This is a genomic window from Alteromonas sp. LOR, assembly GCF_000753865.1.
In the GTDB taxonomy this organism is placed as follows: domain Bacteria; phylum Pseudomonadota; class Gammaproteobacteria; order Enterobacterales; family Alteromonadaceae; genus Alteromonas.
The window spans coordinates 367,916-425,586 of sequence record NZ_JQFW01000015.1; the positions used below are offsets into that span (position 1 = coordinate 367,916).

Here is a 57,671-nt window from a genome sequence, read left to right on the forward strand (position 1 = left end):
TATTGAAAGAAGCCCGCACAATGTGCGGGTTTTTTTTTGCCTGTAACAAACACTCTTTACACTGACTCATAATACTTTCACTTCAAACTACGGCTTCTTAATTTCATTCACTGCGGTATGTCAGTGATACATCACCGTTTTCACTATTTTTAGAGAAGAACTTTTGATCTCAACCAATGCATGTGGGGTATTTAAGGTTCATCCCATCATATAGCTCCGTTGTAAAACCAATACAGAAAAGTCTGATAATGCAGCGGATTTTTGCTACAACTAGTATATAACGAAATATTAATGCTTTTTGCGTCGGCGTTAGAAGCGATGCTCCATGTCTTCCTTAGAAGTAGACAGGCAAACGTTAATAAAAGAATAAAAACGAGGAATATATGCAGGCAATGTCAACGCTCAAACTAAACGAAGGTTCTGTTGAGCAAAAACGTATGGAAGTGAAAACGTATTTTCTCGACTCATTCGATACCTATGAATCACTTTTTTCATGCTTAAGCAGTGATGAGGCTTTTTATCAGCGTGCTGAACGACTTCGTCACCCGCTGATTTTCTACTTTGGCCACACAGCAACATTTTTTATCAACAAACTCATTCTTTCCAAAGCGATTAATGAACGGATAAACCCTCGTTTTGAATCATTATTTGCCATCGGTGTTGATGAAATGAGCTGGGACGACCTCAATGACAATAACTACGATTGGCCAACCGTTGATGAAGTAAGAGCATACCGAGACCAAGTGCGTACGCTGATGTGCGACCTCATTGATACTATCAACTTCACTATGCCGATAGATTGGGAAAGCCCCATGTGGCCAATTGTGATGGGTATTGAGCATGAAAGGATCCACCTTGAAACGTCTTCAGTGCTTATTCGCCAGCTGCCGCTTTCGTTTGTTAAGTCCCAAGATTCTTGGCCTCGCTGTAGCGATTCTGTGACCAGCCTAGACAAGGTACCAGTGAACGATTTTGTTAACGTGTCGTCTGGCGATATTTCTCAAAATAAATCTTGGGATAATCAATACTATGGTTGGGATAATGAATATGGCACGCTTAACGCGCATGTGAACGATTTTAAAGCGTCCAAGTTTTTGGTGAGCAACGGCGAGTTTTTATCGTTTGTTGAAGACGGCGGCTACGATAAAGCAAAATACTGGGAAGAGGAAGGCAATAGCTGGCGGCTTTATACCAAAGCAAAGCATCCCTTATTTTGGTCTAAAACCGAGTCTGGTTTTGTGTATCGAAGCATGACTGAGGAACTTGCGCTGCCATTAGATTGGCCTGTTGACGTGAACTATCACGAAGCGAAAGCGTTCTGTAATTATAAAAGCGAAAGAAGTGGCAAAGTCATCCGTCTTCCTACCGAGAATGAATGGTTGCGAATGCGTGATGAGGCCGGGCTTAACCAAGCGGTATATCGAGATGGTTTCAATATTGCCCTTCAAAAGCATGCATCAAGCGAGCCGGTAAATACCAACCAAACCGGTGAATTCTATGACGTAGTGGGTAATGTATGGCAATGGACGGAAACGCCCATTTATCCTTTTGATGGCTTTAAAGTGCATCCGTTATACGATGACTTTACCACGCCAACCTTTGACAATAAGCACAACCTAATTAAAGGCGGCAGTTGGATATCAACGGGTAACGAGGCAATGAAAGACAGCCGTTATGCGTTTAGACGCCACTTCTTCCAGCATGCTGGATTTCGATATGTACAAGGTGAGAGTGTAATTCAAGTGAATGATTTAGATTATGAAAGCGATACTCAGGTATCCCAGTACAGCGAATTTCATTATGGCGACGAATATCATGGTGTTGCAAACTTTGCTAAAGCAAGTGCAGAGTTTTGTATTCAGCAAATGGCCGGTAGAGCATCAGCGAGAGCGCTTGATTTAGGCTGCGCAGTAGGGCGTTCTACGTTCGAGCTAGCGACCCATTTCGACCACGTTGACGGCGTTGATTTTTCAGCACGTTTTATAAAAACCGCATTTTCCATGCAAGAGCGCGGTGAAGTGCGCTACAACTTGATTGAAGAAGGTGAGTTAACATCGTTTAAATCTCGTAAGCTCAGTGCCATGGGCCTTGAAAACACCGTAGATAAGGTCTCATTTTCACAAGGCGATGCCTGTAATCTTAAACCTCAGTTAACAGGGTACGACCTCATCTTTATGGGTAACCTTATTGATAGAGTGTACAGCCCTCGAAAAGTACTTGCGGATATGAGCGAACGCTTAAACCCCGGTGGTCTTCTTATTATTGCAAGCCCATTCACTTGGTTAGAAGAATACACAGAGCGAAATGAGTGGCTTGGTGGCTATAAAGATGAAAATGGCGAGACACTGAGCTCTACTGACGCACTTGAGCAAGCGTTAAGCCCCAACTTAGTTCGCGTTGGACAGCCGAAGGACATTCCATTTGTAATTCGAGAAACTAAGCGCAAACATCAGCATACGCTGTCTGAATTTAACGTTTTTGAAAAAAAGTAAAGAACGGCAATGCCTTGCAGTATGGATAATAGCGGCACGGAAATTAGTAATTTGAACAGTAGCGGTAAGGATAGTAGTAGGAATCGCCCCAATAGTGCACAGACAGGCGCTCAGGCAAGCACACTAGCAGGCACAATGACAGAGGCAGGCGCAGTGCCTGCCGAGTTTCTAGCCTATCAAGATGTATGGGAAAGGGTAAATCCACAGGAGTATGACGCATCTTCTCGGCTCAAGTTTTCCGCTGTATCCAGCAGATACCCAGAAGCTCCTGCTAATACCATCGCGATGTGGATTGCCGACATGGACACCAAGCCATTACCAGAGATTTCAGCTTATATAGCCGAACACGTTCAACGTGCATATGGTTATCAAGACAGCGATATTGGTAAGGCGGTACATGGATGGTTTGAGGCGCAAAGATCCTTTGTGGATTCAAACACAGTAGACCCATGCTCAGTCGTTGGTGTGGCAAGCGTGATAAGCGCGGTAGACGTCGCCCTTAAAACATTCTGTATTTCTGGGGATGAGGTCATGGTGTTAGCGCCGACCTACGGCCCCCTCGTTGACTGTATCAATAACAACAGTTTGAAAGTGCACGCCGTTCACACAAACCGTGATGAGAATGGCGACGACACCATTGATTTTAGTTCGCTATCAAAAAACGCCACTGCTTTTGTCCTTTGCCATCCCAATAATCCAACAGGGCAGGTGCTACCAGCATCTTGTCAAAGCGAACTTATACGGTTTTGCAACGAGAATGGCATACTTATTATCACTGATGAGATACACAGTGAATTTGGCTTTTTAAGTAACGATAAACCACTACCTATCACGCTTTTTGGCTCCCATTGCGATGCTGTGGCACAAAAAGGCATCATTCATATTAGCGGCGTGTCGAAAGCCTTTAATTTGGCCGCCATTCCAGGCGCTTCCTTTGCCATTATTGAAGACGCTGAATTAAGAGCGAAATTTAGTACTGCTATTGCCTCAAGGCATCTTGAGGCGAGCTACCTATCGCAAGTTGCGCTTAAAGCTGCCTATAGTCTTGGTCACAATTGGTTAGATAATATTCGTAAGGCACTTGGGCTCAATCGCAAGCTAGTTCACTTCTACTTTAAACAGCAGAACGTAAGTTGTGAATATACGATGGGTAAAGCGGGTTACTTCTTATGGCTTAACTTGTGGAAAACAGCGACCTGCGCTGATAAAAAGGTTAGCTCATCAGCGTTGTCAAGAAAGGGTATTTTCAATCCTGCTTCAACCTTTGATAGTTGTGTTAGCCGCGGCGTGATAGGCAGTGATGGCAATCAATTTAATGCACCTGGGTGGATTCGACTGAACCTCGCTTGCGATCCAATACAAATAGTGAACGCGCTAAACAGGTTATTTTTCCGTTAAGCACCACCAGACTTATAGCCTAGTGATATAAGTTTGCAACAAATACTACTTTTAACATAGGTTCACGAAATGCCATCTCATGGTACTATTGCACTAAAGATGGATATACAAGGTGAGTGTAAGAACTCCCAATAAAATAAAGCTATGCGCAAAGCCACAAATAAAAAGCCGTGCTAGAGCAGGTGAAAACGCAAGGGCAGTCGCAAAGACAGTGAGATAAACAAGTGATCAAAATTATCCTAGTAGACGACCATGAATTGGTGAGAACCGGGATCCGCCGTATTTTGGAAGATGTTGCAGATTTTAAAATTCTCGCAGAAGCAAAAAGTGGTGAAGATGCGGTTCAGTTGTGCAGAAAGAATGCGCCAGATGTCATTCTCATGGATGTGAATATGCCGGGGATAGGCGGGTTGGAAGCAACCAAGAAAATAGTTCGTATGTCTGAAAATACACGGGTTATTTGCTTGTCTATGCATACTGAAAGCCCAATTCCTATGCAGGTGATGGAAGCTGGCGCGTTTGGTTTTTTAACCAAAGACGCAGAGCCAGAAGAAGTCATACGTGCTATTCACAAGGTAATGGCAGGGCAAAAATACGTCGATAGCGATGTGGCTAACAGTATTGCCGTGGCTAGATTGTCGCCCCGTTCGGATAATCCGTTTAACGAACTTTCGTCACGGGAATTGAGCATAGCAATGCGGTTAACCAAGGGGAAAAGGGTTCCTGAAATCGCCAGCGAACTGAGTATCAATCCCAAAACCGTCAATACCTATCGCTACAGAATGTTTGAAAAGCTTGGTGTTGCCACCGATGTTGAACTTACTCACCTTGCCTTACGTCATAAGCTCATCGACTCTAATTTGTTATAGGTGTAAACATTTCACACTATGTCTGCATTTGATTCAGCAGCGTTTCTCAAAAATCTAACGTCGCAACCTGGGGTGTACCGAATGTACAGTCAGCAGGACGACGTTATTTATGTTGGAAAGGCAAAAAATTTAAAAAAACGTGTCTCCAGTTATTTTCGAACTAATGTAGATAATGCCAAAACGCGCTCATTAGTTAGTCAGATTGCGCATATGGACGTTACCGTTGTTAACAGCGAAACCGAAGCGTTCCTGTTAGAAAATAATTTTATTAAAAAGTATAAGCCACGCTACAACGTAGTGATGCGCGATGATAAATCTTACCCGTTTATATTTCTCTCTGATCACGAACATCCACGTTTATCATTTCATCGCGGCCCGCAAAAGAAGAAGGGTGAATACTTTGGCCCTTACCCCAGTGCTTGGTCGGTAAGGGAAAGCTTAAGGTCAATGCAGCGGATTTTCCCGGTCCGACAGTGTGAAGACAGTTACTACCGATCTCGCAGCCGCCCGTGTTTGCAATATCAAATGCAGCGGTGCAGCGCCCCCTGTGTTGAAGGCTACGTGTCGGATGAAGAATATAAAGAACAGGTGAATTTTGCTCGTTTGTTTTTGAAGGGCAAAAATCAACAGGTAATTGGCAGCTTAGTTGAGAACATGGAGAAGGCGAGTGAGTCACTTAACTTCGAGGCAGCGGCTCGCTACAGAGATCAAATTAATGCATTGCGAAAAGTGCAGGAGCGTCAGTGGGTAGCCGGTACTCAGGACGAAATGGATGTGTTTGGCTTCGCATTTAAAGGCAACATGGCCTGTATACAGGTGATGTTTATTCGTGAAGGTCAGCTGTTGGGCAGCAAAGCATTTTTCCCAAAAGTACCCACCATTGCCGATGAAAATGAAGTATTCGAATCATTTTTCCTTCAGTTTTACCTTGCTGGCAACAAAACCATACCAAAACAGATTGTGTTGGCGAATACGTTAAGTGATGAATCAGCAATTTCTAAGGTGCTCAGTAGTGAAGCTGGGCATAAAGTCACCTTCTTTAAAGGTGCTCGCGAAGAAAAGCGACAATATTTGGAGCTGGCGCAAACCAACGCAGAGTCTGCTCTTGATGCGCAATACAGCCAACAAAAATCAGTATTTGCGCGATACCTCGATTTAGAAACGGCGATGGAAGTAGACAGCCCCATTCAGCGTATGGAATGTTTCGATATCAGCCATACTTCTGGTGAGCAAACCGTAGCGTCCTGTGTGGTGTTTAACAGAGAAGGGCCGTTAAAGAGCGATTACCGCCGTTATAACATTGAAGGGATAACGCCAGGCGATGATTACGCGGCGATGGCGCAAGCATTAAAACGCCGATACAAGTCAGTGAAAGAAGTCCAAAAAATACCGGACCTGTTGCTAATTGATGGCGGTAAGGGCCAACTAGCGCAAGCCGAGTCATTTTTTGAGGATTGGCCACACGATAAAAAGCCCATGCTATTGGGTGTTGCAAAGGGCACCACGAGAAAACCAGGATTAGAAACCCTTATATTGGCAGGCAGTCACGACGTACTGCCAATGGATAGCCATTCTCCCGCCCTTCATTTAGTGCAGCATATACGTGATGAGTCTCACAGATTTGCGATAACAGGGCATAGAAATAGACGCCAGAAAGTGAAAACCACCTCGAGCTTAGAATCTATACCGGGTATTGGTGCAAAACGCCGCCAAACGCTGTTGAAGTTCATGGGCGGTTTACACGGGCTCAAGAAAGCCAGTAAGAACGAAATTGCCAATGTGCCTGGTATCAGTCAAGAATTAGCTGACACTATTTACGACCACCTGCACCAATAACATAGTGACTGGCAAGCATTAATGATTAAATTAAGGTAAGGTGTGTGGAATTATAGGCCGTAAAGGCTAGCGCTAAAAAATGCCCCCCGTTGGCAAAACCTGAGATATATCTTTTATGTGGAATGTTCCAAATTGTATTACTTTATTCAGAGTAATTTTAATTCCTGTTTTCGTTGTTGTTTACTTTCTTGATTGGCGTTGGGCCCACGAGGCCGGTGCATTCGTATTTTGGCTTGCCGCCATCACGGATTGGTTTGACGGTTACCTCGCAAGAAAGCTCGAGCAGTCGACGCCATTTGGCGCCTTTCTCGACCCCGTGGCGGATAAACTTATCGTTGCCACTGCATTACTCATGATCACACACAGTTATGCCACCTTATGGATTACGCTGCCAGCAGTGGCTTTATTGGTTAGAGAAATCTATGTATCAGCGCTGCGAGAGTGGATGGGCTCTAGCGGCGTTCGCGACGCAGTAAAAGTGTCATTTATCGGTAAAGCGAAAACCACAGCGCAAATGTTGGCGTTAATCGGTTTACTTTCAGGGCTTGAAACTTTCATGGGCTTCCCGATCTATTGGGTAACTTTAGGTTATATTCTTCTTTATATCGCAGCGGTGCTGTCAATTTGGTCAATGGTTGTTTATACAAAAGCGGCTTGGCCACACTTGAAAGGTGTTGCGTCAAATTAAAATTGATCGCGCTTTAACCAAGTTGAATAAAAAAATAGCAAACGATCGTCAAAACATGCATTTATCTCAATTTAAACGTTTTTTCGTATTGACAGTTTTGAATGGGTAGGTAAAATGCACCCCACATTTCGAGAGGACATAAACCTAACGAGATGTACGATTTAAGAGTGCGGGAATAGCTCAGTTGGTAGAGCACGACCTTGCCAAGGTCGGGGTCGCGAGTTCGAATCTCGTTTCCCGCTCCAAAATCGCTGGCATTATGCAGTCGCTATTTTGAAGTATAAATTAGCACTGCAGTCAGATTACTACGGCGGAATGGCAGAATGGCTATGCAGCGGATTGCAAATCCGTGGATCTCGGTTCGACTCCGGGTTCCGCCTCCATACTCTGTAACGCCACATCAGGTTCTACGCCTGACACCTCGCTGAAAAGCAACCCAATGCCCGGGTGGTGAAATTGGTAGACACAAGGGATTTAAAATCCCTCGCTGGTAACAGCGTGCCGGTTCAAGTCCGGCCCCGGGCACCAATATCCTTATCTTTAAAGGCTTTTAGCCTAGTTAGCTAATAAACCAGCCAAAAAGCCAGCCATAAAGTTTTTACTATCATTCAGGTTATTCCCGAAGATCTGCCGTTATCAGTCATATTGATTTTAAGTGAATAAAGTGTAACTTAGGATAACTAGGTATTCTTTACTGTGGTATCTCAATACCTCTTGGATATCTGTTAAATTATGAAGCAGTTAAAAGGGTTCAAACGTGGTAGTTAAGTCAGGATTCAAAAGGAAGCATGAATTCCCTAATGAGTCGTTTATCCAAGAAAGAATTGAAAAATACTTTCAATCTAGGGGTTTTGACCTTTTGGACCCAGGTTTCGCTGACTTGAAGTGTATTCATAGTAATCGCAGAGAAGTTTGGTTGATTGAGGCCAAAGGAAAGACTTCACAGATGGGATTGGATTTTAGAACCTGTTTGGGGCAAATCATACAGAGAATGGAAAATCCAGAGTGGATATATGCAATTGCACTTCCCAATCTTCCTCAGTATATAAAGCAGTGTGAACAAGTTGCTGTTTGGGTACGCCACCTGATAAAGTTAAATTGGATTTTTGTTTCAGAGGATGGGTCAATAAGAGTCGTTGGCTTCGAAGATAGCTTTACAGAATTAGATGTTTAATAAGTTTATCAAAGTCGCTCTCTACGTTTGCGGGTTGCTCAATTGCTAACGTACAGGGTGTCTGATATTTAAAAGGAATTATAAATGAAAGCTTTTTTAGTCATTTTTCTTACCCTATCAATTATTGCTTGTGCGGGTTCACCATTTAAATTTGAAAACGCAAGAATGGTAGAAGTGGGTATGTCTCAAGATGATTTAACTAACCTTTTGGGAAAACCTTACATGGTTACTACTCGTGGCCAAGATCAAATTTGGGTATGGAGCCACGCTAACGGTATGACAGGCGCAGCAAAATCAGTATCTTTTGTCATTAGAGACGGAAAGGTCATATCAGTGCCTACCATTCCAGATTCTTTTGAGTAACGAGCAGTTTCTCGCACTTTCGCGGGGGCATTAATAATTTGAGTCCCCACGAACTGCTGGTACTGTAGTATTATTGTGTTCGCTGTTTTGCTATCAGCTAGAGAGCACTTTTTTAGCTAAAAGTTAGCACCTGCAGCGGCCTGTCTGGCAATTTCTTCCTGTCGTTGATATCCCTCTCTAATTGAGCGAGCTGTGATCGAATCACCAGATTCAACAAGTCCCGCTGTAACATTACTCAGAAGGTTTAATGTCTTATCGATAGCAGCTTGCATTTTAACGAGCCCGGGAGTGTGACGTTTCATTGCTTGTGCTCTATAGGCCGCTTGCTGCTTAGCCGTAAGACCAACCGCATAAGGGTTAGTATTCAGAATAGCGTTCAATAAAATACCATCGCCGCTCTCAATTGCGGTTTGAATATCGCCGATTTGCTGCTCTTGTGATTTTGATCTAAATAAGGTTCTTATTTCCTCGTTTTGTTGAGAAGAAAACCCTAGCTGGCTCTCAAAATCTTTTTGAATGTTCGCCGTTAATTTCTTAAGACTCGCCGTAGCGCTTTTCTCTCTTGCGTCGTAAGTACTCATCAGCTTATCGTAAGACGACGCAACTTGTTTTAAGTGCATGCCCTGAGTGATGTCAGAAGATTGGTGATTCCGCATAGTAACGATTTTTTTTATGTCGCTGACGACTGATGCTTGTAAATCCAAAGCCGCTAAAAGTTGGCTATTGTCGGCATTTTCAGGCCCCGCTAAATCAATAATGCTCTGTCTCCAGCCATCGCTTGCAAGGTGAACAGTAATATCCAGTTTTGGCAGAGGTTTGCGCGTATCTGCATGGTTTTTGTTAGTTTGGTAGTTCATTTGTATTTCCTCATTGAGTTATATGAAACGGAAGGGAGGGCCAGCCTCAAACTTGCGTTTTCGGATGGCGAATACTGCAGCGCCAGCAACGCTGTTTATTAGGTCGTCGTGTTGGCCGGGTGGATGGTCAATTCGTGGCTTTACGGTATTCTTGCGTTCTAGGTTGCATAGCTCAGTCGTAAGCTGTTTTATATCGGGAAGCTCAATACGGTGGGAGTTGACTAAAGGTAAGAACTCTGCGTATATCTGTGATTTATCAAGCTCGCATGGGATGTAGTCAATGCTGTTCTTTCTGAACTGCTCACGAACCCAGTCACCGCCCCAACGATCTCCAATAATAGTATGTACTCTGTATGTATCGAATAGTTCGCTGAATTCCTTGGTAACTCGCTCCGGACTAAATGGTGGCTTGACCGCTCTTACTGCATCAACAATGATTGATCCATCTTTATTATCTCTATGGGCGATGGCGCATGTCATAGAGTCGCGGCCACTTCCACCAGCAGCATCGACAAAACCTATGTACAGATTACAATGCGCTGGCGGTAGTTCAATCCGGTCCGGAATAGTTACAGCTTCTACTGCTTCGCGAGATACGAAGGTTTCCACGTCTGTTCTAAACTGAGCGCCATATTCAGCCTTTGCGCTATCTTCATCCTCAAAGTAAGCCTGATCGATAACAGACTTATCAAGAAGAGGGTTCATTAGTTGGGTTGGTGCTTGAGCGACTAAAACTCGTGTACTTTTGTCTTTGCCGTAGTAGTTGCGGTATGCGTCCCATAGCACACCTTTACGTGCGTATGGTGAGGACAAAGCAATTAGCTTACCGTTTAGAGTTGCTAGGCTTGGACGAAGCGCGTTGATGATTTCTTTATCAGGATTAGCGCTCTCTTCCGAGGTCATCCAAAAGGCTATTTCGTCTGCGATAACACAAGAGCACGTGTAGCCGCGAGTTCTACGGTGGCTAGCCGTGGTTATCTCTATGACGGCACGGTTAGTAAGCTCGATTGATTCTGAATTCTCTCTCATAACCATTGATTTGAGCATTGGGCAGTCTTTAATCAGCCCGGTAATGTATCGAAAGACTGAGCGGGCCTGCTTGCGGTCTGCGGCTATCACCATTATGGTCGCTACTTCACCCGGGCTTAGCTGGTCGGCGTACTCACTAAAGAATGCTTCATAAACCGCGATAAGTGCTGCTACCTGACTCTTACCGCCACGGCGTCCAATAATCATAAATAATTCGTTAAACGGAGCGGTAGGGGCGGTTTTCCTGTTAGTTAACTCGGTGTAGGAATCAGTATCTTTTTCATCGAGAGGCAGGGCGTAGAACGCTTTTAACAAGGCTCGCCAGTTGTCCCAACAATTAGCCGCGAACAAATCGCCAAAAAGACGTGGATCGCCCATAGTTTCGACTATATTCATTGGCTCGCCTTAATGTATTGGTTAAGTGATACCTCGCGGCGGTTACGCTCAAGTCCTAGTTTAGAGAACAGTCCGCTTAAGCTATTGCAAGCCTGAGTCCATTTACCAGAATCGAAGTCTTGTCCTTGGGCTAACTTAAGCTCTTCTTGTTGTAGGTGGTACTCAAGAAAGATCGCGCGGTCGATTAACGCTCGTTGCTGATAGGAAAGATTAGAGTAACCGCCTAGATCGTCGCAAAGTGCGGTATGTCTGTTTCGTAAGTCCTGCGCGATACTGGTGCGCTGGTCCAGACTTTGTAGCCAGTCATTCGAATAGCGGATAGAGGGCTCGATTTGTTTTGTCATAATTACCGTATATCTAGGGTCTATCTATGGACTAAATATAAGATAACTATTTTGCTTATGGTAGGTAGAATGGTCTATATCCGTATAGGCTTTAAAATAAAAGTTTTGCGGTGCCCCTTTTGGGCTCAATTTTCTTGTTTGGAGCTAAATTTTAGGGGGTAGGCTACGAATATAAGCAAAGATCCTCCCCCGCAAAATCCAATCAGAATATACGACCTAGTGATGCATAGTTACGTATCGCCCTATTATATACCGTAGAGAAATTAAGAACCGAAAATCTCTACGGATGATAAGGGGTGGATAAGTCACTATACGTCACTATTTCAGTGATGCACCCCGGTAAATGTGTTTGCCGCCAGTTCCACGGCTGGATTTGTAGCCCCTTTCCTTTAACGCCATGCTCATTGCCTTTTTAGTCCACGTTTTAGAAACTCCATTGGCTATCTGCCATGCGGTAAATCGTCCGTAAACATTGTCAACGGAAACCGACTCAAATGCTTGTTTAATTAAGTGCTCTTCAATGAAATTACCCAAGGTGTCCTCGTCTTGCATATATTCTTCGCTGGCAGCACTGACACTCTTTGGAACAGACAGGCCGATCCGTTGCCACTCCAAAGCACCATTAATCATCCAACGAAGAATTGCGGGCCATTCGTTTCGAAGTTTTGCCGATAAGTCAGGATCGCGTTCATGAGCGCTTATAGTGACAGAAAAAGGAATTAGGCAAACTCTGCGCCTGATAGCTTCATCTATTCCGTTAAATGAGGGCCGATGATTACCGGCAATGAATAGAGTAAATTGAGGCCTGTATTCAAAGAAGTCTTGGCGCATAAACCTAGCGGTTATCTTGTCCCCACCAGTTAAATCTTTTACTACACTTTCGTTCCAAACTCTTCCGGCCGGTAACTCACTCCCAGCAACTAAACGAGCTCCCTTAAGTCCTGCAAGATCTGTAGGGTGTTGCTGTGTTGCCGTATTGAGGAAAGTAGTGGCGGGAGCGTGTTTTGCGTAATTCCCCATGATGCCGGAAATAGTATTGAGGAAAACAGATTTTCCATTGCTACCAGTTCCGAATAGGAATAAAAGTTTATGCTCCGTCGTTTGGCCAGTGAGTGCGTAACCGCAGGCTCTTTGCAAAAAGGCTATTAATTCAAGATCGCCATCAAATATCTTGTTGAGAAAGTCGAACCATATAGGGGCGTCGTCTCTTGAAGTAGGCGTTACGGCACAATGTTTTGTTATCCAGTGCTCACGTTTAGCTTGAATTAGTCGTCCAGTATTTAGGTCTACCGTCCCAAGAGGGGTGCCAAATAACATTAAGTCGTTGTCAAACTGATCCGATTCAGTTGCTAAATCTTCATTAGAACGAGCGATAGATATCACCGAATTGATAGTATCGTTCTGTTTAAGCGCTTTTGCCTGCCTTTTAGCTAATTTTATTATGGCCTCAGATTCCGTTGGAACTGATATTTGAGACGCTTTAAATTTTCCCCATTCGATTACATCCGTTGATTTTTGACGTAAAAAGGCCCTAGTTTCCGTCATATGGCGCAATTTGCTGTCAACCTCCCACCGTTGCCCGTTCCAGAATACCCATTTCCCCCAATCCGGTACGAAACGAGCGTTATCTTTGAAACCAGCTTTAGACAACTCTAGAGCCAGCTCGTCATGTGATAGCCCGGGCTCAGAAGTAAGCGAGTACGATCCCATCTGCCATTCTGTCCCAGTTCTTCTAAATGCTGCAGCCGTGTCGATGCATCGGGGTGGTTTCCAACCCCCATTGACTGCAATGTAGTAGACCGACCTTATAGTTATCTCGCGGCCGTCTTTTTCGGCCTTGAAAGAAGCCCATTGTTGTTCTTGCGTATCCGGATTGTATGACGGAGGGCTGCCGTCCGGCCAATATTCCCCGCGAGACCATGCATCAAACAATGCGAATCCAGCCTCAGGGTTATCATGATAATGATTCCTGAGGGCCATTCCGACTTTTAGCCATGCATCACGGGTCGTCGGGTCGACGTAGTGTAGCGCCGCGATAAGCATATCCACGTCTCGCGTTTCCGCCGTCGGCATCGGCGTCTCGACCCGTTCGACCGTGACGACTTCAATGGCCGGACAGTGAGGTAACTCCGGGAGTATATGGGGCATAGTGAGTGCATAAGGGCCGCAATTACCCGCGGGGGCGTAGAGGTTCCCGGAGCAGATAAAGCCCTGCCCGGCAGTACGAGTATCGAACCCGACGATCCAGTCAGACCGTTGCTTTATCGGCTGGTGGGTTCTAAACGCGTAATGTGCGCCGCCGGACGGAGTTTTCTGGATAAGCGCCGCGTCCCAATTTAATCGCACTCCGAGAAACGCCTCGACGTCGGCCCGGATGACTCCCTTTTGTGTATCCAAGTCGATGATCACAAGGCCCTGCGGCACCATTATGCCGACGGTACCGCTCGACCAATCGAGAGCCGGGTCGTTCGGGATTACCGTTTGCCAGCTGGCTCCCTTGGGTATCGCGGGGCCTTTCAGGTATTTCTGTTTAGCGTCGTCGTATCTAATCCAACAAGGGAAAACTTGAAGGCCGCTTTTTATCAAACGCTGTTTTAATTGAGGAATAGAGCTCATTAGTGCCCCCTTTTCCCACGGGGGATTACCGTAATAAAGTTCGCTTTTAGCAGGTCCTTAACAACGATACTCCAATGGGTCACTTTAGCTAGGCGTTCTTCATTAATAGTCTTGAGATCCTCCATTGTTTCGTAGTCGCACATGAGTTCCATGAACGATGCTAAAGCGTAGGCGTGATGCTCCAGAATTCCAATCGCCTGAGCTGTGTCGAAGTAAGTGTATAAGGAAAGTAGATCTTCAAAGTTTCTCTGCTGCTCCATGATTAAACCTCCGTGTTCTGCTGTTTTTCCCAGCGCTCTAAGTCATTCAATAGCCATCTTGTCGAGGTACCGTGGAGTTTTACAGGAGAGGGGAGCTTGCCTTGTTTTAAGCGAAGCCAAACGGTGGATATTGCTATGTCGTAGCGATGGGCTACAGATTTTACTGATAGATATGTTTGCATTGTGTTGTGCCTATTTAAGTTAATTAAGACACAACCCATTTTTCACATTTTTGGAATAGTTTCAGCAATATGAAGGTGTAAAAATTAGTAGAGTTTTACACCCAATTTTCCCACGTTGTTTTGATTACATTTCTATATCGAGCGAGCTTTTCCTTATTTGATAGTTCCTCTTTGTAGCAAAACAATTCACCCTCAATACATTCTAGTGCAGCATCATCATCAATCATGCACAAACCATCATTAGCCGCTCGCATGATTTCACTGATGGGGTAGTTATACCAAACAACCTTTGCTTTACGCTTTTTATATTTTTCTATGGCATCTGAGGATATTTTTTCGCACGCCTCATACATATTCGGTGAAGTCGTTTGAGGGTCTAATAATTCAAATTTTTGATCTCTAAAAATAGTTTTCTCATCAACACCATGGATTGCAACTATTAAATGTAAATAATCATTAAAATCGCGAAGTAAATTTTTCGCATCTACGTTCAAAATCTTTGCTACCACGTCTACAGCTTTTGATTTCTTAACTCCTGCAGCCATTTGGTATATGATTTTTGGGACCGCGTTATCCAAGTGTTTCGAAATTCTAGTTGGGGTTGGTTTTTGATTAATTCGGTCGTCTATAAGGCTTTCAAATATGTACCTAGCGGCGGCCGATGGTACGATATCATTTTCTCCGAGAATCAGACTCTTTAAGTGAAAGGCGTCTCCTGTCTTTAAAAATAAATCGAATTGCACTATTAAGTCATCTTCATATTCATCGCAATACATCACTTAGCCTCTCTAATTTCGACCACATTAGTAAAGCGTTTCCGGCAGTATTGAGCCCATTCCTCCATAAGCGACCGCCGTTCTTCTAATAGTGCGTTTCGAGCATAGGCGGCTCGGGTACTGTCATTATTAACGTGGGCTAGAGCTAACTCTGTTAAATCGTCGTCGTAAGGCTGGTGGGCGAATTTAACATACTGACGCGCCCAGTCCTTGAAAGTACTTCTGAAACCATGAGTAGTTACGTCATAACCAATACGCTTTGGCACTTTTGATACAGTAGCGTCTGTTAAGGCCGTTCCTTTAGCACTTGGAAATATCAATTCGGATTCTCTCGGCAAGGCATGTAAAAGATCGATTGCTGCGGTACTTAGCGGAATGTTGTGATCTTTAGGATTTTCACCTTTCATTCGTTTAGCGGGTATATGCCAAATCTTTTCGTCGAAATTGATTTCAGACCATAATGCCCCGCGCATTTCTGCTGACCGGGTGGCGGTTAGTATTCCGAATTGCAATACCTTGGCTCCTAGCCATTCTTTCTGTTTTAATTTCGCCCAAAATTCAGGCATGAGTTCAACGTCTAATGCTTTGTGATGTTGGGTTTTGCTGACTTTTTGAGGGGCGGGGAGTAGAGTTTTTAAGCCTCCGTCCCAACGGGCGGGGTTTAATTCCGTATAGATCCCTCTGGCGATAGCCATATCGAAAACATGGCCGATGTAAATACGAAGTCTATTTGCCGTTTCAGTCTTGATTGCCCAAATAGGATCTAAAACTGATTTAATTCCGTTGAGGTCAATGTCAGCAATACGCATATCTCCTATGTGAGGATACGCATAGTTGTCTAACATATTTGTGAGCTTTCGAACTTGCTGTTCTGTTTTGAATTCCTGAGAACGCTTTTCGACATATTCGAGAGCTAACTTTTTAAATGTATAGGTTTTCAGGCGTTCCTTTTTAGCTTCAGAACGTCTTTGTTGGCGTTCTTCAACAGGATCGTAACCATCACGCTTTATTCTGCGCTTTAGCTCACCAGCTTCTTCTCTAGCTTGTGAAAGAGTGACTTCAGGATAGCTCCCGAGTCCAATCCATTTACGTTGACCATTAATGACGGTTCGAAGTATCCAACTAGCCGCATCTGGTGGCGTTACCTGAATACTTAACCCTGCAATTCTGCCTACCGGAAAGATGCCTTTTTGGCCGCCATTCACTATCGAACGGACTTCCTTATCTTTCAGTTCTGCTGCTTTCTTTGGCATTTTTACCTACCAACATACCTTCCATAAAATATTATATAGCAGTATAGGGTAGTAGATGCATTTAGACAAGTGGATTGGGTGTGAAGCCTTATTAAATAGGCTTTACGTGGATTGTTATAGATGGTGTTAGACATTTAAACGGTGCTGGCCCCGGGCACCATTTTATGTTTGCACACCTTTTGCATGTTTCCCATAAAATCAAACCTCAATATAATACTTCTCTTTAGCACTAAGCATCATCTTCATTCAATTATGCTGAAAGCAGATATATTCAAAAATCATTTCCTTCAAAACTCTGTTGCTCATAACTCTGTTTTCCAAAGCTATTAATTCAAACTCTTTAATTCAAAGCCTTTAGTTCAAAGTTCTTTAAATCAGAAGACACAGTGCATTGCAGCAAATGAAAGCATTGGCGTTGCATGTTTGCTTCGCGTAATCTTTCGCCCCTATATCCATTCTTAAAATTGGTGAACACATCATGTCACAACCCCTGAAGCAACAAATTGGCAATATTTCTATCGTGGTCGATGATTACGATGATGCCCTCGAGTTTTATATTGAAAAACTACAGTTCGTTTTAATCAACGACATAGCCTTAGGTGAAGGGAAGCGGTGGGTAGAGGTATCGCCCCCAAATTCAAATGGTACGCATCTGCTATTTTCCAAGGCAAATACCGAAGAGCAAAAGCGTGCCATTGGCAATCAGTCAGGAGGCCGAGTCTTTCTATTTCTTCATACCAATGACTTTTGGCGAGACTATGAGCACATGAAAGCCAGTGGGGTTGTGTTTGACGAAGAGCCAAGAGTCGAAGAGTATGGCACCGTTGTCGTTTTCCAAGATTTATACGGAAACAAATGGGATTTACTGCAAAGTAGTGCAGCTAGCGAATAAAATGGCTATCGACTAAAATTCTATACAGTCTTAGTAAACCAGAGATGCGGTGAGTATATGACGTTGGACGCGCAATTTAATGAGTGCGGATTTATCATCTTAAGGGATTTTTTCAATAATGAAGAAATTACTCAGATAGAAACCCACGTCGACCGCATTTATGAAACCTGGACTAAAAATAACGAGCAAGCCATATACGATTACAGGCTGGTTAACATGCACTCGTTAACAAGCCCCCAATACTTTAATGACGCTCCACATCAAAGGCAGAAGTTTTTTAGCGCAATTGCGCCGTTTAAGCTCACCTCGGTGCTTGCCAATATCTTTGGCGAAGGGGTGTATTTCCACAATACTCAATTATTTTTTAACCCTTCAAACACTCAGCGCCTTCCATACTGGCATAGAGATATGCAGTTTAGTGATATAGAAGACAATGCTCAGCGCGATGAGCAGCATTCTATACTAAACCTTCATGTGCGCATTCCGCTAGTAGACGAAAAAGGCCTTGAGCTTGTTCCAGGGTCTCACAAGCGGTGGGACACAGAGCAAGAGCGCAATGTAAGGTTTGAGTTGGGTGGCCATAAAAACAGTGAAGAACTTCCTGATTCGTTGATGATGAACCTTGCCCGAGGCGACGTCTTGATATTTGACGGACAAATGCTGCACAGGGGCGTGTATAAGCACAACCCGATAAGAAAAGCCTTCGATGTGTGTGTGGGAAAGTACCATTCTATCTCTTCGTGCTTTTTAGACCCTCAGGTACTGCCTACCGAAGAGGAGATGGCGCACATCAATAACAATGGCTGGTATACACTGGCGAGAGAAGTGTCCGCAAAAATATTTTAAAGATAGGTGATGACACTAACTGGTTATTGTTTCGAAGGAGTTGGTAGCGTGCTTAAGCTATAACGGTAATAGTAATTGACCAAGAGCGTCGAGCCCTCGGTCAATTATTATTACTAAACACGTGGGCTATTCAGCAGCTGCGTCTTTGAGTGGTTTCATTTTATCTTCGATATCTGAGGCTTCTTGTTCTGTAAGCGACGTCTCAAGAGGAGCTGGCTTGCCGTATAAGTACCCTTGTAAATAGTCCGCTCTGGCGTCTTTTAACCACTGTGCTTCATCTTCAGTTTCCACGCCCTCTGCAATCACTTCAATACCACTGCGGTTAGCTATTTGAATAAGACTCTTAACGATATTTTGTTTGTAACTGTCGTTATGGACATTCCTTACTAGCTCCATGTCTATCTTCACAAAATCAGGGCGTAAGCTTTGAAGTAAGTTAAGACCGGACCACCCAGAGCCAATATCATCGAGGGCGATTTGGAAACCGGCATTGCGATAGAATGCTAAAATACCTTTCAGGTGGTTTATGTCTGAGGCCCGATGGGTTTCCGTTACTTCAAACACAATGTCAGATGGCGATAGTCCAATTTCATTAATTGCCGCAGCCGTCGCCCGCAGGCAGTACGAGGGGTCGTAAATGCTAGATGGATTAAAGTTGATAAATAGTTTAGTTCTTAATTTGCCTCTTGCTGCGCACTCTACTGCAGAACGTCGTGCAACCAAATCGAGCGAGAATAAAAGGTCAGACTTTTCTGCAAGTTTAAATGCCAAGGCTGGCGGTACGATTGAGCCATTGTCATCGCGAACCCTAAACAATCCTTCATTTGCAAAAACCTGTCCATCTATTGCACTGACAATGGGTTGAAACCATGATTCGTAACGCTGTTTCTCAATACTTTCCACCAGCCATTTTGCTTGATAGCGATTAACCAGTACTTCAAGCGTCACCATACGGCCCATATCGTCAATAGAAGGCTGTTGATCGTGTGACGCAGTGGTAACCTTAGTATTTTCTTTTTCTTTTGATTCTAGTGCGCCATTGAGGGACATGATGAATCTTTGAATATTTGGACGTTCTACTACGCAAGAAATACAGTGATCAGACTGCTGAGTGGCATGAATTTCCATTGAGCCGCATAGCCCTGCAACTTTTGAAAATGTTTCTAGAGTGGGGAGGAAGATCCAAAAGTGAGTGGTCTCAAAAAAATAGTCGTCAATAGATTCGCAGTCGGCGCAGTACATAAGTTATTCCTAAAACATGGCGTATGAGTATGGTTACACTAGTGACTGTATTTTGGTTTCCTATGTAATGAAATTCTTATAACAGGCGCTTATAGATGGTTATATTTAATCGGTAAGCAACGTTGTACTAACAGGTGAATACCGGCAAGTGTGGTACTATTCGCAATCGTATTGATCATCCATTGGTAAGGGTAACCGTTGAACTCAGTTATGGCGCTGCGCGCACAAGAGCTGTTAAAAGCAGAGCGCCCATTTCATGCTCGAGGAAGCAAAGTAAAACGCTGTGATGCGTGCCTTCTGCCTATTCCTCAATGTATTTGTGCCTACAAACCTGAATTGGGCACGGATGTTGCCGTGTTGATTCTCATGTACAAGGGGGAGTACTTTAAGCCAACGAATACGGGTCGGTTAATTGCCGATGTGGTGAAGGAAAATTACGCGTTTTTGTGGCATCGCACTGAGCCAGCAGCAGATATGCTGGCAATGATTAATAACCCCGCCTATCAGCCTGTTGTGGTGTTTCCCCACGAATATGCCAACGAAATCCACCGCATTGACAAACCGCCTGTGTCAGGTGAGAAAAAGCTTCTTTTTATTTTTCTTGATGGAACCTGGCGCGAAGCTAAAAAAATGTTCAGTAAAAGTGATTACCTTTCAAACTTGCCCGTTTTAGGGGTGAACCTTGAAGGCTCATCTGATTATTTGCTGCGTGAGTCATCGCATATGTTTCAACACTGCACCGCAGAGGTTGGGGTGCATATATTGGCTATGGCTGAAGAAAAGGAAGGGGCAGAAAAGCTTGCTCAGTATTTCAGTATTTTTCGGCGAGAATATGTAAAAGGAAAACCTCACTTGCGTGACAAACTAGACTTTGCCAGTGCGCAGGTGAAGTAATACGTTTACAAGCCTAAGCATTATTTGCGACACTCTGGTTGCTACAATTTTTTCAACTAGCCATTCGGAGATTTTTAATGTCATCAGTAACATTTCAAGGTAATGAAGTAAAAACGGTAGGCGAATTACCCAGTGTAGGCGCAAGTGCACCTGCATTTACGCTAGTTAAAGCAGATTTAAGTGAAGTTGCTTTGTCTGACTTGTCTGGAAAGCAAGTTGTATTAAACATTTTTCCATCAATTGACACTGGAACCTGTGCCACATCGGTACGCAAGTTTAATGAACATGCTGCAACGCTAGACAATACAGTTGTCATTTGTGTGTCAGCAGACTTACCGTTTGCTGCAGGCCGCTTTTGTGGTGCCGAGGGGATTGAGAATGTTATTACCGGTTCTACATTCCGCTCTTCATTTGGCGACGACTACGGTGTTGCGTTTGAATCAGCACCATTAACAGGTTTAATGTCCCGTTGTGTTGTTGTTATCGATACCAAAGGTAACGTGGTTTACACCGAGCAAGTAGCTGAAACTACTGAAGAACCAAATTATGATGCCGCAGTTGCTGCGTTAAGCTAAACTCTCTTAATTGATTGTGCAGTTTATATAATCGATTGGAAACCGCTGGCATAAATAAGCGTGTCAGCGGTACTCAATGTATTTATAAATACTGCGATTTGTATTTTTAGGAGACACCTATGACATCAACGTTACTTCAAGTTGGAGAACTTGCCAGTAAAATGCAGGAGAAACCTGTAACCCTTCTGCGAGCGTTGATGGACGACCCGCTTACTCAAACACCCGACAAGCGGGGTGCCATGGTATTGCCAGCCTCAGTCGATTTAGACCTAGACGGTGAGGGCAGCGATCATGCCACTGGTTTTCCCCACAGTATGCCGTCTGCCGAAGATCTCGCAGTATATTTAGGAAAGCAGGGCATAACAGCAAACACCACCGTTGTGGCCTACGATACGAGAGGCATTTATAGTGCGCCTCGTGCTTGGTGGATGCTAAAAGCGCTAGGTCACAATGATGTGTATCTACTTGATGGTGGACAGCCTGCTTGGAAAGACGCAGGTCTTCCTGTATCGGAGCAACAGCACTTTGGCAAACTGACTTACCACCCGTCACCTCGCAATGGATGGTTTGTTAATTCTAGCGCGGTGCTTCAATCACTCAATACAGATGCACAACTGGTAGATGCGAGAAGTACTCCACGTTTTAGAGGGGAAGTATCTGAACCTCGTGCTGGTGTGCGCTCAGGTCATATGCCTGGCGCATTAAACTTGCCTTTCGGTAGTCTTATTGATAACGGTCGCTATCTCTCTATAGACTCTCTCAAGCAAGCTTTTGAGCGTGCAGGTATTAATTTGTCTTTGCCGATTATTTGTACCTGTGGGTCGGGAATTACAGCATGTGTTGTTGGTTTTGCCGCCCTTTTATGTGGCGCGAAAGAAGTCTCCATTTATGACGGTTCTTGGTCAGAGTGGGGTGCCGATCCTCAATATCCCGTTATTGTTGATTAATGCTTAGGTACAATTTAACAATAAAGATCTAACGCTAAAGAACCAACGAATCAGACATAGTCATTCCAATGGATTGAAAACCATGACTCAATTAAAAACACTGCCAAAAATCGTGGTACTGACTGGTGCAGGCATTTCTGCGGAGTCGGGGTTACAAACCTTTCGTGATAATAACGGCCTGTGGGAAAATCACAGCGTTGAGGACGTGGCAACACCACAAGCCTTCGAAAATAACCCTGAGTTAGTATACCGCTTTTACAATGCGCGCAGAGCACAATTGCAAGACAACCAAGTGTCTGCCAATAAGGCTCACCATGCACTTGCTACATTAGAGCAGCATTGGAAAGCGCAATTGGTGTTAGTAACACAAAACGTCGATAATTTGCATGAACACGGGGGCAGCGAACGTGTGCTGCATATGCACGGCGAACTTCTCTCTGCTCGATGTAGTTTCTCAAACCAAACATTTGAATGGTCTGAATCATTTGATGGTAATACGGCGTGTCCTTGCTGTAGTAATAAAACCTTAAGACCAGACATAGTCTGGTTTGGTGAAATGCCCATGTATATGGACGAAATAATGTCACATCTTTCTACCGCAGACATTTTTATCGCCATTGGTACCTCTGGTAATGTGTATCCAGCAGCGGGCTTCGTGCAGCTCGCAAAAAGCGCGGGAGCCCACACGATTGAGGCGAATTTAGAACCAGGCAGCTCAAATGCATTATTTGATGAGTCGCTTACGGGGTTGGCCTCAGATGTTGTACCGAAATGGGTCGACGACACTATTGCTCAATATACCAAATAGAAGACAAATTAATGCAGTACCTCAACGAATTCCTTACCATCGCTTTAGTACATTTAGTTGCTGTGGCAAGCCCCGGCCCAGACTTTGCCATTGTGGTGAGAAATAGTGTCGCTTATGGACGTCGTATTGCGATATTCACCAGCGTAGGCATCGGTGCTGCTATTTTATTGCATGTAGCCTATTCGCTAGTAGGGCTTAGTGTGGTTATTGCCACTACGCCTTGGCTATTTACCACGTTTAGCTATTTGGCAGCGGCCTATTTACTTTACCTTGCGTTTGGGGCGCTAAGAAGCAGTCCATCTACGGATGCTTTGCCAGATGAGCAAAAAGTTGCAACCGCTATGATATCGCCGAAAAAAGCACTTTGGATGGGTTTTCTGACTAACGGACTCAATCCTAAAGCTACCTTATTCTTTCTGTCGTTGTTCACTGCCATCATCAGTATCGACACGCCTTTCAGCGTACGGTTGGGGTATGGTATTTACCTTGCGATAGCCACCGGGCTGTGGTTTTGCTTTTTATCCTATATGCTCAGCACCTCAAAAGTGGCAGAGTTCATTGGCAAGAAAGGCTATTGGTTAGACCGCGCAATGGGCGTTTTATTGGTGGGGTTAGCAGTGAAGCTGGTCGCGGGTTAACGCGACCTGCTTTGGTAAGATTAAGCAGATAGAGCGTGCTTACTCTTCAGAATCTGGAGAAAGGGTTGCCAGCATGTCAGCAATTTCTTCTTTTAACTCTTTGTCCTCAATTTTATTAGCACTCACTTTCGCTGATTCAAGGCTTTTTATGGCTGCGTACTTTTGGCCGCATTCTACCTGTAATTGAGCCATTGAAAACGCAATGGAAGAGAGGTGGTCTTTGGAATTTATCTTTTCTGCTTTTTTAAGTGCCTTGGCATAAATAACGAGCGCATCAACCAGTTCTTCTGTGAAATCGGCCAGGGTTTCCCACTGTTCGGGATGATCTTTTGGAGTATCTTCGTGTTCAATACACAGCGCATTCAGCTCTTTGTATAATGCGTCGAAGGTTTCTCTGTCGTCTTTATTGGCAGCTTCCATAAGCTGCTCGCTAAGTTGATATACAGCTTTATATATTTTGGTATTGATCATAAAAACACATGTCCATCTCTGGTATTAAACGCGATAGCGCTATCGGCAAAGCAAGCAGCAATAAAGTACTGGTGCCATGCAAGTAATAGTCTTCAATAAGTAAGCTTCAAACAGTAATCACAAGGTAATCATCAAGCGTTCACGCTATGGCAAAAACCTCGCGACAAACATCTTTCGAAGTGCCTCTTAGGGCGTGTTGATCTTTGTTGTACAAGTTTTGGGCTAAATGGAAGCATTTTAATCGCGAAACAGTCCTGTAGGCCTAGTGGGCTAAGTCAAAGGGCCCAAATAAAAAAGCGGCGACAAAGAGTAAAATGCTTCCATAACGCCCCCTTCGGGCAGCGCCTGTGAGCTATTTATCCTGCGTAAAACGGTTTCGATTTAGCCCGCTAGACCTTCAACCATTCGGCTTGTCTAAATAGCTCACAGACCGCTGCAAAAATGTACAGCAAAGATCAACACGCCCTAGTATTCAGGCATAATACCTTAATTATATGAAACGTGTTTCGCGTTCACCCAAGTATTTCTTCAATGTGCTTACTCTTTTGACTGACGTTAATGTCGAACGCAACGCAATACAAACAACAGACAATAGGCACAGATGACTGAGCATGGGCAGTGTAAAAAAAGATAGGCGAAACAAAGACAGAAAAATAAAGATAGAAAAGCAAACCTTGAATTTTGCCATGTTAATAACTATTAACGCACAAAGGCAACTGTTGTTGAGTTACAGACAAGCATTCAACTGCGTGAATTGTTATACTCGCGCGGTTATTACGTTTTAAAATAGGAACGAAGTGAAAGACGTTAATTCTGACCGCCTAAACACAACATTGGCAAAGCAATATCAATTCGATCTGAAATCGCTCTTGAAAAAAGCTTCTGTATTAACAAAAGCTAACTTTTCGCCTCTGCTTCAAAGCAGCGTTGTCCTGTTTCTCGCCTTTGTAGTGATGGGAGTGATTGCTCAACGGTTTATCACTATCAACGATGACGGTAGTTATATTTTTGAGCATCAATCAATTTTTGAAATTGTGGCTATATGTATTGTTTCTCCGTTAATAACCGGCCTTTACATGGCTGGCGTTAAACATGCTAGAGGAGAAAGCACCACAGTCTTTTCGGTTTTTGCCTATTTCCCTTTACTGTTTTTAGTTGCGTTAACACAGCTGGTTAACAGCATCTTAGTGCAATTAGGCTTAGTGCTACTCATCATTCCTGGCATCTACTTTTATCTCGCCTCGTCGTTTGCTCTTATGCTGGTGGCAGATAGAAAATTAACGCCTATCAGCGCAATTATCCTCTCTTGTCGCGTTTTTAATGCATATTGGAGTCAAATGCTGAGCGTATACGGCGTTTTCTTTCTATTATTTGCTACTGTGCCGCTTACCTTTGGTTTATCGCTAATTTGGGTATTACCCTTTTATTTCAGCGCGATGGGATTGCTGTACGATGAATTAATAGGAGAACAAGGCGCCAGTGTCACTGCATCAGGAAATGACGTAAAAGAGTCTAATTTTAATGCATAAGCGAGAAACGTTTAAAATTGTCCTCATCACCATTGGTGTATTGGCTGTTATTGTTATTAACGCCATTATCTTCAATGAGGAAACCCAGGACATTCTCGACGTTCCAGAAACTATCAAGGCGAAAAAGCCCGTACCAGATTTTTCTGTCTACACACAGGTAGAGGAAAAGAAGGCTGCTTTTTTTAACTATTTGAGGCCAGAGGTAGAAAAACAAAACGCGTACTTGCTTACACTTCGTCATTATGTGCAAACCCTTTATCGAAAAGCGCTAGCTGAAGAGCCTTTTAGTGAAGACGACATTACCCGTCTGGCGTGGTTAGAAAAAGAGTACCGAGTGAAGTCTTCAGATCCGCTGAACACTAAACTGCTTAATTTATTGCAAAAAATTGATGTGTTGCCTGCTGAGCTCGTCTTGGTACAGGCTGCTAATGAGTCAGCGTGGGGTACAAGTAGATTCGCCCGCGACGGCTATAACTTTTTCGGATTGTGGTGTTTTAGCAAAGGATGCGGCTTTGTTCCAAGCCGAAGAAATGATGATGCTTCTCATGAGGTGGCAAAGTTCGACAACCTATCACGGGCTACATACACCTATATGCGAAACCTAAACCGGCACGATGCGTATAAGGATTTACGAGAAATTCGTAGCCGATTAAGAGCCAATCAAATTGCTATTAACGGTGTAGCGTTAGCCGAAGGCTTAATGAAATATTCTGAGCGTGGCGCTGCCTACGTGGAAGAACTACAAAATATGATCAAATACAACGAGGAGTTTTTGGGCGAATGATACGAGTTGCTATGGTGTTGCTGTGTGGATTTTTCACCGGTCAGTCAATTGCAGAAACAATTGATGTTGAATACAGTCGGTTTTACAGCCACGTAAAAAAGTTGGATAACGAAGATACCCAAGCTTTGCAATTCGCATTCGGATTTCTACGTGTAGGTGAAGGGCGTTTATGCGGGATTACCAGCGCTGAAATTGTCACTGATAAACAAACAATGAGCCTAGATGTAAGCAATGAAGGACGCTTTACGGTGCCTACCGAAAAAGCGCTTAAACTTGCAAATGCAATAATACGGATATCGTTGGTTGAGCGCGCCAATGTGTGCGACATGTCGGTACAGCTTGAGACTAAACCAGAGTATTTAAAAGCTCGCTATACCAAAGATGAGTTAACGTTTGTGTATGGCCAGTACGAAGCGTTCTTTAATGAAATGGGGAGCTTCCTGTCTTTTCTCATGCCAACGGTTAAAGGCTTGATGATACATTTTGAGGACAGAGATTTAGATTATATTACGCCTGAGGGCGTGACCATCACCAATGGTGTATTGCATATTGAGCAAGAGTGGATAAGCGAAGCAAAAGGGTTATCGTTACCTCAAGCTCCGCTTCGTATTACCGCAATGGCATCAAGTTAATAGCTGATAGCGTATTTGCTCTGCCAGACGGGTGATAGTTTCTTCGCCCTTTGCGCAGAGCTCTTCTGCTCGGTGAAATTCCATAATACCAACGTCAGTGAGTTGCGGCTCAATTAAGATATCTGGCGGATCGCCAGCAAGTCGAGAACGGGTTACTCTAGCTTGCAATATCTCTAACGAACTACTCATTACGCTCATTATTCCCGGCGGGTTCTTCTTATTGACCTTTGCAGGAACTTCCATGACTTCTTCTTCAACCTTTTCGATAACTTCAGCCCCTAATGAGTCGTTATTGCTCTTGGTTTTTTTATCAAGACCGTCTTCGGAATCACTGTCTTCTGACTTACTGTCTGAAGAGAACCACTGTTTCAGTGCGTTTTGGCTTTTGGTAAAGAAGTCTTCGGTTTTTCTTTGATTGTCTTCGTGATCTTTACGCAACTTTTCAAGTCTAAGGGGTCTAAAGTCTGCATTCAGATTAACCGCAATGACAAAATCTGCGCCTAGCTGTCGACAGAGGTTCACAGGCACAGGGTTGACCACTGCACCGTCTACCAACCACCTGTCATTGTACGCTACCGGTGAGAAAAGCGCTGGAATGGCACAAGACGCTTGAATTGAAGTGCCCACCGGGCCTGAATCAAAAACAACTTCGCGCCCGGTATACAAATCTGTGGCCACTGCGGCAAATGGCTTATTCATTGCCTCAAAGCTATCAGCGCAAAAGTCACTGGCGAGTTTATCAAACACTTTTTGTCCGCTGGCTAGGCCGCCTCTGCGCAGCCCAACGCCCATGAGGGCTAACACCTGCCAATCACTAAGGGAGCAGGCCCACTCTTTAAGACCTTCAAGCTTACCACTTGAATACGCGGCGCCTACGTACGCACCAATAGAACAACCTGCCACAACATCAATCTTAATACCTAGTTTTTCTAGTGCTTGTATAATACCAATGTGGGTCCAGCCTCTCGCTGCACCCGCTCCTAAAGCGAGTCCAATTTTCATCTATTGAGGTTCCATAATGTTGATGATGTCGATAGTGTCTGCTGCCTCGGCTGACTGGTCACTTTCTGGCTTTTCAAAAGTGGGCTCGTCAAAGCCAATGTCGCCATCTTTCACCGGGCCATCATGTGTAGTTATTGATTGAAAGTCGTATAAGTTACTATCAACTAAATGGGATGGCGCCACATTCTGAAGGGCACTAAACATAGACTCAATTCGTCCAGGAAAGCGCTTATTCCAATCTTGAAGCATGCCCTTAATATGCTGACGCTGTAAATTATCTTGTGAACCACACAAATTACACGGGATAATAGGAAAGCCAGACAGTGTAGAGTATTGTTGTATGTCGCTTTCGGTGCAATACGCCAAGGGGCGTATAACGATATGCTCGCCGTTATCACTGACTAGCTTAGGCGGCATAGATTTGAGTTTTCCACCGTGAAACATATTGAGGAAAAACGTTTCAAGCATGTCATCTCGGTGATGACCTAACGCTATTTTGGTCGCCCCAAGTTCTTTTGCTGTGCGATACAAAATAGCTCTGCGCAGCCTAGAACATAAAGAACACGTGGTTTTGCCCTCAGGAATCTTATCTTTCACGATAGAGTAAGTGTCTTCTTCTACTATCTGATAGGCTACGCCTAAGCTGGATAAATATTCAGGAAGAATATGCTCTGGAAAGCCAGGTTGTTTTTGGTCTAGGTTCACTGCCACAATATCAAAGTGAATAGGGGCGGCGCGCTTCAAAAACATAAGAATGTCGAGCATGGTGTAACTGTCTTTACCGCCTGACAGACATACCATCACTTTGTCATTCTCTTCAATCATGCCAAAGTCGGCTATGGCTTTACCCACATTGCGACGAAGACGCTTTTGCAATTTATTGAAATTGTGTTTTTGCTTACTTTGCGCTGCAGCAGAGGACGACGATTCAGCGCCGTTTGTGCCTAAACTCATAATTAACTAACTTGGTTTGTGTGAAAGCCGCCATTATACAATAAAGCGGCTTTTGTTAACTATGCTTGTGTACGTTAAATATCTTCGCTTTCAGTTTCATTACACCCCTGTTACACACTGTCGTTATTTTTTTGCGTTTTCTCAGCGTAAATAGCGGGCACCTTTAGGCATTTGTCAGCACTACACGGTATAGGGCGACACAAAACCGTTAGGCTTTACGGCTAACACGTCGCAATTTAGCGCATCAATAACATGTTCTGCGGTATTGCCAATCAGCGCCGCCGATATGCCAACCCGCCCAACGGTGCCTATGATCACTAGCTCAGCATCTATCTCTTTTGCAACTTGCGGGATAACACGTTCAGGTAGCCCTTCTTTTACAATACATTTGTTAGGGGCAATGTCGTGTTTTGCTGCATGGGCATTCATTTCATCAAGATGATGATTTTTAACCGCGCTGTGGTACTTCTCCGAATCAAACTCGGGAACCTCTATGGCTATGTTGAGCGGAGTAGCGGGGTAGCTATTGACCAGATTAACATGGCCTTTTAGCAGCCGAGCATATTCATTGGCAATGTCGGTTATCTTGTCATTCAGGGCTTCGTGCTCTTCATCTTCGCTGCCCACGTTTACCGCCGCAATAATTTCACCATTTTCAGGCCAGTCATGGTCTTTTACTAACAACACTGGGCGAGGGCACTTTCTCATGAGATGCCAGTCGGTTGGCGTGAATATAACAGAAGCTAGGTCGTCGTGATTTTTTGTTGCTTTGACGACTAAGTCGATTTGGTTGTTAAGCGCATAGAAAATGATGGATTCGTACGCTTTATTGTTCCACTCAACCACTATGTCGATATTGGAAAAACCTTGCTCTTTGAGCTGCTGTGACAGTCGCTTAGATTGGTCTTTAGTGACAGCATCGCGCATAGTATCGCGCTCGTCAGGGCTTAGCATGGTGGTCATATCGTAAGATAGGTCGTACACAACCATTAGCGCAGTAACCGTTGCGCCTGTTTTTTGGGCAACCTCGAGAGCGCGGCTTAACGCAGGTTGGTTGTCACGCTCAGCATCGACTACCGCTAAAATGTGATTACACTCAATCATAACTTCTCCTTCCTATGAAGCTCTTCATTAAGTGTAATAGACAATAGGGAAAACGTGGCTTGTTTTAGATCAAAATTTTAACAAATTTGTCAAAGCCTTCTACCACGTTAACGTGCGCTAACCATTGCAAACAATGCTCGGCCCTTTAAGGGCGGTGACTTTGCCGTCGATAGCATCAAAATCGAGTATGGTGATCAGTTTGCCATCCACTTTAATTAACCCTTCTTTTTGAAAACGACTCAGTAACCGACTGATAGTCTCAATAGTCAGGCCTAAGTAATTCCCAATTTCGTTGCGGGTCATGGTTAGGTGAAACTCTCGGTGAGAGAAACCACGCTCTTCAAAACGCTGAGACAAGTGAGATATAAAATAAAGCAGGCGTTCTTCAGCAGTGCGTTTATTGAGCATCATGATCATATCGTGATCTTGCTTTATTTCAGCGCTCATAAAACTCATGATTTGATGGCGAAGCTTGGGAAACTGAACAGACATTTCATCAAGGGTGTCGTAGGGAAGCTCACATACCATGGCCGTTTCTAGCGCCTGGGTGTAGCTTTGATGTCTACTTTCGCGAAGCGCATCGAAACCCACAATATCACCAGGGAAATGAAAACCGGTTATTTGTTCTTCACCATCTGAATTAGTCACAAATGATTTGAACGATCCGGTTCTTACTGCAAATAATGACGTAAACGTGTCGCCGTTATTAATTAATGTGTCACCTTTGTGCAGCGGCTTTTTGCGTTCGATGATGTCATCGAGAGATTCAATCTCGGTCTTATTCAACGCCACTGGTAAACACAAGTGACTGAAGCTGCAGTTTTGGCAGTGGATAGAGAATCCGCTTCCTTTGCTCATAATTTCTATTCTCTGTAAGTTCACACCCCTAAATGGTACAACATCATTTAGGATAATGCGCTATAAATAAGATAAGCTGCATATAAGGCCATGGCAATGGCGATGCATTGTCGAACAGCACTATGCTTAAACCCCTGAATAATATACTGGCTACCGGTGCTTACAGCAAGCAAGGTTGGCAGTGTACCCAGCCCAAAACACAACATGATACCAGCGCCTTGAACCGCTGAGCCCGCCGCGAGAGACCAGGTTAAGGTGGAGTAAACTAGGCCACACGGCAACCAACCCCAAATAAACCCATAGGGTATGGCACTAAAAGGGGTTTTAAAGGGGAGAAAGCGTTTTGAAACCGGCTGGATATAGCGAAATAAATGTTTGCCCACACTCTCAAGCGCCGTAAGCCCTGTCCACCATTTTCCTAAATAGCATGCCAATAAAAATACCATAACAGCACTTAAAATGGACAACGCATAACTGGCCACGGGCACAAAGTCGGAGGCCATTTTGCCTAAGGCGCCGGTGATTGCACCTGCAAGGGTGTAACTAATAATACGACCAATGTTGTATGCAAGAGTGAAGGGAAGTGCAGGTTTATCTTTTGGCGTTACCATTCTAAGCGCCGATACAATGCCACCGCACATTCCAACGCAGTGCACGCCGCCGGCTAAGCCAATCAAAAATGCAGAAAAGTAATTAATCTGATCCATACTTATCTTGTTCTTGTTGAAGCTTTTTGCGTTGTTCGGCCAGCTTCTTCTCTTCTGGCGGTAAGTCGTCATCAAACAAAATGCTGTAACCTTGTCGGTCTAAGTCTTCAAATTGATTTGATTTAACAGCCCAAAAAAAGATAACGATCGCAAGAGCAACAATGATAATCGCAATGGGAATTAAGACATAAATAATGCTCATGTTATTTGCTCAATAATCGTGTTGAATTTGTAACCACAATGATACTGCTTAACGACATACCTACAACAGCCATCCAAGGGGAAAGTAAACCCGAAACGGCAAAAGGTAGAATGATAATGTTATACAGCACAGACCAACCAATGTTTTGGCGAATTTTTTTCCGGGTTTGGTGCGCTGTATCGATAAGCGCCGGTACAGACAATAACTGATCGCCCAACAAGATGACATCTGCAGCGGTTTTAGCCACATCAGTGGCGTTACCTACTGCCACTGCAACGTCGGCACTGGCCAATACTGGCGCGTCGTTAATGCCATCGCCCATCATCATCACCTTTTTGCCTTGTGACTGAAGCGTTTGAACCTCCGCGTATTTCTGTTCAGGAGTAAGGCCACCCAAGGCCACGGATACTGGCAGTGAGGCAGTAAGGTCGTCTACGTTTTGCTGCGTGTCTCCACTAAGCACTACCAACAGGTTTGTTAAAGCCAAAGCCTCTAGGGTCGATTTGGTATCATCACGCAGCGTATCGCTTACTTCAAATGCTGCAACCAGTTTCCCTTTTGTCGCTAAATATACATTGGCGGCAATGGGAATACTTTCGTTACTTGATGAGTTAACACCGCAAAAGATAGCTGAACCCATTTCAAAGGCAACGCCGTTGACTTCGCCACTTATTCCGCCACCGGGTGTCACGGTAAATTGAGAGACCTTATGCTTAATGTCATCAGAAAATGCGTGTGCGATAGGGTGCTCAGAGCGTGATTCTAGTGCCGAGGCAATTTCCCAGGCCCGCTGACTGTCTACACCCTGCGCATACCAGCTATGTCGAAGGCTAAATTTACCTTGGGTAAGCGTACCTGTTTTGTCTAAGGCGACTGTATCAATTGTGGTAATTTGCTCGAGAGCGTCGGCTCGCTTTAGCAAAATGCCTTGTTTGTTCAATTTGGCCATTGCACAAGTTAAAGCTGAAGGCGTTGCTAAACCTAATGCACACGGGCAGGTAGCAACAAGCACAGAAATGGTGATCCAAAACGCATCTACATTGCCGGTATAGGTCCAATAGGCATAAGTGAGCAATGCAATGAGTAACACCGATACCACAAAGTAGCGAGAGAACTCATCAGCAAGCTGTGCCGCCTTTGGCTTGCTGGCCATGGCGCTTGCCTGCAAACGCATTATTTGATTAACCAGCGCATTCTTAAGGGTATTTGTTACGACAACGGTTAATGAACCGTCTTTGCATATCGTGCCGCCATACACTGTGCTTTTCTCATGTTTCATCACGGGGTTAAATTCCCCGGTCAGCATGGACTCATCCACCGACGCATTGCCATCAGTAACATAGCCATCGATAGGAATAGTTTCCCCAGGCTTTATTAGCACCACATCATCTTTAGACAGTTGCTTGGCTAAGCATTCGATCACGCTTCCGTCGGCTTCTAATTTGGATGCAGAAACGGGTATGTACTGCATCATATTTGCTGAAATCTGCGCCGCACGATGCCTGCTTCTATGTTCTAAAAACCGGCTTAACAGCAGCAAAAAGATAAACATACAAATAGATTCGAAGTACACCTCTCCCTGTTCTAGCAGGGTTGAACGAATACCTGCTATATAGGTGCCAAAAATAGCGATGGTAACGGGCACGTCCATATTGACAGTTTTGGCGCTTATTGCTTTTAATGCGCCCAAGTAAAATGTGCTTCCGGAATACAAGACCACTGGCGTGGTAAGTGTAAGCGCCACCCAATAAAAGTATTGGCGGGTTTCTAATTCGATAGCGCCAAACCAATCAAAATATAGGCCTGTCATCAGCATCATAACCTGCATGGTCATAATACCGGCTAACCCAAGCTTTTTAATAAAGACTTTTTCTTCGCGCTTGTAACTGGCCTCGTGCTCATCAGGGTGAAAAGGGGAGCCGGAATAGCCGATGCGCTTTAACGTGGATAGAATTTGGCTTAATTTAATGACTGAGGCAGACCAAGTTACTAAGGCACGGCGTTCCTGTACGTTTACCGCGACTTGCTTAATACCGTCTACTTTGGATAGCTGCTTTTCAATTAACCAACCGCAAGCAGCACAGGTGATACCCTCAAGAGTTAACTGTATTTGTTTATGCTTGCCTTCGTCGTAAACGAATTCATCTTGAAGCGTTGGATCATCAAACACTTTTAACCTGTCTAAGGTGTCGAGAATGCTATCGTCAGACTTTTGCGCAGGTTCGGTTCTAAACTGATAATAGTCTTCTAGGCCATTGCTTACAATGGCCTCAGCAACCGCTAAGCAGCCAGGGCAGCACACTTGTCTGGTTTGGCCTAAAATGACGGTTTCAAAACGTTTGTCGTCATCATTGGGTAAACCACAGTGATAACAGGTAGCTTCGCTCATTACGGGTTAAACTTTATAACATTAGTAGTAGGCAATATGAGTGTATTTTGGATTTTCCATGCTTCGTCCACGGGTGTCAGCGAAACCTGCCATTTACCGTCTAAATTCGCTTCTATAAATCCACGATAAATACCGTTGGCGTCACGGCTAAGTAGGGTGCTTACATCTTTATCTTCTAAGGTCACGTGGTAAAAGTTCAGCTTAAGCGCATTGCCCTCTGCTGGAATACCTGAGTGAAATTCTAATGCAATGCTGCCATCTTTAATGGTGAGATCGGAGGTCATGTTAAGTTTGCGTGCAACGGCCTCTTTGTCTAGTCGTGCGTTGATTGCTTTACCTTCCTTGTAGTAATCGTCTACCACCAAACTATCTTCTGTTGAAATGGCAAGCTTAAGCAGCACGCCACCCATGATTGCGGTGATCACTGGCACGGCAATAAGAAACCACGGCCAAAATTGTTTATACCAAGGTGTATTCATTAATCGTTGATCTCATCGTTGTTTCGCTAACTGCATATTCATGTTCACTCTTCGCTAGCTTAAGGCTTCGAGACTTTCAAAAACCGCGCAAAAATAATCATGAATATACATTTAGTGTTTACATTTGATAGCGACTGGTTAAGTAAAACCAATGGCTAAGTGATGGTATTTTCTCATAAAAAAAGCCCCGCAGTAACGGGGCCTTTTGCGATATTTAGCTTTTCAATGATTAATCATTTGAAAGGCTATATACGTAAGCTGCAACAACGTGAATCTTATCTTTACCCAACGTCTTTTCAAAAGCAGGCATTACACCGTTTCTGCCGTAGGTAAGGGTTTCTGTCACCGCTCGGTGGCTGCCGCCATAAAGCCAAATGTTGTCAGTAAGGTTCGGAGCGCCAAGCATTTGATTGCCCTTACCGTCCATACCGTGACATGCAGCACAAGCCGCGAAGCGGGTTTTACCTGCTTTCGCTAACTGTGGGTCTACATCGCGACCGCTAAGACTAAGTACGTAGTTAACCACTTCGTTAATACCGTCTTCGCCCATTGCGTCAAGCCATGCAGGCATTGCTGCGCGACGACCGTTGATTAGCGTTTCCACAATTTTATCGCCCGAACCGCCGTACAACCAATCGTCATCCGTTAGGTTAGGGAAGCCGCCGTTCTGACCACGCGCATCAGAACCGTGGCACTGTGAACAGTTTTGTAAGAACAAGCGTTGTCCAACTTTGTTGGCTTCCGCGTCATTCGCTAACTCTTCAACAGGCACTTGTGCATAAGCTTCAAAGATTGGGTCAAACTTGTCTGCCGCATAATCTAGCTCGCGGTCATACTCAACCAGTTTACCTTGCTCTTTCGCATCTATACGCGCTTGCATAGACTCTTCTAGAGACTGAACGTTCTGGTTAGAACTTTTCCATCCTAGAAGACCTTCGTATGCACCTAAGCCCGGGTATAGTGCAAGATATATAAAGCCCCAAACGATGGTCATGTAGAACATAATTGTCCACCAACGAGGAAGCTGGTTGTTCAGCTCCTCAATCCCATCGAATTCGTGCCCCATTGACTCTCCTTCTGGTACACCTGTCTGGTTAGAAAGGCACCAGCGCAGAAGGAAGTAGCAACCAATGATTAACCCTAGGGTTATCACTGAAATCCAAATTGTCCAAAACATACTCATGAGTTCAAGACTCCTGCTAATCTTCTTTTGATTTTTCTTTTTCTTCGTCTGCAAACGGAAGGTTTGCGGCTTCATCAAACTTTTGTTTGTTGCGACTACTGAAAGCCCACCAAACTATGCCAATAAAGCTAACAAAGACGATGATAGTAAAAATGCTGCCTATAATTCCTTGATCCATATTATTTCAAATGTGTGCCAAGAGATTGTAGATAAGCAATAAGGGCCTGCATTTCTGATTTACCCTGTACTGCCGCTTTTGCACCCGCGATATCTTCATCTGTGTAAGGAACACCAAAGCCGCGGAATACTTCCATTTTCTCTGCCGTCAACTCGCCTTCTAGCGTGTTTTCTGCAAGCCAAGGGAAACCTGGCATATTAGATTCTGGAACAACATTGCGAGGATTAAGCAGGTGAACACGATGCCACTCGTCACTGTAACGACCGCCAACACGCGCTAGGTCAGGACCTGTACGTTTTGAGCCCCAAAGGAAAGGGTGCTCCCATACAGACTCACCAGCAACACTGTAGTGACCGTAACGCTCAGTTTCAGCACGAAACGGGCGAATCATTTGGCTGTGACACCCTACGCAACCTTCGCGTATATAGATGTCACGACCTTCAAGTTCAAGTGCAGTGTATGGACGTAGTCCTTTAACGGGTTCCATTGTTTGCTGTTGAAACATCAACGGCGTTATCTGAACCATGGCACCAAAGCTGATAGCAACCAGAATTAGTACGGTTAAAAGACCAACGTTCTTTTCAATTAACTCATGTGGATTTTTCATTATTCGACTCCTTTACTACGCCGGCTGTGTCGCTGGGTCTACAGCGATACTGCCTTTAGGGGCACGAACGGTTTTCCATGTGTTATAAGCCATGACAAGCATGCCTGTAACCACGAAACAACCACCAATGAAACGCACTACATAAAACGGCTTCGATGCTTCTAAAGACTCAACAAAACTGTACGTCAGTGTGCCGTCTGCATTAACTGCACGCCACATAAGACCTTGTAGTACGCCCGACATCCACATTGCTACGATGTAAAGTACAACGCCAATTGTGGCAAACCAGAAGTGAACATTAACAAGACGCGTGCTGTACATTGCCGGCTGGTTAAACAGTATTGGGATCAAGTGGTAAATAGAGCCAATTGACACCATAGCAACCCAACCTAGCGCACCCGAGTGAACGTGTCCGATTGTCCAGTCTGTGTAATGCGATAGTGCGTTTACTGTTTTGATTGCCATCATAGGGCCTTCAAAGGTAGACATACCATAGAAAGACAATGAAACAATAAGGAAGCGCAATACTGGGTCGGTGCGTAGCTTATGCCATGCGCCTGATAGGGTCATTATGCCGTTAATCATTCCGCCCCAAGAGGGCACGAATAATATAATCGACATCACCATACCCAATGACTGCGTCCAATCTGGAAGGGCAGTGTAATGAAGGTGGTGAGGACCAGCCCAAATGTAAAGTGAAATCAGCGCCCAAAAGTGAACGATTGATAATCTGTATGAGTAAACCGGGCGTCCAGCTTGTTTAGGCACGAAGTAATACATCATTCCTAAGAAACCGGCGGTAAGGAAGAAGCCTACAGCGTTGTGTCCGTACCACCACTGCATCATGGCGTCCACTGCACCCGCGTACAATGAGTATGATTTAGTGAAAGACACAGGAATTGCCATGCTGTTACCAATGTGCAAAACAGCAACGGTAAGCATGAATGCGCCTAGGAACCAGTTTGCTACATAAATGTGCGAAACCTTACGAATCACCAACGTACCGAAGAAGTTGATAATGTACGCAATCCAGACGAGGGCAATTAAAATATCGATTGGCCATTCTAGCTCAGCGTATTCTTTTGAACTGCTAAGCCCCATGGGTAACGTGATAACAGCAAGTACGATGACTGCTTGCCAGCCCCAGAAAGTAAATGCAGCGAGCTTGTCACTGAACAATCTTACCTGGCTGGTACGTTGAACGATATAGTACGACGTCGCAAACAATGCGCAGCCGCCAAAGGCAAAGATAACGGCGTTAGTGTGCAAAGGACGCAAACGCGAAAATGTTAGCCACGGCGTGTCAAAGTTGAGCATAGGTGCAAACAATTGCGCTGCAATGAATACCCCCAGTCCCATACCAATGATACCCCAGACTATGGTCATGATGGTAAATTGCCTAACTACTTTATAATTGTAATCAGGTTGTGCTTGGCTTGTCTCACTCATTTTAATGAATCTTCCACTTCAAATGAACTATGGTCTCCAACTGCCGAATAGTGCGGTTGAAACGCGTATCAGCTAATAATAACGCTTCACACCGAGCCCGGAAAGAGTAATAATTATTGTCTCCAAGCCAGTTGGTCCGCGGATAATAAGGTTTTTGATAACAAAAAGATACCACAAACTGGCCTTGCTTGATCTCTATCAATAAAGAAATACATAAAATTTAAGAAATGAAAAAAAGCGATAACAATAAAAGATCAAAGTTTTTACAAACTCAGTTGCCTCTCGTCGCTATTTTAGTCGTTGCTGTGTGTGTGTATGTCGCACATAGTTATCAATCATCAGTCTCTACCGACACTGATATTATAAGCGGATTAAAAAGTAGCTGCACGTTTTCCAACAAAACTTGCGAATTCTTAATAGATGATGAATTAGCTGTAGCACGGTTTTCTACACAGCCAATGCCAGAAGAATCAATCACGCTGTCACTTCGTATGCCGAACGATGAAATTATAGAGAGCGCATGGATTGAAGGGGTGAATATGTATATGGGAAAAGTGCCTGTACTGCTCGAACAATCGGTAAAGGGCGAATGGAGCGGTTGGTTTATGCTAGGCAGCTGCAGCGAGCCGGTAATGACATGGCAACTCCGATTGAACATAAAAAAACAGGCAGCACCAAGCTACCTGTATTTTACAACTGAGGCTTAACGACGCTGTTACATCATAGCCTGTAGATAATTTTGCAAACCAATGCGTTTAATAAGTCCAAGCTGTTGCTCTAACCAGCGTGCGTGGTCCATTTCAGTGTCGTCAAGCAACACAATTAGCATATCTCGGGTTACGTAATCGTTTTCTTGCTCACACAACGCGATAACTTCACGCAGTTTTGCATCAACTTCATATTCCACGCGAAGGTCGCTTTCAAGCATTTCAGGAACGTCAGTCCCCACTTTAAGACCTGTGCGAGTGACCATATCCGGAGTGCCTTCTAGAAACAGCATGCGTTCTATTAGCTTAGTTGCGTGGCCGCGCTCATCGTCAAACTCGTGGTCGATGCGCTCGTACAATTTGTTGAAGCCCCAGTCTAGATACATTTGTGAATGTATAAAGTACTGATCCATCGCGGCAAGCTCATAGCCCAGTAATTCGTTAAGACCGTTGATGATGTTTTGATTGCCTTTCATTAGTCGTCTCCCATTACTTGCGCTTGAAGATAATTTTCAATGCCCATGGCATCAATTTGATATTCTTGCGTTTCAATCCAGTCTAGGTGTTCTTCTTCGTATTCGAGAATGTCTTCGAGTAAATCTCTTGAAACGTAATCTTGTTTTTCCTCGCACAGCGCAATGGCTTCGCGTAGAAGGGGAAGCTGCTCTTTTTCAAAACGAGCATCACAATTGAGCATTTCAACTGTGTCTTCGCCAATATAAAGTTTTCCAAGCGCCTGAAGATTAGGTAAGCCTTCAAGGAATAAAATGCGCTCTATAATGTCATCTGCCTGCTTCATGTCTTTAATCGACTTTTTGTAGTTCTTGGTATTGAGAACTTCAAATCCCCAATTTTTAAACATACGAGCGTGCAGAAAGTATTGATTTATCGAGGTAAGTTCGCTTGTGAGAACCTCGTTCAATTTCGCTATAACTTGTCTATCGCCTTGCATTGCGAACGTCCTATCTGAAAATAATGTGTGGAGTCTAGTTGAAAGTGCGGGGTATGTCAAAAAATATTAGTAAAAACAATGATTTACTAATGAAAACAGTTCTCAATCAATCCTTCGTTCGCATTAGTAATACCTTACTGATGGGAGCGTACATAGGTTAAGCTCTCATCGGCGAAACCAAGCCCAGCTTCAGTAAAGAAATTAAAGACTTTGTCTATGCCGTTTTCAAGTAGGTAAGACACTTCATCTTCATAGCGCGCTATGGCAGCAACACGACCCTGGTAACCCGCGTTCTTGAGCTGAGTAGTAATATTTATCGCGTCTTGAATAGAGGGTAATGCCAGCAGTACCAGCTGCGTACTGTTTAAATCTAGATTTTCCCACAGGTCTACATCTTCGCCATCGCCGCAAATTACCTTATGGCCTTCGTTTGCCATTTTCTTAATTTTAATTCTATCTGCATCCATACCACATACATTGACATCAGACAGCTTCGACAGGGCGTTAAATGCGCCTCGGCCTACGCGACCCATACCAATCACTAAAAATTCTGCCTGTGACAAAGTAGGGTAAACATCTTCTTTTAATCGTTCTTCTTTTTCAAACCGCTTAATTTTGTCTTTAAAGCGGTTATATTGAGAATGAGAACCTTTATATAAAATACTTGTGAAGACAAATGAGATAGATACCGCGAGGGCAATAATGACAAGCCATGATTCTGCCAAAAGACCCATGGAAACCGCGACGGCACCAACAATAAGGCCAAATTCACTGTAGTTTCCCAAAACTAGACTGCTTAGGTAAGCGGTTCTTCCACGCAGGCGCAACGAGGTGAAAAGCCCAAAAAACAATATGGCTTTGAAAGGTAGAAAAAGACAGAATACTAAGGCCATCCCAACCATACTCAGGGTAGGTAATGCAGTAAGACCAATCGTTAAGAAGAAACCAATTAAAAACAGATCTTTAAAGCTTAAAAGTGATTTTGATAGCTCAGTGGCTTTTTCATGTTGAGCCAACATGATGCCAAAAATGAGCGCACCCAAATCACCCTTTATGTTCACTAGTTCAAATAATTGATAACCGCCAAGTGCTAATATAAAACCGGTAAGAGGGAGAAGTTCACCGTGTCCAGATTTGCTTATTATCTTATTAATAAGAGGCATGGCAGGGAATAATGCGAGTAGCCCAAGCGCATATACTGAGGGAAGTTTACCTGTAGCTGCCACGAGGAACACTACCGCAAAAACGTCTTGCATCACTAAAATGCCAATGGCTAAGCGTCCGTGGCGCGTTTTACTTTCACCACTTTCTTCAAGCACTTTTACAACGCAAACGGTACTGCTAAAACTGAGCGCAAAGGCAATGAGCACAGCACTTTGCCAAGAAACGGCGTCAGAGGCTTGAGCGACTAACGCCGCAGCACCGTAGATGACGCAGGTGATAACACCAATCCAGATTAGTGTGTGAGAAACACTGCCGGCCCATACTTCTCTTCGACTTAAATCTTTCAGATTAAGTTTAAGTCCAATAGTGAACAGCATAATGGTTATACCCAAATTCGCTATTTGGGTAAGATCATCAGTTAACGAATAACCAGCGAAGTTGAGAAGAAAACCTGCGATGAGGTAGCCAACAAGTGGCGGTACACCAATTAATTTAACCGTTAATCCACATACGAAAGCAAAGAGAAGAAACGCATACTCCATGGATACTTTAACCCTATTAGTTTTTAAAAATGACGGTGCCGTAAGGTCATCACGCCCTGGTCATAAATAAGTCTTTATGTATGGCAGACCTCAGTGATATAAACATTATCACGTAAAATAAAAAATTCGCATAACAATTACGGCACATCAACTCCACAACTGGTTATGCGTAACTTATTTAATTGATCTTAATCAATAAAATCACATAAAAACAATTAGATAATCAATATTACCTAGACTCAGATGGGAAGCCTAGCGTACAGGGCTTTCGTTTCAGCAATACCAATAAGCAAGCAACGCCAGTCAAAGAAGTAAAGGAAATACAATGCGAAAAACAATTTTATTCACACTAACTGCATTTGTTGCAATCAATGTTGGTTTGAGCGTCATCGAGCCTAGTTTGTGGTGGTTACTCATCGTCACAGTACCATTACTCATCATTGGTTTATATGACGCTTATCAACCGCAGCATGCCATACTGAGGAACTTTCCGTTGATTGGCCGAGCAAGATGGGGAATTGAAGGGTTACGGCCTTATATTCAACAGTATATTATCGAAACGGATACGGGAGGTGCCCCGATTTCTCGTATGTTTCGAAACATCGTGTATCAAAGAGCCAAAGATAGCAGAGAAACTGTACCTTTTGGAACACAGTTGGATACTTACGAAGAAGGCTATGAATGGATGGGCCATTCTCTAGCTGCCCGGGAAGTTGACGATGTGGAACAAAACCCACGTGTGAATATTGGCGGTCCCCATTGCAAACAGCCTTATAGAGCGAGTGTACTCAATATAAGTGCAATGAGTTTTGGCAGCCTATCGAAAAACGCTATTTTGGCATTGAATAAAGGTGCGGCTAAAGGCGGTTTCTATCATAACACGGGGGAAGGAGGCCTTACCCCTTATCATCTTGAAAACAAGGGCGATGTGGTGTGGCAAATCGGCACGGGCTACTTTGGTTGTAGAACCGAGGATGGCAAGTTTGAGGCTGAATCGTTTAAAGAAAAAGCAACGTTAGAAAACGTGAAAATGATTGAAATTAAGCTGAGTCAGGGAGCAAAGCCAGGTCACGGAGGAATTTTACCTGCTTACAAAAACACCCCTGAGATAGCGAAAATTAGAGGGGTAACAGCGGGTACCCAGGTCGACTCACCACCACGGCACAGTGCGTTTTCATCGCCGTTGGAAATGGTTGATTTTATTCAATATCTACGAGATTTAAGCGGTGGAAAGCCCGTTGGGATTAAGCTAGCCCTAGGCAGAAAAAGCGAATTTATTGCTATGTGTAAAGCCATGGTGAGCAAAGGAATAACCCCTGATTTTATTACAGTAGATGGGGGCGAGGGCGGCACAGGCGCAGCGCCGCTTGAATATACCAACTCTATTGGCTTTCCATTACGTGACGCGCTGGCCTTTGTGGATGATTGCTTAATGGGGTTTGGTTTACGTGAAAATATAAAGATTATTGCGTCAGGTAAAATAATCAGCGCATTTCAATTGGCTAAAAACCTTAGCTTAGGGGCAGATTTATGTAACAGCGCAAGGGGGATGATGTTGGCGTTAGGCTGTGTGCAATCTCTGTCGTGTAATACTAATAGATGTCCAACAGGTGTAGCGACACAAGATCCGCGGTTGGCGAGAGGTCTCAACGTTGAAGATAAATTTGAGCGTGTTTATCGCTTTCATCAAAAGACGGTTCATGCACTTATCGATTTACTGTCATCGACCGGCCACAAAAATACCAATGAGTTAAATAGAACCCACATATTTAAGCGTATCGACCAATGTAACGTTGCCCGTTATGACGAAATGTACCCTTTAATTAAAAAAGGCGCTTTCTTGACCGACGAAATACCAGAGCGCTACAAATTACACTATGAGGAAGCTAACGCAGATAGCTTTATGCCCTCTAGCTTGCTTGCGGAAATAGATAAAGAAACAAAGGCAGTGTCCTAGACATCTGCCTTTACCTTAAATCTAAAAAAGGCGTTGAATAGCACTTTCAAATCTAATTAACGTAACCCATTCAGTCGTTGTTTTCAGCCGCTTTTTCAGGGATCCTCAGTTGATATAAACGGTAGTCGGTGGTGCGATAGGGCATCACTTTGTACTTAGGCTGCAAATAGGACACTAGGTCTATAAGTTCACTCACGGTTAATTCATCATTGATAATACGCATAAACGATACACCGTCTTCACTGGTAAAACTTGCTGGGCGACGTGGTGTAAGTTTGTGAGAAGGGTTAATAATACTGGTCACTAATTCACCATAGGTTTTTATTCTACCACTGCTTCCGCCAAGGGGAATAGGGTGGCTTATTAAATAGCGGGCATCACTGTCTGCTTTTTCGCCTGCAACCGTGTGACAATCGTTGCATCCATATTTCTTAAATACCGTTTTACCTTGTTCGATGTCGCCCTCTGGTAAGCTGAATCCTCTAGGGGATTTTGCACCTTGATCGCATGCACTTAAGAAGAGGCACGCCAGTAGCATTATTGTAATACGCATAGTTTTCTCCTTAACCAACCCATGTGGTTCATTAACAAGTATTGTCTAAATATAACTGACACTATTTGATTTAGCTCAATCCAAAGCTAAAAAACATGCACTACTATTAACATTACGACAAAGTTAAAAGGACAACACTATGCAGAGCTACGATACCATTTTGGTACCCATTGATGTGTATTCTGATTACGAGCTGGTAGTCGAAAAAGCACTTGCGATAGCGAGTAGCAGTCAACAATTACATCTATTATATGTGGCTTACCCGCAGACTAATGTAGAGCCTTATGGATTTTTTCTAGAGAAAGACTTTTCACAAGAAGTACGTGAACACGCATTAAGAGTATTGAAAGATGTGGCAGATAAATACGAAATACCACAAACTAACATTAACGTAGAGATTGGTTCGCCTTCAGATGAGATACATCATTTGGCAGAGAAAATAAGCGCAGATTTAATCGTTGTCGGTACTCATGGACAAAGCGGTTTGAAACTACTTTTAGGCTCTACTGCGAATGCCGTATTACACGGTGTCAAAACCGATGTATTAGCAGTGAAAGTATAAAAGTCTCGCAGTAACCATCCAAATACACATATAAAAACAAGAGCAAAAACAGTGGAGCTTTCGAAAGCTCCACTGGCACTAGCACTTAACTATGCTATTAGAATTAGCTAATTAAATTCGCAACTTAAATCCTACGTCTAAAACTTTATAACGCTTTGATTGATAAATCGCAGCTGTCTGTCACAAGAGTGCGAATAGTACTTTCAAGATTTTTAAGGTGAGAGTAGTGAAGGGCAGTTTCCCCACCAAATTTAGTACTGTTAATAGTAAACACAACATCGGCATCACGTGATGAAACGCAAAGGCGAATGGAGTCATCACTTTCATTTACAGGCACATGCATGTAAAGCGGTTCGTTATGAGAATCTAAATAGCTAAGCGCTTCAGAATCACTTTTAAACGGCGTTTGTTTTTCAGGTTGCAGCTTCCAGCTTGACGAGGGAACCACAATTTCTGCCAATAATTTTCCATGTTTAGAATCAATTCTATTACTCATAGTATCTCCTTGTTTTTGAATCTATTCAGTATTACTTAATGGATACGCAATAATGGCAAAGTAAGTTCTAATTTACCCAGACAGGAATGTTCCAATGAAACAATTCAGTTACGCGTAACAGATTTGTGCGTATAAAGCATTGTTTTATCAATACTTTAATAATTAATTCATTAATGCTGAAAACACTAGCGCTTATGCTTTGAAGACAGTTTTGCCATGCCGCCACGTTTAACACTGGCTTGTTTGGTATAGTGGCCTGGCATCTCCGGTGACTGCCAGCCCCCAGCTAACTGCAATTCGGGTAAAGATGCGCCGTCTTCCGCTAACGAAACTGCTCCACCAACTCGTCCACTGTGTGGCGTGATATTTTCTTGAATACCTGCCCGGACTGCAATGCGCTGCCACAACCTATAAATACTAGAGTAATTCAACACGGCGTCTTGGTTTACGCTATGACTTTCTTGATAAGGATGAAGCGCCGTTTTGTGATTGTTAACTCGCCTAAACAATACACCTTTACTAATTGAACGAGGGTCATTCTGATCTCGAGGAAGTGATGTAGAAGGGTTATTATTTGCCTCGTTGATGTATTCGTTAATCATAGAAAGTGTACTCGATGAAACATATCTATATTGGCCATCGCCACTTTGGTCGCTCTTGGAAGATACAACGAGTACAGTGTTATTTCGATGAGAAATGTGTTCAATGCACACCCTGACTAATTCGTCTGCACGAAGAAGGGCATCGAACATAAGATTAATAATGGCTAGGTCTCGAAGTTCGAGCAAGGAATCCGGGATGATTTTATTATTGATCTGCTCAACCATTTCAATGGTGAGTGGTACCGCTTGTTTATGAGACATACGAAATTTTTTGTTCTCTATAAGCGACAACCGAATAAAATCTCTAAGGTAGACCGAACGAATAATCGGGTTAGGTAGCTTTGCCATACCTAAGAACTTACTCAATGCTGAAAGCCGTCGCTTGATGGTTCTGTAGGCGAGGGGAGTTTGGCATAGCAGCGCAACGTATTCTTTTATGCATTCTTCATTGTTGGTAAAGCTATTGTTCAAACCTTGAAAGTTATTCTGCTTACAGAAAATCGAAAATTCGTTGTAATCACTAATATAAGCTCGCTGTGTGTTGTAAGGCAGTTTAGAAAATATATCTGTGAAGTATTTCTGAAAACTTTGGTCCGCAGACGAATAGGCATGATTTTCTGAAGTTTCTGAAGTAACACCGTATGCATCATCTGAAACTTCTGCTGTATTTGCCAGCGGTACTGGGAACAATTGATGGGAACGATGCTTAATAGTCTTATTTGTCATAAAGCCAAAGCCTCAACGGATTTCTTATCAAATGTGGGTAGCCTTGTTCGAAAAGGGCTCTTACTCACTGAGTTTAAAAGTATTAAATGAATCAAGTTAACGAATCAAGTGACGTGTATGTTGACGATTTTTCTCTGAAACAGCTTATGGAGCAACTTAAGGGACACTTATGGGATATCTTTTGGGGAAGAAAAAGACAAGATTAACAATAAACCAATCAGCGTTCTTAATGTTAGGCGTCACAAAGCGGGAACATACTCATAAAATCCGCAGTCAACACAAAGTACTGAAGAGCTAAAATTATTTCTAACCATATGAAAATATGTACTTTTTTAAGTGTTCACGCATGATAACTGTAATTATCATGCGTGAACATTCAGCATGATAATATAGGTAATATAAGCCCGATTCAGATACCGTAAAACCCCCTACAAACCTTGTGCAAAATAACACATAACTGTGCATGTATACAGTTGTTGGTGGTATTTTAGGGTAAATTAGACTATAGCAACAGCTATGTGGCTCAAAAAACAGGCGCTCCTACGTAAAATCTGAGGCGTTTTCCAGACATCTACCTTGCAGAATTCGCGAAAATGAACCTTTTCCATATACCGTTACCTTTCAATAAACGAGAACTATGAGAAGCGAGATCTTCTTCATTGTATTAGGCAGAATCCTTCATCACTCATGAAGGTGAATCGCGGTGCTGCTCAAACTATAAAACAATTTTAATATGAATTAAAACCCGCGAATTCAAACATCAATTCAAATCTCAATTCAAAACCTAGTTTAAAACTGGCCCTGGCTGCTACGTGTAAAAAGCATAGAAAGCGTAAAGCACTTATGAACACTCCGTCGGTAGTTAACACACTTATGTTTTTACTTTGAAAAATTTGAAGTAGGAGATAGAAAGTAAAGTGGTTTAACCCAACCTAGTAAATCAAAACAGCTATTCTTGAGTTCTTCTTTAAGTAATGTCCAAACTCTTACGGTATTTAATCCCAGATGAGCAATATTGATAAAATTTGTCCTCCATATAGTCATCGCTAGTAAATTAAATATCGATAAATAATCTCAAAAACTCAAGCAGAAATAGGAAGCTAATAAGCCTATTAATCGCTAGATATTAAAAACTACGACAAATTATTTAACTACGCCGCTGAACTCATCTTTAGCTTTCTATGCATCGCTTTTAATCGCTAAACTATAAATCGAAAGAATTAAATTGGAAATGAATGATTAACTGAATATGCCTTTATAGTTGAAAAGTATTTAATTTAAAAAAATTGAAATGCTTATTTTTGATTTAGCCATAGAGTACTTGTACTGGATATCAGACCGCCATACTAATCTTTGATATATAGGCCGCTATTAACTCCGGTATGTAACAAAGAGCCTTTACTTGAAGTGTCATTGAATTAAATCAAAAGCACACACGTCTATTATTAATCGATACTTTGCTTTTCACTGAATGCGATTAAAAGAGCCAGTATAAGAGTGTTTTTTTTAATTAAAGAGCTCTAAAACCTCTCTGTATAAAATAAGAGCCAATAAAAGATGGATAGGTGATACACCTTCTAAATTGCCGACGCCTTTTTGGATACTTTAACAGTCTATTTAACATAATATACATTGTGCGTAATTATGTATTGTGATGCTTTAGGGGCGTATCCGTTGCTGCTTGGTTGGTTTGCTGTGCGTGAAGACTTACCGACTTTTACCGCATCTGCAGAGCTTTGCAGTCAGTTATATCTTCATGGGATTTTAGATGGCTCTTCACGAGTTTGTTTACGGTGTTTTTAACTGGCTTTTTGAAGGCTTTTTGCAGGCTTGTTTTGAAAAGCTTGAATTGGTCTATATTTGATAGTGACTACGTTACTAGCAGCTTTATGTATAGTTTTGCGCATTATTCAAATCGTCTTCTACGTGAAATCTGACGTACTACACCTCACATTCTTTTATTTAATTCACGTAGCGTCATTTTATAATCTTGGGGGCACCCCAAAGACGTTCGCATAGACTTTAGTGCTTTCTTTTATTTTACTTCTATCACAAACTGTAATTTAATTGGCTCGTTTTATTACTCTCAATTAAAGTGCGACCACGCTTTTTCGTTTTCTGCTTTTTAGCTTTTTATTTTTCAGTGCTTAATCAAAGTTTTAATACTCGGTTTTTATCCACGGCTTGAGTGACTTGTTTGTTGTCCTTTTTCCAAAGTTTATTATTTAGTTCCACTTCGATGATTTATGTAATTAGTATCATTATAAGTTCTTTGGTAGCCGCCAGTTTTTAACCAGGCCTTGATGATAATTTCAGAACGCTATTCTGAAATGCCCAAATTTTCTGATGATTGAAATAAATGCTGAACATTTAAGTGTCTTACTTTTAGTTCTTAGCAAATGGTTTTTAAAGGACTCGAGTGTTAGCTAGTGGCTTTGACACCGATCTCAAAAATCAAATCGCCTGAGAGATTTTAAAAAATTATCGAGGCTGTATATGATTTTCTTTATGAGAGTAACGGTTATTTTTATCAAAACAGATAAAAGAGAATAAAGCTAGTTTGATAATGACTAACGATTCTGTTTATACAGATTAAGATTATTGGAAAGACTGTGGCGGTTTTTTATTATCCTATGAATCACTATCCTATGAAATAGTAGCGCGGCTTGGTCTTGGACTAGGGCTTGGAAACTGGTTTTCCAGTAAGTTAATGCGTCACGCAGGGTTTGCTGTGAGTTAATGCATCACGCTGATTTTTTTTGAATAATTAGGTGTCGACGCTGTTTTTGAAATACATGCATGCAAGGTTCTTAAACTTCATATCAGCAACGAGAATCAATTATTACAATAACAATAAAACAGTGCTGACCGCCCTACTTTCTTCGTTACTAGATTACTGGTTATTAGGTTTTAGGACGTGTTTTGCTACAACCTATTTTTCGAATTCGAAAACACAATATTGAGGTTTTAGGTTTTAGGTTTTAGGTTTTAGGTTTTTGGTTTTAGGTATTAGGTAATAGGTTCATCAACTTTTATCAGCCATCTAGCCGTTGATGCCAAAAAAGCACTATTTTTTAGGTGCTAATTTCTAAGCGCTAAGTTTTAGGCCTTAATTCTTAACGTTAATACTTGGCCGCTAGAGCCTAACCCTTTACAGGTTTAGAGTAAGACTTTTTAAGCAGCCCGAATCCGAATGCCGCCATTGTCACTGCCACAATACCGTTTAAGTAATTGAAAAAGGCGTAAGGTGCATAAGATAAAACGTCGACTTCAAGGGTTGCGGCATAAAATGCACCTGCCGTTGTCCAAGGAATAAGGCCCGTTGTCATTGTGGATCCTTCTTCCACTGAGCGTGAAAGTACGGCGCTGTCTAATTGCTGTTGCTCATATTTTGGCTTAAAAAGTTGGCAACTAAGAATAATTGAGATGTAGGCTTCTCCCATCGCCACATTACCCACAAAGCCAGATACAATAGTGCTAGCAACGAGACTTGCCGTTCGTTTTACTCTGGCAATACTGCCAGCAAGAAGCGAACTTAAAAAACCGGCTCCGTGTAAAACGCCGCCTAAGGCGATAGCCATTAAGGCAAGCAATAGTGTCCAGCTCATGCTCGTTATACCGCCGCGACCGAGTAAAGCGTCTAAGTTCTCAATGCCAGTCGATTCCGGTTTATTTTCCCATAGCGCATTCAACACACTGATAAAACTCTCGCCTTGATAAAAGATGGCAATAAACACGGCGAATAAAATACTGAATGACATGGTGACTTCTGCAGGTACTTTTTTAATGCTTAAGGTGGCCAATAATATAAGTGGAAGCAAGGTCACAATGGGTGTCAGACTATAGTTGTTTGCCAGCGCATCTTGAATTAACGCGACTTCACTTAGGTTAAGGTTTTGATCTCCATAGCTTAACCCTATGACTACAAAAATGATGAGGGTGATAATAAATGTAGGTAACGTGGTAAAAAGCATGGAATAGATATGGCGAAACAGTGTGGTTCCAGCACTCATTGCTGCAAGGTTTGTGGTATCTGAAATAGGTGACATTTTATCGCCAAAGGTAGCACCACAAACAATCATTCCCGCCACCAATGGAAGTGGAATATTCATGGTGCTTCCTATACCTATTAACACAACGCCCAGTGTACCCACGGTGCCCCAAGACGTTCCGGTTGCCACAGACATAATCGCGCACAGTATCATGCCAACGGCTAAGAATAAGCTAGGGCTTAGCCAGCTCAACCCGTAATACATCAGCGTCGCGATTGTACCGCTGTGCATAAAACTGGAAATTACCATGCCAATCAATATAAAAATATAGATAGCGGGCATGGCGCGAGCCAGTGAATTTGTCATTAGCTCGCGAATTTGTAGGTAGTTGTACCCAAGTAAATAGGCATTTAAACCCACCCATATTAGGCACAAAAACATCAGCGCATGCAGACTAATACCCAGTCCAAAAATACCGCCAGCTAGTGCAATAACAATCACGCTAAAGCAGATGAAAGACTGCAGGAATGAAGGCGTGCGCAGTGGCGATATAGTGGATTTGGACATAAGTAGTTAAATTGCCTATTAGCGACTAATTAATGGAATAAAGCGCATGTTTTCTTTGTGGATACTATTTGTTATTGGAGCTATTCGTCTCTGGTGCGACTTGTTATTGGTACTATTTATCATTGGCGCCGCGGTAGATTTTTTCTAACCGCGCTTTATCTTGCTCAAAGCACAGTTGCTGCTCACTGCGTTTAAAGCTTTGTGTGGCAAAGTCATTCGCCACTTTTGAAAAATCAGACGCTAATTCGCTACCGGTGTCTTTTTTGAGTTTCTCGAAACACGCAGATAACGTTTGTAATGACTTTTGAATTCTTATGGCAACTTCAATGTTGCCAGCGCCATCTCTTGCGATACTTGTATATGCGTCATCAAAGATATCGTGTATTGAAATTTTAGGAACGGAAATGCGGTTGTACTTTGGTTTCTCATAATGGGGTTTGTCATTATGCGGTTGTTCACAGTTATTGTCGTCTGAGCTCTTTGCTGCTTTATTATGGTTGAAGGCGCGCCCGTCCTGATTGGTTTTGTCAGTGTTCTTATTTGGTTTTGACCACAACAGCATTAAACGGGTGATACTGCTAACAATGCCGATGGCAGTTCCGTGGTCGTTTACCGATGGAGACAACGCACGTGACGCTATTTCTGCTAGCACAATAAAACCAAAGCGTGGATCAGCCTCAAAGGAGCGCGACGAACTTATACTAAACGCTGAGGTTAACCCTTCACAGTCAATATCTTTATTCACGTAAGCGATGTTCTTTTCCGGCGTAACAAATTCCCCAGGCAGCATGGCAATGTTAACAAATATATCGTTGTTGTTTGCCCACTCTTGAATCTTGGCAAGGTCTATTAGCTGTATGTACCCAACCTCTGAGGTCTGTACCGCAAAACTCCCCTGCTCTTTAATGTCGCTTGCTGGTATTGCGCCCAAACAAGGGGTTTTAATTCGCTGTTCAATGGCGCGCTGCGTCGCTTCTTCAACTTTCAGTGTGGTTGATTCAACTCGACCTAAACGAGCTACACTGTCCACCCAACGAATAAAGGTTAAAATTACCACGGCAAATGCCAAACAGGTAATACAGAAAAGCAGGAATACACCCGCCTGTTCGTAAAATCCCTGGCTCATTGCAGTCAGAGCAACTGCACTGTATATAAACGCGCCAACAAATGTTGATAACGCGTTTTGCGATACATCATCTGAAATGATGAGCCCGAGTGAGCGAGGTGTTGATGACTGGCTTGCAGATGCATACGCATTGACCATGGCTCCGGCGGAAAACGTGGCAATCACCATCATGCTCGACGCCATAATAGATAGCAGTGTTTTAACTGAATCAGGTTCAATTTTTGGTAGGTGTTCAGCAAGAGAAGTGCCGTCTACTATCTTTGCAGCGAAAACCGCGAGTAGCGAAAGCAGACAGAAACCTAAAGGTTTAATCCATAGTTTTTCTTTAAAACTGAATAGCAAAAACCGTATTTTATCTACCGACAATGGCGCGTCCATACCTTTACTCCTGTTGGTTTTTACTTGTTAGTATTGTTATCTGATGCTTACTTATATTCGGCGGGGGTATAAATAGCAAGGGCGAATATAGGCTCGCCCTTTTACTTACGTTACCAATTAACTTGCTGGTGTCTTGTTTTTGTTGCCGGCGCACCGTTTAGAACAGTATCGAACGTGCTCCCAATCTCTTTCCCATTTTTTACGCCAGCTGAATGGCCTGTTACACACTGGGCACATTTTGGTAGGTAGATCAGACTTCTTCATTTTTCGTTATCTTCGTTAAAAACTTGGCAGCATCCTCTTTCATCGCATTAATATTGTCTTCTTTCATTCGGCCATAGGTCTTAAGGATCATAGCCATGCGATGGTTGTTACTGAGCTTTTCCTTATTCTTATCAATGAAATGCCAATATAAGTAGTTAAATGGACAGGCTTTTGGCCCCGTCTTTTTCGACACTTGATAGCCACAATTTTTGCAATAGTTAGACATTTTATTGATGTAGCTACCGCTTGCTACATAAGGCTTGCTGGCTAAATTTCCGCCGTCACTATATAAGATCATGCCCGCCACATTAGGTAGTTCTACCCACTCATAGGCATCAGCATACACCGCGAGATACCAAGCCTGCACTTGTTCAGGGCTAAGTTCGGTGAGTAAACTGAAGTTTCCAATCACCATAAGCCGCTGTATATGGTGGGCGTAGGCATTTTGCTTCGTTTCTTTAATGCATTGACGCATGCAGTTCATATTGGTTTGAGCGTTCCAAAAGAACTCAGGCACATTTCTGTCGTTATTAAAGTAGTTATCCGTTTTAAGTTGCGGCATAAAGTGCCAATAGAACCCACGAATGTACTCTCGCCATCCTAGGATTTGACGAATAAAGCCTTCGGCGGAATTAAGGGGAACTTGCCCGCTGTGATAGGCTTGCTCCGCGGCGCTTATCGCTTCTTTGGGTGTCAGCATGCCGCAGTTTAAGTAAAATCCAATATGTGAATGATACATCCACGGCTTGCCTTCAACCATTGCGTCTTGATACTGACCAAAGTTAGGCAGGCGTTCCTCAATAAACGTATTCAGTACCTTAAGAGCATCTTTACGGGTGACAGCAAAAAAGAAGTCGTCTAGGTCGCCAAAATGATCGGCAAACTCGTTTTCAACAAGATCAATGACATCTCTGGTTATATCGTCAACATCAAAGGTGCTGTGTTTTGGTACTTTATGATCGTCTGGCATCGATTCGCGATTTTGTGCATCATAATTCCATTTGCCGCCAACAGGATCTTTACCTTCCATGAGTACGTTATGCTTTCGACGCATCTCACGGTAAAAAAATTCCATGCGTAGCTGCTTTTTCCCTTCGGCCCAGTCACTAAATTCCTGAGGCGTTGCGAGAAAGCGATTATCTTCTGAGATTTTAACGGGCGTTTTTAGCGTGTTTTCCCATTGCTGCATACTACTTAGCAGACGGTGCTCGCCCGGGGAGGTAACAACCACTTGGTCAAAGTCGCCAGCACTTAATGTTGCTTCAACCTGAGCCAATAGGCTGCCCTTGTTGCGCTCATCATTGTAGGTAACGTAATCTACTGTGTAGTTGTTATCTTTCAGTTCTTGTGCAAAGTGGCGCATAGCACTGAACAAAAACGCTATTTTCTTTTTATGATGCTTTACGTAGGTTGCTTCTTCCCTCACCTCTGCCATTAAAATGGTGTCTTGCGTTTTTGTTGCGTTCGCAATAGCCGGCAGATTATCGGTAAGCTGATCGCCTAAAACAAGAATGAGTGAAGCCATCTATTGTCCTTTAATCTCTTGAAAAGCATCAAGAGCACGCTGCCTAGAGGCTTTTAAATCTACAATGGGTTCGGGGTAACTTTTACCTAACTCTAGCTTGGCGTCTTTCGCTATTACGCCCGGTGTTTCCCAGGGCTTATGAATGTACTTATCGGGAAGATCTTTTAATTCAGGGCAGTATTTACGTACGTATTTACCTTTCTTATCAAACTTCTCGCCCTGCAAAATCGGGTTGAATATTCTAAAGTACGGCGATGCATCGGCGCCTGAGCCAGCCACCCATTGCCAACCTGCACTATTACTGGCTAAATCTGCATCTAACAAGGTATCCCAAAACCATCTTTCACCTTCGTGCCAGCTTAAAAGTAAGTTTTTAACAAGGAATGAACCAACAATCATACGTACTCTGTTGTGCATATAGCCGGTTTGCCACAGTTCGCGCATGCCAGCATCCACAATCGGAATACCTGTATTACCGGTTTGCCACGCTTTCAGTGCTTTCGCGTCTTTGCGCCATGGGAACTTATCGAACTTGTCGTTGAAGTTTTTATTCGGCAATGTGGGGAAATGAAACAGCAGGTAATAGCTAAACTCTCTCCAGCCGAGTTCACTCAAGTAGGTGTCGATACTCTTGTCTTCTGTGGCGCCGAATTTATCTTTTATCGCATACCACACCTGATTGGGAGACACTTCGCCAAAGTGAAGATGGGGAGAAAGTCTCGACGTTCCTTTCATAGAAGGAATGTCTCTGCCGTCTTTGTACTGTCTAGCCGCGTGTTGTATAAACTCTGACAGGTTGTCCGCTGCACCTTCTTCACCGGGCTTCCACATTTTGCTAATGGTAGAGTCCCATTTAATCTCAGGAAGCAAGTTTAGCGCATCAAGTCCATCATCTTTATACTCATCATCCGCGTAGGTAATCCTCGCTGGAGGCGCCTTGGGATAGCGTGGCTCTTCAATTTTTAAGCATCCATTTCGATAGTAAGGTGTATACACTTTGTAAGGTGTTCCATCTTTTTTTAATACCTTCATCGGCTCCCAGAGCAAGCTGCCGTTACTGCTGTAAGCTTCAAAATCACTATCAATAAGCTGTTTTTTAATTTCCTTGTCACGATTTATTTGCCACGGTTCGTAGCAGCGATTCCAAAAAATCGCCTTAGCGTTGATCGCTTCCATAATCTTTGGGATAAGTACTTTCGGGTCACCCTTAAAGATTTTTAAGTGGCCGTTTAGCCTGTCATTAAGCGAGGTAAGCGAGTGATGCAACCACCATTGACTCGCGCTGCCAGGTACCCTCCCATCGGGAGTGGTATCGTCATAAATGTAAATGGGGAGAATTTTACCCATGTCACAGGCTGCGTTAAGTGCTGGGTTGTCATTCACTCTGAGGTCTTGTCTAAACCACATAATACTTACGGGAACGGTCACTTTTTTTCCTTAATGTGTTGCTCTAATCTTTGATTACTAACGTAATTGAACTTGTACGCAATTCGGCGGGTTCAGGATCCGTTGTGATTACAAAAGTGATATAAAAATAAATCTGAGAATTACTATGTCAAATCAAAACCTTAGCAGTGACAATACAACATCAAAACAACGTGGAGTCTTTTGGTTTAGACACGATTTACGGCTTCACGACCAAGTTGCACTAGCCTCGTTGTGTGAGCAAGTAGACGAAATTTCTTTTATTTATATATTTGATGAGAGCTATTTTTCACCCACCAAGTACGGGTTGAAACAGATTGGTGATAATCGATATCAGTTTTTACTGGAAACGCTCAGCGACCTCAAAGCGTCGTTAGAAAACAAAGGACATGAACTCACGGTTCTTAAGGGCAGTATTTCAGAATGTCTGTCTAATGTACTGAAGCAAGGTCAATTTACCCATCTTGGAGTGACTAAACATTGCGGTTTTCATGAACAGAAACAAATAGAGGAACTTGCTCGGTGCTACCCAAACATGTCTATTGTTGAGGGTGAGTCGCTAACACTGTTCAACGAATCTGACTTACCCTTTTCAATTGAAGAGATGCCTGATGTGTTTAGCCCGTTTCGCCGTAAGGTGGAAAAAAAGCTTAGTCCTAGAGAAGTTTGCAGCTCCGTTGACACCTATCCTACTCCATTTGTACTTGAGCACCTTACTGCCGATACGTTAATTATTGAAGACGAACTCGCCAACCAACACCAAACCTTGCAGCAGAGCAGTAATGACTTTGAAGGTGGTGAAAGTGCAGCCCTTGAGCATCTAAACAAATACCTATTTGAGTGGCATGCTGCATCCACCTACAAAGAAACGAGAAACGCCTTGGACAGTTGGCGTGATAGCACAAAGTTGTCACCGTGGCTGGCCGTAGGCGCATTGTCGCCAAGAGAGGTAGTACGCCAAGTTACCTTGTTTGAAGAGCAGGTTGAGAAAAATGAATCTACTTATTGGATTTATTTTGAACTGTTGTGGCGTGAGTTCTTTCATTGGCTTCAAGCAAAGTACGGTGAAAAATGGTTTAAATTTGGTGGTATTCAGCAAAAAGTGCCCGGCACAAAGCATAACCCCAAGGTGTTTGTGGATTGGTGTAATGGCAATACCGGTTACCACATCATTGATGCCTGCATGAAACAGCTCAAAGCGACAGGCTATATGTCTAATCGCGGAAGGCAATTAGTAGCGAGCTGTTTTGTACACGAATTACAGCAAGACTGGCGCTTTGGTGCAGCGTGGTTTGAAAATCAGTTACTCGATTTTGATGTGGGCAGCAATTGGGGCAATTGGCTTTATCTTGCCGGCGTGGGAAGCGACCCTCGTGGACACAGGCAGTTTAACCTAGATAAACAAACGGCCACCTACGACCGCGACGGTGCATTTCGCAATAAATGGTTAACTTAAGTGTTTTAGAAAACGAGATGTTTAAGAAAATGAATAGCAAGCAGGTGAACATAGAAGTATGACTCAACAAGCCGTTTCTGTAATTTGGCTTAAGCGCGACCTCAGGCTTCGAGACCATCAGCCGCTGTTTGATGCTGTAAATAACGGTGACAACATCCTTTTACTTTATTGTTGGGAACCGTCCTTGCTTGCCGATCCTCATATGGATGTTCGTCATTGGCGATTTGTAGAGCAGAGTCTTGCTGATATTAACGCCCAATTACCCAGCGGTATTCAAGTATTGCAGATGCACATGGAGGTGCATGAGGCTCTATCGCAGATTCAGGAATATTTCTCCATATCCTCCCTAAGAAGTTACCAAGAAATTGGACTTTTGGTTACGTATAACCGCGACAAGGCAATAGCAACTTATTGTATTAAAAACAAAATACCATTTTTAGAGTGTAATACAGGCGCAGTGATAAGGGGCTTGCCTAACCGTGCACGTTGGCAGAAAAATTGGGAGGCACACTTTAATTCCCCAACCTATGATTTCGATATTCAGTTGGCAAAATGGGTAAATTGGACTCAGCATGCGCGTTTAGCTGATAGCGACACCACCTACTCGGCTTTTTCACTTTCTGGCTCAAGTTCTGATGTGAAACCTGGCTCAATTTCAGGTGCGCTTCAAAACCCATTAGTATCAGGTGGCGCAACAGCATCAAGTAGCGCAACAGAGGGCTCACCTGAAGGCTCATCTGAAGGCTCATCTGAAGGCTCATCTGAAGGCTCATC

The 57,671-nt window shown here is 43.3% G+C and carries 54 protein-coding genes, 3 tRNA genes and 1 pseudogene (1 of these 58 cut by a window edge); 25 read left to right on the top strand and 33 right to left on the bottom strand.

The genetic code is table 11. The annotated features are described in order from the left end of the window. The first annotated feature begins 383 nt into the window (after positions 1–383). From ovoA to JV36_RS0106980, 10 genes are all read left to right on the top strand, one after another. Positions 384–2,492 carry a 5-histidylcysteine sulfoxide synthase gene (ovoA, locus tag JV36_RS0106935; RefSeq protein ID WP_032096274.1) on the top strand — a complete coding sequence of 703 codons (2,109 nt, stop codon included), beginning with the start codon at positions 384–386 and terminating at the stop codon, positions 2,490–2,492. 9 nt (positions 2,493–2,501) lie between these two features. Continuing rightward, positions 2,502–3,890 carry an aminotransferase class I/II-fold pyridoxal phosphate-dependent enzyme gene (locus tag JV36_RS0106940; RefSeq protein WP_052010196.1) on the top strand — a complete coding sequence of 463 codons (1,389 nt, stop codon included), beginning with the start codon at positions 2,502–2,504 and terminating at the stop codon, positions 3,888–3,890. 224 nt (positions 3,891–4,114) lie between these two features. Then, on the top strand, positions 4,115–4,759 hold the full coding sequence (gene uvrY, locus JV36_RS0106945; protein ID WP_032096273.1) for a UvrY/SirA/GacA family response regulator transcription factor: 645 nt from the start codon (positions 4,115–4,117) through the stop codon (positions 4,757–4,759). Between the two features lie 18 nt (positions 4,760–4,777). After that, positions 4,778–6,595 carry an excinuclease ABC subunit UvrC gene (gene uvrC, locus JV36_RS0106950; protein WP_032096272.1) on the top strand — a complete coding sequence of 606 codons (1,818 nt, stop codon included), beginning with the start codon at positions 4,778–4,780 and terminating at the stop codon, positions 6,593–6,595. A 115-nt stretch (positions 6,596–6,710) separates the two neighbouring features. After that, on the top strand, positions 6,711–7,283 hold the full coding sequence (gene pgsA, locus JV36_RS0106955; RefSeq protein ID WP_032096271.1) for a CDP-diacylglycerol--glycerol-3-phosphate 3-phosphatidyltransferase: 573 nt from the start codon (positions 6,711–6,713) through the stop codon (positions 7,281–7,283). 169 nt (positions 7,284–7,452) lie between these two features. Continuing rightward, positions 7,453–7,528, top strand: a tRNA-Gly gene (locus tag JV36_RS0106960). 64 nt (positions 7,529–7,592) lie between these two features. Then, positions 7,593–7,666 (top strand) — tRNA-Cys (locus JV36_RS0106965). 58 nt (positions 7,667–7,724) lie between these two features. Next, positions 7,725–7,811 (top strand) — tRNA-Leu (locus tag JV36_RS0106970). Positions 7,812–8,040: 229 nt separating this feature from the next. Further along, complete coding sequence (locus tag JV36_RS0106975; protein ID WP_052010195.1) at positions 8,041–8,457, top strand: hypothetical protein; 417 nt, start codon at positions 8,041–8,043, stop codon at positions 8,455–8,457. An 84-nt stretch (positions 8,458–8,541) separates the two neighbouring features. Beyond that, the gene (locus tag JV36_RS0106980; RefSeq protein WP_032096270.1) at positions 8,542–8,820 is read left to right on the top strand and encodes a hypothetical protein; all 279 of its coding nucleotides are present in this window, start codon (positions 8,542–8,544) and stop codon (positions 8,818–8,820) included. Between the two features lie 116 nt (positions 8,821–8,936). Here the strand turns inward: JV36_RS0106980 and JV36_RS0106985 are convergent, their stop codons facing one another. From JV36_RS0106985 to JV36_RS0107020, 8 genes are all read right to left on the bottom strand, one after another. Further along, the gene (locus tag JV36_RS0106985) at positions 8,937–9,677 is read right to left on the bottom strand and encodes a hypothetical protein (protein WP_032096269.1); all 741 of its coding nucleotides are present in this window, start codon (positions 9,675–9,677) and stop codon (positions 8,937–8,939) included. Positions 9,678–9,695: 18 nt separating this feature from the next. Continuing rightward, positions 9,696–11,102 carry a terminase large subunit domain-containing protein gene (locus tag JV36_RS0106990; RefSeq protein ID WP_032096268.1) on the bottom strand — a complete coding sequence of 469 codons (1,407 nt, stop codon included), beginning with the start codon at positions 11,100–11,102 and terminating at the stop codon, positions 9,696–9,698. Continuing rightward, complete coding sequence (locus JV36_RS0106995) at positions 11,099–11,446, bottom strand: hypothetical protein (protein ID WP_032096267.1); 348 nt, start codon at positions 11,444–11,446, stop codon at positions 11,099–11,101. The genes JV36_RS0106990 and JV36_RS0106995 overlap by 4 nt, the downstream gene beginning before the upstream one ends. A 318-nt stretch (positions 11,447–11,764) precedes the next feature. Then, entirely contained in the window at positions 11,765–13,594 is a 1,830-nt protein-coding gene (locus JV36_RS19210) for a phage/plasmid primase, P4 family (protein ID WP_160173361.1), read from the bottom strand. A gap of 467 nt (positions 13,595–14,061) precedes the next feature. Further along, entirely contained in the window at positions 14,062–14,322 is a 261-nt protein-coding gene (locus JV36_RS0107005; protein ID WP_032096266.1) for a hypothetical protein, read from the bottom strand. A 2-nt stretch (positions 14,323–14,324) separates the two neighbouring features. Then, a complete protein-coding gene (locus JV36_RS0107010; protein WP_032096265.1) occupies positions 14,325–14,504 on the bottom strand; it encodes a helix-turn-helix transcriptional regulator in 180 nt (59 codons plus the stop codon). Between the two features lie 95 nt (positions 14,505–14,599). Next, a complete protein-coding gene (locus JV36_RS0107015) occupies positions 14,600–15,283 on the bottom strand; it encodes a hypothetical protein (RefSeq protein ID WP_152561545.1) in 684 nt (227 codons plus the stop codon). Beyond that, the gene (locus JV36_RS0107020; protein ID WP_032096263.1) at positions 15,280–16,533 is read right to left on the bottom strand and encodes a tyrosine-type recombinase/integrase; all 1,254 of its coding nucleotides are present in this window, start codon (positions 16,531–16,533) and stop codon (positions 15,280–15,282) included. The genes JV36_RS0107015 and JV36_RS0107020 overlap by 4 nt, the downstream gene beginning before the upstream one ends. A gap of 478 nt (positions 16,534–17,011) precedes the next feature. Here JV36_RS0107020 and JV36_RS0107025 point away from each other — a divergent pair, with 478 nt between their 5' ends. Both JV36_RS0107025 and JV36_RS0107030 read left to right on the top strand, forming a co-directional pair. After that, positions 17,012–17,425: a VOC family protein gene (locus tag JV36_RS0107025; protein ID WP_032096262.1), complete on the top strand. Its 414-nt coding sequence runs from the start codon at positions 17,012–17,014 to the stop codon at positions 17,423–17,425. Between the two features lie 57 nt (positions 17,426–17,482). Beyond that, positions 17,483–18,271 carry a phytanoyl-CoA dioxygenase family protein gene (locus JV36_RS0107030; protein WP_032096261.1) on the top strand — a complete coding sequence of 263 codons (789 nt, stop codon included), beginning with the start codon at positions 17,483–17,485 and terminating at the stop codon, positions 18,269–18,271. Positions 18,272–18,397: 126 nt separating this feature from the next. Here JV36_RS0107030 and JV36_RS0107035 read toward each other — a convergent pair whose 3' ends face one another. Continuing rightward, positions 18,398–19,513, bottom strand: coding sequence for an EAL domain-containing protein (locus JV36_RS0107035; RefSeq protein WP_032096260.1), 1,116 nt, complete (start codon positions 19,511–19,513; stop codon positions 18,398–18,400). A gap of 210 nt (positions 19,514–19,723) precedes the next feature. On the opposite strand from JV36_RS0107035, the gene JV36_RS0107040 reads away from it, so the two are divergent. The 5 genes and pseudogenes from JV36_RS0107040 to JV36_RS0107060 all read left to right on the top strand — a co-directional run bounded on the left by JV36_RS0107040 (position 19,724) and on the right by JV36_RS0107060 (position 23,375). Continuing rightward, positions 19,724–20,407, top strand: coding sequence for a tRNA-uridine aminocarboxypropyltransferase (locus JV36_RS0107040; RefSeq protein ID WP_032096259.1), 684 nt, complete (start codon positions 19,724–19,726; stop codon positions 20,405–20,407). Between the two features lie 77 nt (positions 20,408–20,484). Then, positions 20,485–20,982 (top strand): thiol peroxidase, encoded by a 498-nt coding sequence (gene tpx, locus JV36_RS0107045; RefSeq protein WP_032096258.1) that lies wholly within the window; start codon positions 20,485–20,487, stop codon positions 20,980–20,982. A 119-nt stretch (positions 20,983–21,101) separates the two neighbouring features. After that, positions 21,102–21,929 (top strand): sulfurtransferase, encoded by an 828-nt coding sequence (locus JV36_RS0107050; RefSeq protein ID WP_032096257.1) that lies wholly within the window; start codon positions 21,102–21,104, stop codon positions 21,927–21,929. 46 nt (positions 21,930–21,975) lie between these two features. After that, positions 21,976–22,737, top strand: a pseudogene (gene cobB / locus JV36_RS0107055) (Sir2 family NAD+-dependent deacetylase); the annotation flags it as partial. 11 nt (positions 22,738–22,748) lie between these two features. Continuing rightward, complete coding sequence (locus tag JV36_RS0107060; protein ID WP_032096255.1) at positions 22,749–23,375, top strand: LysE family translocator; 627 nt, start codon at positions 22,749–22,751, stop codon at positions 23,373–23,375. Between the two features lie 39 nt (positions 23,376–23,414). On the opposite strand, the gene JV36_RS0107065 is transcribed toward JV36_RS0107060, so the two are convergent. Then, a complete protein-coding gene (locus JV36_RS0107065) occupies positions 23,415–23,846 on the bottom strand; it encodes a hypothetical protein (RefSeq protein ID WP_032096254.1) in 432 nt (143 codons plus the stop codon). Between the two features lie 797 nt (positions 23,847–24,643). On the opposite strand from JV36_RS0107065, the gene JV36_RS0107070 reads away from it, so the two are divergent. The 3 genes from JV36_RS0107070 to JV36_RS0107080 are packed head-to-tail and all read left to right on the top strand — an operon-like array spanning position 24,644 to position 26,791. After that, positions 24,644–25,375, top strand: coding sequence for a stress protein (locus JV36_RS0107070; protein ID WP_032096253.1), 732 nt, complete (start codon positions 24,644–24,646; stop codon positions 25,373–25,375). Further along, on the top strand, positions 25,368–26,159 hold the full coding sequence (locus tag JV36_RS0107075; protein ID WP_032096252.1) for a glucosaminidase domain-containing protein: 792 nt from the start codon (positions 25,368–25,370) through the stop codon (positions 26,157–26,159). Before JV36_RS0107070 ends, JV36_RS0107075 begins: the two co-directional genes overlap by 8 nt. Then, entirely contained in the window at positions 26,156–26,791 is a 636-nt protein-coding gene (locus tag JV36_RS0107080; protein WP_032096251.1) for a DUF2987 domain-containing protein, read from the top strand. Before JV36_RS0107075 ends, JV36_RS0107080 begins: the two co-directional genes overlap by 4 nt. Here the strand turns inward: JV36_RS0107080 and JV36_RS0107085 are convergent. The 12 genes from JV36_RS0107085 to ccoN form a co-directional block, all read right to left on the bottom strand. Next, positions 26,783–27,793, bottom strand: a complete 1,011-nt coding sequence (locus JV36_RS0107085; protein WP_032096250.1) for a patatin-like phospholipase family protein — start codon at positions 27,791–27,793, stop codon at positions 26,783–26,785. The genes JV36_RS0107080 and JV36_RS0107085 overlap by 9 nt on opposite strands. Further along, positions 27,794–28,747 carry a tRNA 2-thiocytidine(32) synthetase TtcA gene (ttcA, locus tag JV36_RS0107090; RefSeq protein ID WP_032096249.1) on the bottom strand — a complete coding sequence of 318 codons (954 nt, stop codon included), beginning with the start codon at positions 28,745–28,747 and terminating at the stop codon, positions 27,794–27,796. Between the two features lie 180 nt (positions 28,748–28,927). Next, positions 28,928–29,851 carry a universal stress protein UspE gene (uspE, locus tag JV36_RS0107095; protein WP_032096248.1) on the bottom strand — a complete coding sequence of 308 codons (924 nt, stop codon included), beginning with the start codon at positions 29,849–29,851 and terminating at the stop codon, positions 28,928–28,930. A 117-nt stretch (positions 29,852–29,968) separates the two neighbouring features. Continuing rightward, positions 29,969–30,709, bottom strand: a complete 741-nt coding sequence (gene fnr / locus JV36_RS0107100; protein ID WP_032096247.1) for a fumarate/nitrate reduction transcriptional regulator Fnr — start codon at positions 30,707–30,709, stop codon at positions 29,969–29,971. 47 nt (positions 30,710–30,756) lie between these two features. Then, positions 30,757–31,416, bottom strand: a complete 660-nt coding sequence (locus JV36_RS0107105) for a sulfite exporter TauE/SafE family protein (protein ID WP_032096246.1) — start codon at positions 31,414–31,416, stop codon at positions 30,757–30,759. Then, on the bottom strand, positions 31,403–31,618 hold the full coding sequence (gene ccoS / locus JV36_RS0107110) for a cbb3-type cytochrome oxidase assembly protein CcoS (RefSeq protein ID WP_032096245.1): 216 nt from the start codon (positions 31,616–31,618) through the stop codon (positions 31,403–31,405). The genes JV36_RS0107105 and ccoS overlap by 14 nt, the downstream gene beginning before the upstream one ends. 1 nt (position 31,619) lies before the next feature. Further along, positions 31,620–34,007: a heavy metal translocating P-type ATPase gene (locus JV36_RS0107115; RefSeq protein WP_032096244.1), complete on the bottom strand. Its 2,388-nt coding sequence runs from the start codon at positions 34,005–34,007 to the stop codon at positions 31,620–31,622. Further along, a complete protein-coding gene (locus JV36_RS0107120; RefSeq protein ID WP_032096243.1) occupies positions 34,007–34,486 on the bottom strand; it encodes a FixH family protein in 480 nt (159 codons plus the stop codon). Before JV36_RS0107120 ends, JV36_RS0107115 begins: the two co-directional genes overlap by 1 nt. Before the next feature lie 229 nt (positions 34,487–34,715). Next, entirely contained in the window at positions 34,716–35,669 is a 954-nt protein-coding gene (gene ccoP, locus JV36_RS0107125) for a cytochrome-c oxidase, cbb3-type subunit III (RefSeq protein WP_032096242.1), read from the bottom strand. Positions 35,670–35,685: 16 nt separating this feature from the next. After that, positions 35,686–35,847, bottom strand: a complete 162-nt coding sequence (locus JV36_RS0107130) for a cbb3-type cytochrome oxidase subunit 3 (protein WP_032096241.1) — start codon at positions 35,845–35,847, stop codon at positions 35,686–35,688. Between the two features lies 1 nt (position 35,848). Beyond that, entirely contained in the window at positions 35,849–36,454 is a 606-nt protein-coding gene (ccoO, locus tag JV36_RS0107135) for a cytochrome-c oxidase, cbb3-type subunit II (RefSeq protein ID WP_032096240.1), read from the bottom strand. 15 nt (positions 36,455–36,469) lie between these two features. After that, positions 36,470–37,903 (bottom strand): cytochrome-c oxidase, cbb3-type subunit I, encoded by a 1,434-nt coding sequence (gene ccoN, locus JV36_RS0107140; RefSeq protein WP_032096239.1) that lies wholly within the window; start codon positions 37,901–37,903, stop codon positions 36,470–36,472. A gap of 227 nt (positions 37,904–38,130) precedes the next feature. Between ccoN and JV36_RS0107145 the strand changes: the two genes are divergently transcribed. Next, the gene (locus JV36_RS0107145) at positions 38,131–38,610 is read left to right on the top strand and encodes a hypothetical protein (protein ID WP_032096238.1); all 480 of its coding nucleotides are present in this window, start codon (positions 38,131–38,133) and stop codon (positions 38,608–38,610) included. 8 nt (positions 38,611–38,618) lie between these two features. Here the strand turns inward: JV36_RS0107145 and bfr (JV36_RS0107150) are convergent, their stop codons facing one another. The 3 genes from bfr (JV36_RS0107150) to JV36_RS0107160 form a co-directional block, all read right to left on the bottom strand. Beyond that, positions 38,619–39,086: a bacterioferritin gene (bfr, locus tag JV36_RS0107150; protein ID WP_032096237.1), complete on the bottom strand. Its 468-nt coding sequence runs from the start codon at positions 39,084–39,086 to the stop codon at positions 38,619–38,621. Then, the gene (bfr, locus tag JV36_RS0107155) at positions 39,086–39,562 is read right to left on the bottom strand and encodes a bacterioferritin (RefSeq protein ID WP_032096236.1); all 477 of its coding nucleotides are present in this window, start codon (positions 39,560–39,562) and stop codon (positions 39,086–39,088) included. Before bfr (JV36_RS0107155) ends, bfr (JV36_RS0107150) begins: the two co-directional genes overlap by 1 nt. Before the next feature lie 134 nt (positions 39,563–39,696). Then, a complete protein-coding gene (locus tag JV36_RS0107160; protein ID WP_032096235.1) occupies positions 39,697–41,268 on the bottom strand; it encodes a cation:proton antiporter family protein in 1,572 nt (523 codons plus the stop codon). A gap of 325 nt (positions 41,269–41,593) precedes the next feature. On the opposite strand from JV36_RS0107160, the gene JV36_RS0107165 reads away from it, so the two are divergent. Next, positions 41,594–43,225 carry an FMN-binding glutamate synthase family protein gene (locus JV36_RS0107165; RefSeq protein ID WP_032096234.1) on the top strand — a complete coding sequence of 544 codons (1,632 nt, stop codon included), beginning with the start codon at positions 41,594–41,596 and terminating at the stop codon, positions 43,223–43,225. Positions 43,226–43,295: 70 nt separating this feature from the next. On the opposite strand, the gene JV36_RS0107170 is transcribed toward JV36_RS0107165, so the two are convergent. Continuing rightward, a complete protein-coding gene (locus tag JV36_RS0107170; RefSeq protein ID WP_032096233.1) occupies positions 43,296–43,778 on the bottom strand; it encodes a c-type cytochrome in 483 nt (160 codons plus the stop codon). 139 nt (positions 43,779–43,917) lie between these two features. Here JV36_RS0107170 and JV36_RS0107175 point away from each other — a divergent pair, with 139 nt between their 5' ends. Beyond that, positions 43,918–44,340: a universal stress protein gene (locus JV36_RS0107175; RefSeq protein WP_032096232.1), complete on the top strand. Its 423-nt coding sequence runs from the start codon at positions 43,918–43,920 to the stop codon at positions 44,338–44,340. Positions 44,341–44,485: 145 nt separating this feature from the next. On the opposite strand, the gene JV36_RS0107180 is transcribed toward JV36_RS0107175, so the two are convergent. From JV36_RS0107180 to JV36_RS0107205, 7 genes are all read right to left on the bottom strand, one after another. Then, positions 44,486–44,836 carry a hypothetical protein gene (locus JV36_RS0107180; protein WP_032096231.1) on the bottom strand — a complete coding sequence of 117 codons (351 nt, stop codon included), beginning with the start codon at positions 44,834–44,836 and terminating at the stop codon, positions 44,486–44,488. A 185-nt stretch (positions 44,837–45,021) separates the two neighbouring features. Beyond that, the gene (locus JV36_RS0107185) at positions 45,022–46,164 is read right to left on the bottom strand and encodes a tyrosine-type recombinase/integrase (protein WP_032096230.1); all 1,143 of its coding nucleotides are present in this window, start codon (positions 46,162–46,164) and stop codon (positions 45,022–45,024) included. A 3,143-nt stretch (positions 46,165–49,307) separates the two neighbouring features. Continuing rightward, entirely contained in the window at positions 49,308–50,723 is a 1,416-nt protein-coding gene (gene nhaC / locus JV36_RS0107190) for a Na+/H+ antiporter NhaC (RefSeq protein ID WP_200883138.1), read from the bottom strand. Between the two features lie 112 nt (positions 50,724–50,835). Then, positions 50,836–52,227 carry a DUF2254 domain-containing protein gene (locus JV36_RS0107195; protein WP_032096229.1) on the bottom strand — a complete coding sequence of 464 codons (1,392 nt, stop codon included), beginning with the start codon at positions 52,225–52,227 and terminating at the stop codon, positions 50,836–50,838. A gap of 117 nt (positions 52,228–52,344) precedes the next feature. Further along, complete coding sequence (locus JV36_RS19400) at positions 52,345–52,491, bottom strand: DUF2256 domain-containing protein (RefSeq protein ID WP_081926553.1); 147 nt, start codon at positions 52,489–52,491, stop codon at positions 52,345–52,347. Beyond that, positions 52,478–54,016, bottom strand: a complete 1,539-nt coding sequence (locus tag JV36_RS0107200; protein WP_032096228.1) for a cryptochrome/photolyase family protein — start codon at positions 54,014–54,016, stop codon at positions 52,478–52,480. The genes JV36_RS19400 and JV36_RS0107200 overlap by 14 nt, the downstream gene beginning before the upstream one ends. Further along, entirely contained in the window at positions 54,017–55,444 is a 1,428-nt protein-coding gene (locus tag JV36_RS0107205; protein WP_032096227.1) for a cryptochrome/photolyase family protein, read from the bottom strand. A gap of 124 nt (positions 55,445–55,568) precedes the next feature. On the opposite strand from JV36_RS0107205, the gene JV36_RS0107210 reads away from it, so the two are divergent. Then, entirely contained in the window at positions 55,569–56,897 is a 1,329-nt protein-coding gene (locus JV36_RS0107210; RefSeq protein ID WP_032096226.1) for a DASH family cryptochrome, read from the top strand. 58 nt (positions 56,898–56,955) lie between these two features. Next, positions 56,956–57,671: the 5' end (the start) of a cryptochrome/deoxyribodipyrimidine photo-lyase family protein gene (locus JV36_RS19760; RefSeq protein WP_032096225.1), read on the top strand. 1,000 nt of this gene lie beyond the right edge of the window; 716 of the gene's 1,716 nt are visible here — the first part of the coding sequence; its start codon is at positions 56,956–56,958; the stop codon falls past the right edge of the window.

Bases quoted from the DNA above. Each gene is read 5' to 3' on its own strand.
- ovoA (WP_032096274.1), top strand. From the start codon at position 384: ATGCAGGCAATGTCAACGCTCAAACTAAACGAAGGTTCTGTTGAGCAA.
- JV36_RS0106940 (WP_052010196.1), top strand. From the start codon at position 2,502: ATGCCTTGCAGTATGGATAATAGCGGCACGGAAATTAGTAATTTGAAC.
- uvrC (WP_032096272.1), top strand. From the start codon at position 4,778: ATGTCTGCATTTGATTCAGCAGCGTTTCTCAAAAATCTAACGTCGCAA.
- pgsA (WP_032096271.1), top strand. From the start codon at position 6,711: ATGTGGAATGTTCCAAATTGTATTACTTTATTCAGAGTAATTTTAATT.
- JV36_RS0106980 (WP_032096270.1), top strand. From the start codon at position 8,542: ATGAAAGCTTTTTTAGTCATTTTTCTTACCCTATCAATTATTGCTTGT.
- JV36_RS0106985 (WP_032096269.1), bottom strand. From the start codon at position 9,677: ATGAACTACCAAACTAACAAAAACCATGCAGATACGCGCAAACCTCTG.
- JV36_RS0106990 (WP_032096268.1), bottom strand. From the start codon at position 11,102: ATGAATATAGTCGAAACTATGGGCGATCCACGTCTTTTTGGCGATTTG.
- JV36_RS0106995 (WP_032096267.1), bottom strand. From the start codon at position 11,446: ATGACAAAACAAATCGAGCCCTCTATCCGCTATTCGAATGACTGGCTA.
- JV36_RS19210 (WP_160173361.1), bottom strand. From the start codon at position 13,594: ATGCCCCATATACTCCCGGAGTTACCTCACTGTCCGGCCATTGAAGTC.
- JV36_RS0107005 (WP_032096266.1), bottom strand. From the start codon at position 14,322: ATGGAGCAGCAGAGAAACTTTGAAGATCTACTTTCCTTATACACTTAC.
- JV36_RS0107010 (WP_032096265.1), bottom strand. From the start codon at position 14,504: ATGCAAACATATCTATCAGTAAAATCTGTAGCCCATCGCTACGACATA.
- JV36_RS0107020 (WP_032096263.1), bottom strand. From the start codon at position 16,533: ATGCCAAAGAAAGCAGCAGAACTGAAAGATAAGGAAGTCCGTTCGATA.
- JV36_RS0107025 (WP_032096262.1), top strand. From the start codon at position 17,012: ATGTCACAACCCCTGAAGCAACAAATTGGCAATATTTCTATCGTGGTC.
- JV36_RS0107030 (WP_032096261.1), top strand. From the start codon at position 17,483: ATGACGTTGGACGCGCAATTTAATGAGTGCGGATTTATCATCTTAAGG.
- JV36_RS0107035 (WP_032096260.1), bottom strand. From the start codon at position 19,513: ATGTACTGCGCCGACTGCGAATCTATTGACGACTATTTTTTTGAGACC.
- JV36_RS0107040 (WP_032096259.1), top strand. From the start codon at position 19,724: ATGGCGCTGCGCGCACAAGAGCTGTTAAAAGCAGAGCGCCCATTTCAT.
- tpx (WP_032096258.1), top strand. From the start codon at position 20,485: ATGTCATCAGTAACATTTCAAGGTAATGAAGTAAAAACGGTAGGCGAA.
- JV36_RS0107050 (WP_032096257.1), top strand. From the start codon at position 21,102: ATGACATCAACGTTACTTCAAGTTGGAGAACTTGCCAGTAAAATGCAG.
- JV36_RS0107060 (WP_032096255.1), top strand. From the start codon at position 22,749: ATGCAGTACCTCAACGAATTCCTTACCATCGCTTTAGTACATTTAGTT.
- JV36_RS0107065 (WP_032096254.1), bottom strand. From the start codon at position 23,846: ATGATCAATACCAAAATATATAAAGCTGTATATCAACTTAGCGAGCAG.
- JV36_RS0107075 (WP_032096252.1), top strand. From the start codon at position 25,368: ATGCATAAGCGAGAAACGTTTAAAATTGTCCTCATCACCATTGGTGTA.
- JV36_RS0107080 (WP_032096251.1), top strand. From the start codon at position 26,156: ATGATACGAGTTGCTATGGTGTTGCTGTGTGGATTTTTCACCGGTCAG.
- JV36_RS0107085 (WP_032096250.1), bottom strand. From the start codon at position 27,793: ATGAAAATTGGACTCGCTTTAGGAGCGGGTGCAGCGAGAGGCTGGACC.
- ttcA (WP_032096249.1), bottom strand. From the start codon at position 28,747: ATGAGTTTAGGCACAAACGGCGCTGAATCGTCGTCCTCTGCTGCAGCG.
- uspE (WP_032096248.1), bottom strand. From the start codon at position 29,851: ATGATTGAGTGTAATCACATTTTAGCGGTAGTCGATGCTGAGCGTGAC.
- fnr (WP_032096247.1), bottom strand. From the start codon at position 30,709: ATGAGCAAAGGAAGCGGATTCTCTATCCACTGCCAAAACTGCAGCTTC.
- JV36_RS0107105 (WP_032096246.1), bottom strand. From the start codon at position 31,416: ATGGATCAGATTAATTACTTTTCTGCATTTTTGATTGGCTTAGCCGGC.
- ccoS (WP_032096245.1), bottom strand. From the start codon at position 31,618: ATGAGCATTATTTATGTCTTAATTCCCATTGCGATTATCATTGTTGCT.
- JV36_RS0107115 (WP_032096244.1), bottom strand. From the start codon at position 34,007: ATGAGCGAAGCTACCTGTTATCACTGTGGTTTACCCAATGATGACGAC.
- JV36_RS0107120 (WP_032096243.1), bottom strand. From the start codon at position 34,486: ATGAATACACCTTGGTATAAACAATTTTGGCCGTGGTTTCTTATTGCC.
- ccoP (WP_032096242.1), bottom strand. From the start codon at position 35,669: ATGAGTATGTTTTGGACAATTTGGATTTCAGTGATAACCCTAGGGTTA.
- JV36_RS0107130 (WP_032096241.1), bottom strand. From the start codon at position 35,847: ATGGATCAAGGAATTATAGGCAGCATTTTTACTATCATCGTCTTTGTT.
- ccoO (WP_032096240.1), bottom strand. From the start codon at position 36,454: ATGAAAAATCCACATGAGTTAATTGAAAAGAACGTTGGTCTTTTAACC.
- ccoN (WP_032096239.1), bottom strand. From the start codon at position 37,903: ATGAGTGAGACAAGCCAAGCACAACCTGATTACAATTATAAAGTAGTT.
- JV36_RS0107145 (WP_032096238.1), top strand. From the start codon at position 38,131: ATGAAAAAAAGCGATAACAATAAAAGATCAAAGTTTTTACAAACTCAG.
- bfr (WP_032096237.1), bottom strand. From the start codon at position 39,086: ATGAAAGGCAATCAAAACATCATCAACGGTCTTAACGAATTACTGGGC.
- bfr (WP_032096236.1), bottom strand. From the start codon at position 39,562: ATGCAAGGCGATAGACAAGTTATAGCGAAATTGAACGAGGTTCTCACA.
- JV36_RS0107160 (WP_032096235.1), bottom strand. From the start codon at position 41,268: ATGGAGTATGCGTTTCTTCTCTTTGCTTTCGTATGTGGATTAACGGTT.
- JV36_RS0107165 (WP_032096234.1), top strand. From the start codon at position 41,594: ATGCGAAAAACAATTTTATTCACACTAACTGCATTTGTTGCAATCAAT.
- JV36_RS0107170 (WP_032096233.1), bottom strand. From the start codon at position 43,778: ATGCGTATTACAATAATGCTACTGGCGTGCCTCTTCTTAAGTGCATGC.
- JV36_RS0107175 (WP_032096232.1), top strand. From the start codon at position 43,918: ATGCAGAGCTACGATACCATTTTGGTACCCATTGATGTGTATTCTGAT.
- JV36_RS0107180 (WP_032096231.1), bottom strand. From the start codon at position 44,836: ATGAGTAATAGAATTGATTCTAAACATGGAAAATTATTGGCAGAAATT.
- JV36_RS0107185 (WP_032096230.1), bottom strand. From the start codon at position 46,164: ATGACAAATAAGACTATTAAGCATCGTTCCCATCAATTGTTCCCAGTA.
- nhaC (WP_200883138.1), bottom strand. From the start codon at position 50,723: ATGTCCAAATCCACTATATCGCCACTGCGCACGCCTTCATTCCTGCAG.
- JV36_RS0107195 (WP_032096229.1), bottom strand. From the start codon at position 52,227: ATGGACGCGCCATTGTCGGTAGATAAAATACGGTTTTTGCTATTCAGT.
- JV36_RS19400 (WP_081926553.1), bottom strand. From the start codon at position 52,491: ATGAAGAAGTCTGATCTACCTACCAAAATGTGCCCAGTGTGTAACAGG.
- JV36_RS0107200 (WP_032096228.1), bottom strand. From the start codon at position 54,016: ATGGCTTCACTCATTCTTGTTTTAGGCGATCAGCTTACCGATAATCTG.
- JV36_RS0107210 (WP_032096226.1), top strand. From the start codon at position 55,569: ATGTCAAATCAAAACCTTAGCAGTGACAATACAACATCAAAACAACGT.